Raw genomic sequence first — 55360 nt, 5'->3', positions numbered from 1 at the left:
GTTGCGGCCGGGATCATGGCGGCGATCGCCGCCTGGGTGGTGTGGAAGCTGGCCCGAGCGGGCGAGTTCGACCGCGACATCTGGGAGGGCATGGCCCAGCCGAACATCTGGCGCGCCTACTGGATGGGCCTGCTGGACACGTTGAAGGCCGCCGGCACCGCGATCGTGCTGGCGATCGCCCTCGGCGCCCTGCTGGCCGCGGCGCGACTGTCCGACCACGCCTGGGTGCGCTGGCCCGCCTGGCTGTTCACGGAGTTCTTCCGTGCGGTGCCGCTGCTGCTGCTCATCATGTTCGTCTACTTCGGCCTGCTCCACCAGCTCTACTGGAGCCTGGTGGTCGCCCTGACCCTCTACAACGGCTCGGTGCTGGCCGAGGTGTTCCGCGCCGGCGTCCAGGCCGTGCCGTCGGGCCAGGCGGAGGCGGCCTACGCCATCGGGCTGCGCAAGGGCCAGGTGCTCCGGCTGGTGCAGTTCCCCCAGGCGATCGCGATCATGCTGCCGGCGATCATCAGCCAGTGCGTGATCGTGCTCAAGGACACGGCGCTGGGCACGATCGTGGGCTACTTCGACCTGGTCGCACAGGCCCGCAACATCGTGCTGTACTTCCACGTCTACGTGCTCCCGCTGTCGGTCGGCGCGGCGATCTTCATCATCCTCAACTACTCGCTGTCCCGGCTGGCGATCTGGGTGCAGGCCAGGATGAGCAGGAGCCGCCGCAGCGCCGCGGTCGCCGGCGACCCGCTGGAGGCGGACACCGGCGCCTGAGGCGACCTCAGCCGCAGGCGGGCGCCTCCGGCAGCGGCTCGGGCGCGCCGAGGCCGGGCATGCCCAGCCCGACGGCTGACGACGGAGCGGCCGTCCGGCCCTCCCACGCGTCACCCGCCCGGGTGCGTCGCACGGCCAGCACCGGGCCGTCGGCCACCAGGTGGTGCGGGGCGGCGTAGGTCACCTCGACGGTGACCATGTCGCCGGGCCGCACACCCTCGGCGCCGTCGGGGGTGAAGTGCACGAGACGGTTGTCCGGGGCCCGGCCCGACATCCGGTGCGTGGCGCCGTCCTTGCGCCCCTCGCCCTCGGCGACCATCAGCTCCAGGCGGGAGCCCACCAGGCGCTGGTTCTCCTCCCAGGTGATCTGGTTGACCAGGGTGACCAGGCGCTCGTAGCGCTCCTGCACGACCTCGGCCGGCACCTGGTCGGGCAGCTCGGCGGCCGGCGTACCAGGTCGCTTGGAGTACTGGAACGTGAAGGCGCCCGCGAAGCGCGCCTGCCGGACCACGTCGAGCGTCGCCTCGAAGTCCTCCTCGGTCTCCCCGGGGAAGCCGACGATGATGTCGGTGGTGATCGCGGCGTCGGGCATCGCGGCGCGCACCCGGTCGATGATGCCGAGGTAGCGCGCCTGCCGGTAGGACCGCCGCATCGCCTTGAGGATGCGGTCGGAGCCCGACTGCAGCGGCATGTGCAGCGAGTGCATGACGTTGGGCGTCTGCGCCATCGCCTCGATGACGTCGTCGGTGAACTCCGCCGGGTGCGGCGAGGTGAAGCGGACCCGCTCCAGCCCCGCCACGTCGCCGCAGGCCCGCAGCAGCTTCGAGAAGGCTTGCCGGTCGCCGAACTCCACGCCGTAGGAGTTGACGTTCTGCCCGAGCAGGGTGATCTCGGTGACGCCCTCGGCGACCAGCGCCTCGACCTCGGCCAGGATCTCGCCGGGCCGACGGTCCTTCTCCTTGCCGCGCAGGCTCGGGACGATGCAGAACGTGCAGGTGTTGTTGCAGCCGACCGACACGCTCACCCAGGCGGCGTACGCCGACTCGCGGCGGGTCGGCAGCGTCGAGGGGAACACCTCGAGCGACTCCAGGATCTCGACCTGGGCCTCCTGCTGGACGCGGGCGCGCTCGAGCAGCACCGGCAGCGAGCCGATGTTGTGGGTGCCGAAGACCACGTCGACCCACGGCGCCCTGCGGGTGATGGTGGCGCGGTCCTTCTGCGCCAGGCAGCCGCCGACGGCGATCTGCATGCCGGGGCGCTGCGCCTTCACCGGCGCCAGGTGACCCAGATTGCCGTAGAGCCGGTTGTCGGCGTTCTCCCGCACCGCGCAGGTGTTGAAGACGACGACATCGGCCTGTTCGTCGGTGGCCGCGGCGACGTAGCCCGCCTCCTCCAGCAGCCCGGTCAGCCGCTCGGAGTCGTGGACGTTCATCTGGCACCCGTAGGTGCGGACCTCGTAGGTGCGCGGCGCGACGTGGTTGCTCATGACAGTCGTCAAGCGTACGGCGCCACGCGCGCCGGGCGTGAACCCGCGAGCCCCTCACTGGCGGGCGGAGCGCCGCCTCAGCCAGTACTCGCCGCGGGTGTGCCGATAGCCGAGCTCCTCGTTGACCCGCCGGATGCCGAGGTTGCCCTCCTCGTTGTCGGTGATCGCGGTCCTGATGCCGAGGGTCGCGGCGCGCGCGTGCAGCAGCCGCTTGGTGAGCATCGCGAGCCCGTGGCCGCGCATCTCCCGGTCCACGCCGGTGTAGACCACGTGCATGTGGTCGCCGTCGGCGATGGCGTAGGCGAGCGCGGCCGGCCGCCCGTCGAGTCGCGCCAGCACCGCGACCGGCCGTTGACCGGTGGCGACGTTGGAGCGGAGCCGGTCGAGGGTCAGCACCAGCCCGAGCTCGAACTCCGGGTTGGTCTGGCTCGCGAGGAGCATCGCCTCGACGGCGTCCTCGTCATCGAACCGCAGGTCGTCGCAGGCCAGCAGGGTCACCCCCGGCGGCACCTCCGGCTCGGCGGCGCCGGACAGGTCGAGCTCGACGGTCAGCGAGTGCTGCGAGACCTGGTAGCCCCAGTGCCCGGCGACCGCCAGCGCCGCCGGGTCGTCGTCCTGGACCGAGCCCACCTGCTCCTCGACCTCGTCGGGCAGTCCGGCGAGCAGCTCGTGGTGCATGAGGCCGCCCCAGCCGCGTCCCGAATGCCGGGACGTGACGTCGACGTAGCGCCGCGTCGCGGGCATCCCCGGGAACCGTCCCGACATGCCGGCGGCCACGGTCTCGCCGTCCACCTCCCCCGCCAGCAGCACCAGCTCGTGGACCGACTCGGGGTCCGCGGAGGTGCGAAGCACACCGAGGTCGACCCGGGGGCGGCGGGCCGAGGCGAAGGCGACGTAGTCGTCGGTGGCCATGGGTGAGAACCTCATCGGCCGAGTCTCCCAGGACCCGGCCGGACCCGCGACCGCGACGGGGTCGGGCCGGCACCGCCTAGGCTCGGGAGCATGTGGTCCTACCAGTCGCGCAACTCGACCCTGTCGGCGTGGTCCGACGGCTCGGTGCTGTCGGTGGGCAGTGGCGCGGTCGCCCTCGGCGTGACCCTCGCGGTCACCCGCGGCGAACGGCGACGCTGACCGGGTCGCCGCCCGTCGTCAGCGTCGGGGCGTCACCCAGAGGTGGATGACGCCCTCGATGACGACGGTGCCGTCCTCGCGCACGCCGCGCACCCGCACCGGCAGGTCGGGCTCGTCCGCGGCCCACTGCTCGGGCGTCGTCTCGGCGACGCAGGTGACCGGGGAGTCGGCCTTCGCGGTGTAGGACACCTCCATCCCCTTCGGTATCCAGCGCTTGTCGCGCGGGATCGACACCTCCGCGAGCGCCCCCATGGCCGCCTCGAGTCCGTTGCACAGCGCGATGGCGTGGATGGTGCCGAGGTGGTTGTGGACCCGACGCCGGTCGGGGATGACCAGCTCGACATGGTGCGGCTCGACGACGGTGAACCGCGGCCGGATGCTGGCGAAGTAGGGGGCCTTGCGACCGAAGAGCCAGGAGAACAGCCAGGCACCGCGAGGCACTCGGCCACACCGTTGCCACAGGCGCAGGACGGGAGGCACGCGCCGATGTTACCAGTGAGTAACTCAGGTGGGGTGTAATACCGCCGTGTCACACGACAAAAGGGGGACGGGGCGCACCGGTTCGGGGGCCGCTCCCCGGGCGAGAATGCCCGCGGCCGAGCGCCGCGACCAGCTCATCGACGTGGCGCGCGCGGTGTTCTCCGAGCGCGGCTACGACGGCGCCGCCATCGAGGACATCGCCGCCCGGGCGAGGGTCTCCAAGCCGGTGGTCTATGAGCACTTCGGCGGCAAGGAGGGGCTCTACTCCGCTGTCGTGGACCACGAGGTCGACCTCCTGCTCGAGCGGATGACCGGCCCGCTGACCGCGGGCGTGGGCCGCGAGGTGCTCGAGCTGGCCGCCAACGCGCTGCTCGACTACATCGAGCAGCGGCCCAGCGGCTTCCGCATCCTGGTCCGGGACACCCCGCGGGACGCCAGCAACGCGACCTTCCAGTCGATCATGGGCAACCTCGCCGACCGGGTGGAGGGCCTGCTCACCGAGGGCTTCGAGCAGCACGGGCTCGACCCGCGGATGGCTCCGCTCTACTCGCAGATGCTGATCGGCATGGGCAGCCAGGTGGGCCTCTGGTGGCTCGACACCCGTGAGCCGGACCGGCGGGTGGTCTCCGCCCACCTGGTCAACATGGCGTGGAACGGGCTGTCCAGCCTGGAGACCGACCCCGGCCTCAGCGGCTGACGAAACCACCGAGTCGCGCGCCGAGCCGTCCCATGGGGTACGACGGCTCGGGCACGCGACTCGGTGCTGGTGAGCAGACCTGGCCCCGCTGCCGCTCCTGGCGACTCCGGGCCACCGGGGGGCTACCGACGACGACCGCCACGGCGCCGACGGCGCCCGGCCCTGGTGATGCCGGCGCTCGTCGACCGCTGCGAGCTGCCCGGCCCACCCGTCGTACCGCCATCTGGGGACAGCGGGGCGCAGGTCTGGATCATGGGTCAGATGAACAACAGCTGGGCGCCGTCGGTCATCTCGATGAAGTCTCCGGCGGAGATGATGCCCTCGACTCCTTCATAGAGGTCCTCCTCGTGGAGCTTCATCATGTCCGCGGACAGCCGGCAGGCCCACATGTGGCCCCCGGACGCGGAGATCTGCTCCAGGAACTCCGGAACCTCGGGGATGTCCAGGTCGGCGATCTGCTTCTTCAGCATCTTCGTCGTCATCGCGGTCACGCCGGGCATGCCCGCGAGGCCCTGGGGCATCGAGACCGCGAAGGAACCCGGCGGGTGCATCGCGGTGTTGCCGAGGTAGGAGAACTTGAGGTGCTCCATCGTCTTCTTGTTGATCATGTCGAAGCCCCAGAACGTGAAGAACAGATGCGTCTCCACGCCCTCGCCGAGGGCGGCGTTCGCGAGGATCAGGCCCGGGTAGGCCATGTCCAGGTTGCCCTTGGAGCAGATGATGGCGAGCTTGCGGTCACCGGCGTCGTCGTCGTCGAACGACGGGACGAAGGTGGTTTCGGTGGTGGCGGTCATGGCGTCCTCCTTGACGCGGGTGACGGTGGGTGGCGGAGGGGCGGCAGGCTCAGACGCAGCCCTTGGGCTTGGGCAGCCCGGCGACGTAGGCCATCTTCTTGGCGGGCTTCTTGGGGAACAGCGCGAACAGCTCCTTGACGGGGATGCCGGCCTGGGTGCTGACCCGACGCAGCGTCGGGGTCTCGCCCATCACGCCGTAGTCGTCGCGGAGGAAGCGGATCGCCTTCCAGTGCGCGTCGGTCATCTCGATGCCGATCAGCTTGGCGAGCTCGGTGCCGAGCTCCTCGGTCCACACCTGCGGGTCGGTGAGGAAGCCCTCCTCGTTGACGTCGTAGGTCTGTCCGGCGATGGTGGTGGTGGCCACGGTGTTCAGCTCCTTCTGTGGTGGCGGTGCCTCGGTGGTGAGGTGGCGGTGAGCCGGGGGTCCGGTCACTCCGTGTTCTTGCCGGCCATCGACATGTCGGCCTTGAGGCCGAGCGGCCGGCCGGGGAGCAGGGCGTTCCAGTAGATGTGCCGGAACGCGAGCTTCCCGAGGTGGTTGGCGCGGGACTCCTTGAGCAGCTGCATCGGCCCCACCTTGGGGAGCGGGAAGGTGCCGGTGAGCGGCTCGGTGTCGTAGTTGAAGTCGAGCAGCAGCGCCTTGCCGTGACCCGACTCGACGAAGCAGTTGGCGTGACCGTCGAAGCTGTGGGTCATCTCCTCACCGGCGGCGAGCTGCTTGAGGTTGTCCATGAAGACGTCGACGGAGAAGTGGGCGACCGACCCGGCCTTGGACGTCGGGATGTTGCTGGCGTCGCCGAGCGCGAAGATGTTGTCGTGCGCCGTGCTGCGGAAGGTGTGCTTGTCGACCGGCACGTAGTTGAGCTCGTCGCCCAGTCCGGACCTCGCCACGAAGTCGGCGCCCATGTTGAGCGGCACCGTGACCAGCAGGTCGTAGGCGACCTCCCGCTCGTCGTAGGACCGGATGACCTTCGCCTCCTGGTCGACCGACTCGATCATGAAGTCCGGCTCCAGGGTGATCTTCTTCTCGTCGATCTTGTAGCCCAGCTCCCGACTGGCCACCGGCTTGGTGAACGCGCCGTCCAGCGGGGTCACGAAGACGATCTCGACCTGGTCGCGGATGCCCTTCTTGGTGAAGTAGTCGTCGGCCAGGAAGGTGAACTCCAGCGGCGCCACCGGGCACTTGAACGGCAGCTCGGTGATGTGCACGACCAGCCGGCCGCCGGTGAACTTCTCCAGGGCGGCCCGGGTCGCGATCGCGCCGTCGTAGGTGTAGAACTCGGTGACGCTCTGGTGCCACTCGGGGCCGAGCATGCCCTCGGTCTGGTCGGGACGCGGCGTGGTGCCCGTCGCGATGACGAGGTAGTCGTACCCGAGAACGCGGCCGTCCTCGAGGGTCACCTTCTGCGCCTCGGGGTCGACGACATCGATCTCCCCCATCACGAGGTTGACGCCGTCGGCGAAGAACGGCCGCTTGGTCTTGCGGATCTGCTCGGGCTCGTTCATGCCGAAGGGGATGAACAGGTAGCCGGGCTGGTAGTCGTGCACGTCGTCCTTGTCCACCACGGTGACCGACCACTCCGGCAGCTGCTTGCGCACCTTGTTGGCGATCATCGTGCCGGCGGTTCCTCCGCCGAGGACGAGCAGGGACGTGGCGGTGGTGGCGGTCGAGTTGTTCATACTTCCGGTCTACCCCTGGGGGTATCCGGAGTGAAGGGTTTCGGGCTGTCTCGTCCCTCACGCAGGTCAGGCTCACCTACCCCCGCGACATGCCGGAAATGGTCGCGCCAGATGCGGGAAATGGTCCCGCGAGATGCGGGAAACGGTCAGGCGAGAGCGAGCAGCTCGACCCGGTTGCCGTGGCCGTCGAAGGTGTGCACGCGGAGGTGGCCCGGGAAGGTACGCCGCTCGCCGTGGTCGACGTCGAAGCCGAGGCGCTCGAGCCGCTCGGTGACCGCGTCGAGGTCGGCGACGGAGTCGAGCAGGAGGGCGGGATGGGCCTTGCGCGCCGGTCGGTACGACGACTCGACGCCGGCGTGGATCTCCGCGGCCACCTCGCCGAGGTCGTCGTACCAGCGGAACCAGGCGCCGCCCCGCTGCCGCAGCGGCTCGGCTTCTCGACCTCGACCATGCCGAGCCCGGCCACATAGAAGCGGCGCGCCAGCTCCTCGCCGTCGGGCGGGATCGCGACCTGGACGTGATGGAGCCTCATCGGCCGACCTCCGGCCGCTGGGCGACGACGAAGACCCGGCGGAACGGCAGCACCACCCGGCCGGCCCGGGACGGGTAGGCCGCGCGCAGCCGTCGCCGAACTCCGCCTCGAAGCCCGGCCGCAGCTCGGCGGGCGGTGCCTCGAGCGTCGGCCGGGCGCCGGTGCCGGAGACCCAGACGAACACCGGGTCCGCCCCGGTCAGCACGTGCAGATAGGTCGTCTCCCAGACATCCACGTCGGCACCGAGGTCGAGCAGGCTCTCGAGATAGCGCTCGGGGTCGTGGCTGGCCGGCACGGCGACCCCCGCGTGTGGTCGGCGTACGCCGGCTCCGCGGCGAGGTCGGTCCGGATCGTGTGGCTGGGCTCCCGAAGTTGCCCGGCACCTGGAAGGCCAGCCAACCGCCCGGCGCCACGGCGTCGTAGAGCCGAGGCAGCAGGTCGAGGTGGTCGGGCACCCACTGGAGGGTGGCGTTGGACACGAGCACGTCGACGCTGCCGTCGGGGGCCGACCAGCCGCGCAGGTCGGCGACCTCGTAGCGCACCCGGCCTGCCGAGGTCCGCGCTCGCTCGATCATCTCGGCGCTGGCATCGAGGCCGGCCACCTCCGCCCCGGGCCAGCGCTCGGCGAGCAGCTCGGTGAGGTTGCCTGGACCGCAGCCGAGGTCGACGACCGTGCGTGGGCTCCTCGCGCCGACGCGGGAGAGCAGGTCGAGGAACGGCCGCCCGCGCTCGTCGGCGTAGGTGAGGTATCGGTCGGGGTCCCAGGTGTGCATGCGCCCTCCTCGATTTATCTTGACATCAAGATATCTTCCTCGACGAAGACTCTCGATGTCAAGATTCTTGATGTCAGATACCCTGACGCCATGCGGGATGAGGTGGACGAGCTCGTCGAGGCGTGGGCGAGCGAACGCTCCGACCTCGACCTGGCCCCGGTCGAGGTCTTCAGTCGCATCACCCGGCTGGCGCGTCATGTCGACCGGGTCCGCCGCGCCGCCTTCTCCACCTACGACATCGAGCCCTGGGAGTTCGACGTGCTCGCAGCGCTGCGTCGGGCGGGGTCGCCCTACGAGCTGTCGCCCGGGCGGTTGCTCAGGGAGACGCTGGTGACCAGCGGCACCATGACCAACCGGGTCGACCGGCTGGCCGCCCGAGGGTTCGTCGAGCGCAACCCCGACCCCGACGACCGGCGCGGCGTCCTGGTCCGGCTCACCCCCGACGGCAAGCGGGCCGTCGACGGGGCCTTCGGTGCCCTGGTCGACGCCGAGCGTGAGCTGCTCGGCGACCTTCCCGACCGCGACCGGCGACGGCTCGCGACGTTGCTGCGGCCGCTGCTGGCGCCGTTCGCGTGAGCACCGACGTCGTCCGCCGGACGGGAAGCGCCATGTCGCGCATGTCGGGCGGCCATGTCGCGCATCTCGCGGGACGGGAAGCGCCATTTCGCGCATGTCGGGCGGCCATGTCGCGCATCTCGCGCGGCCATTTCGCGCATCTCGGGCGGCCATGTCCCGCATGTCGCGGTGAGAGAAAGCGTCAGGGGAGCTGCTCGGCGGCCTCCAGCCACTGCTCCTCCAGCTGCTCCCGCTGCCGGCTGAGCTCCCGCAGCTCGGCAGAGAGCGACGCCAGCCGTTCGTAGTCGCTCGCGTGCTCGGCCAGCTCGGCGTTGAGCCGGGCCTCCTGCTCGGCGATCCGGGCGAGCTGCTTGTCGAGGCGCTCCACGGTCTTGCGGGCGGCGCGCTCCTCGGCGCTGCCGGCCCGCGTCTTCGCGTCGTACGCCGGCTCCGACGGCGGCGCGGCACCGGGCGCCTGCGCCGCCGTCCCGGTGGTCCCGGCCGCCTGGGCCGTCCTGGCCGCCGCGAGCGAGGCCGCCCGGCGGGAGAGGTACTCGTCGACGCCGCCCGGCAGCATCGACACCTGCCCGTCGTCCAGCAGCGCCCACACGGAGTCGGTGACCCGCTCCAGGAAGTAGCGGTCGTGGGAGACCACGACCAGGGTGCCGGGCCATCCGTCGAGGAAGTCCTCCAGGACGTTCAGGGTCTCGATGTCGAGGTCGTTGGTGGGCTCGTCGAGGAGCAGCACGTTGGGTTCGGTGAGCAGCAGCCGGAGCAGCTGGAAGCGACGGCGCTCTCCGCCCGACAGGTCGCCGAGCCGGGCGGTGAGCCGGTCGCCGGTGAAGCCGAAGCGCTCGAGCATCGCGGAGGCCGTGACCTCGCCGTCGGTGGTGCGGGTGACCCGCCGGATGCCCTCGATGGTGCCCAGCACCCGCGCCTCGGGGTCGAGGTCGTCGAGCTCCTGGGTGAGCTGTTGCAGAGCCACGGTGCGGCCGTGCCGGACCCGGCCGGCCGACGGCGGCAGCACACCGGAGAGCAGGTTGAGGACCGAGGTCTTCCCGGCCCCGTTGACGCCGACGAGGCCGACGCGGTCGCCCGGGCCGAGCCGCCAGGTCGCGTGGGTGAGCAGCCGCCGCTCACCGCGCACCAGGTCGACGTCCTCGACGTCGATGACGTCCTTCCCGAGCCGCTGGGTGGCGAAGCGCTGCAGCGCCAGCCGGTCACGCGGCGGTGGCACGTCGTCGATCAGCGCGGTGGCCGCGTCGACGCGGAACTTGGGCTTGGAGGTCCGCGCGGGGGCGCCGCGGCGCAGCCAGGCCAGCTCCTTGCGGACCAGGTTCTGCCGCCGCGCCTCGGTGGCGGCCGCCTGCCGCTGGCGCTCGGCCTTGGCCAGCACGAAGGCGGCGTACCCACCCTCGTAGGAGTCGACCACGGCGTCGTGAACCTCCCAGGTCGCCAGGCACACGGCGTCGAGGAACCACCGGTCGTGCGTGACGACGACCAGGGCCGTGGGCAGTGCGGCGAGGTGCGCCGCCAGCCAGGCGACCGCCTCGACGTCGAGATGGTTGGTCGGCTCGTCGAGGACCAGCAGGTCGTGGTGGCCGAGCAACAGCGAGGCGAGCCCGCAGCGCCGTCGCTCGCCTCCGGACAGCCCGTGGACCACCCGGTCGAGGCTGACCCCGACCAGGAGCTCTTCGACGACCTCGCGGGTGCGCGCCTCGGCGGCCCATTCGTGGTCGGCACGCCCCGCGAGCACCGCCTCGCGCACGGTATGGGTGTCGTCGAGCTCGTCGCCCTGCTGGAGATAGCCGATCTGCAGACCGCGCGCCTGCGACACTCGCCCGGAGTCCGGCTCCTCCAGCCCGGTGAGGACCCGCAGCAGCGTGGTCTTGCCGTCGCCGTTGCGGCCGACGATGCCGATCCGGTCCCCCGCTGAGACGCCCAGCGACACGTCGCTGAGAAGCGGGCGGACGCCGTAGGCCTTGGAGACCCGTTCGAGGTTGACCAGGTTGGCCATCAGCCGGCCTCGACGGTGACGACGTGGGCGCCGGCGACGGGACCGTGAGCGACGAGGACGGTCGGGTGCCCGTCGCGCAGCTCACCGGCCACCTCGCGCGCGTGGTCGGCGTCGCGGGCCAGGAAGACGCACGTGGGTCCGGACCCGGAGACCAGGCCGCGCAGCGCGCCGGCAGCCTCACCGGTCGCGATCGTGTCGGCCAGGTCGGGGCGCAGGTCGACGGCCGCCGCCTGGAGGTCGTTGTGCAGGGCGTTCGCGAGCAGCTCGGGGTCGCGCGTCTCCAGCGCCGCCAGCGGTACGCCGGCCGGCGCCGGCTCCGGTGACGCGTCGGGCCGGAGCTCGTCGTAGCGACGATAGACCGCGGGCGTGGACAGCCCGTCGCCCGCGGCCCGCACGACGACCCACCACCACGAGCCGTCGTCGGCGACCGGTGTGAGCAGCTCGCCGCGACCCTCACCCAGGGCGGTGCCGCCCACCAGGGAGAACGGCACGTCGCTGCCGAGCTCGGCCGCCAGGGCCAGCAGGTCGTCGTCGGAGGTGCCGAGGTCCCACACCCGGTCGAGCGCGACCAGCGCCGCCGCGGCGTCGGCACTGCCGCCGGCCATCCCGCCCGCCACCGGGATCGACTTGTGCACCTCCACCCGGCCGGTGACGGGGCGCGCGTGGTGCCGGGCCAGCGCCGCGGCCGCCCGGTCGACGATGTTGTCGCCGGCGTCGGGCAGAGCGGCGCCGTCGACATGGCCCGCGGCGTGGGTCGTGACCTGCCAGTCGTCGGCGGGCGTGACGGTCACGTCGTCATAGAGCGACACGGCGTGGAACACGGTCACCAGGGGGTGGAAGCCGTCGGGTCGAGGCCTCCCGACCCCCAGGTGGAGGTTGATCTTGGCCGCCGCGCGGACGGTCACCGCGCTCATCGGCGCAGCTCCTCGGTGAGCCTGACGAAGTCGCCGAGGGCGAGCGTCTCGCCGCGGGCGTCGGGGTTCAGCCCGGCCCGCTCGAGCGCTGCGGCCGAGGCCTCGGTGGAGCCGGCCAGCTGCCGCAGCGCCGCGCGCAGCGTCTTGCGTCGCTGGGCGAAGGCGGCGTCGACGACCTCGAAGACCTGCTCGCGGGTGGCCGTGGTGACTGGCGGCTCGCGGCGCCGCAGCGCGACCAGGCCGGAGTCGACGTGCGGCGCCGGCCAGAAGACCTGGCGGCCCACGGCGCCGGCCCGGCGGACGTCGGCCCACCAGGCGGCCTTCACCGACGGCACGCCGTAGACCTTCGAGCCGGGGCCGGCGGCCAGCCGGTCGGCCACCTCTGCCTGCACCATCACCAGGCCGGTGCGCAGACCGGGGAAGGTCGCGAGCAGGTGGAGCACGACCGGGACCGACACGTTGTAGGGCAGGTTGGCCACCAGCGCCGTGGGCGCCGGACCGGGCAGCTCGGTCACCCGGAGCGCGTCGGCCTCGACCACGTGGACGTGGGCGCCGCGCGCCCCGGCGTACTCCCGGAGGGTGGGGGGTAGCGCCGCCGCCAGGACGGGGTCGACCTCGACCGCCGTCACCCGCGGCGTCACCTCGAGCAGGGCCAGCGTCAGCGAGCCGAGCCCCGGGCCGACCTCGAGGACGACGTCGTCGGCGCCGACGCCGGACTCCCGGACGATGCGCCGGACGGTGTTGGCGTCGATGACGAAGTTCTGGCCGCGCTGCTTGGTCGGGCGCAGACCCAGGCCCGCCGCCAACGAGCGGACGTCGGCGGGGCCGAGCAGGCGGACACCCGCGTCGGCCGTGGAGCTCGGAGGGGTGCCGACGGGGACGTCGGACATGGCGGTCAGCCTAGACGCCGGGGTACGCCGGCCCCGGAGTCGGCGTACTCGGAGCGCCATGGCGCGCATCTCGCGGGGCCATTTCCCGCATCTCGCGGGGCCATTTCCGGCATCTCGCGGGATCGGGGTCAGCGGGGCAGGCCGAGCTTGGCGGCGCAGCCGGGCCAGGCGCCGTAGCCGCCCTGGGCGTTGCGCAGCCGGGTGGCCACGGCGATCTGCTCGGCGCGGCTGTGCTGGTGGGGGTAGCCGGTGCCGCCGTAGGCGTGCCAGGTGCCGAGCGAGAACTGCAGGCCGCCGTAGTAGCCGTTGCCGGTGTTGGCGGCCCAGTTGCCGCCGGCCTCGCAGCGCGCCAGGGCGTCCCAGACCGTGCTCCCGCCGGCGAAGTTCGCGGCCGGCGCAGGCTTCTCCTTGGTGCCGACCTTGACCAGCGCGTTGACCGGCTGCCGGGTGACCTTCTGCCGGACCACCTTGCGGGCGACCAGCTCGCCGTTCTCGTAGGTCAGCTTGTAGACGACGTTGCGGGCGCCCTTGACGCCGGCGCGGGCGACGGTCGTCTCGCCGACGTACGCCGAGGAGTCGTCCTGCTTGACGGTGCGGAACGCCACCGGCTCGCCCTTGACCTTGCTGCGCACGATCTTGACCCGGGTCAGCACCAGCTTGTCGCCGTCGCCGATCTTCGTGTCGAGGCCGGGCCTGACCCGGTCGTGCCGGTGGATCTTGACGCCGAGCCGCTCCAGCGCGTCGCCGACGGTCAGCGCCGGCAGCTTCTCGATGCGCACGTCGTGGGCGCCGAGCCGGACCTTGAGTCGCTTCTTGGTGACGACGTGGAGGGCCAGCCCGTCGCGCCCGATCGAGGCGCTCCGGCTGGTCGACAGCTCGGCCCCGTGGTAGCCGCGGCCCATCTCGGCGAGCGCACCCTGGACGTCGGTGGCATAGACCCAGGCGGCCTGGGTCTTGCCGTCCACGGTGAGCTCGACGTGCCGGGCGTACTGCACGCTGATCTTGGTGCCGTCGGTGACGGCCTCGTCGAGCCCGGGCGCGACGCGGTCGTGGGCGCCGACGACGATGCCCTGCGAGTCGAGCACCCCACCGACCGAGTCGGCGAAGGAGCGGACCTGCTCGGGCTTGCCGTCGATGGTGAGCGTGACCGGGTGGCTGAGCGCGGTGTAGCCGTAGGCGCCGCCGGCGACGGTCAGCAGGGTGGCGGTGACGATCCCGCCCACGAGCAGCCGGCGCCGTCGCGACGGAGCGGGCGTGGCGTCCTCGTCATCCGGGCCGGCGGTGGCCGGCGCGGCGAAGGCGTACTCCACGCCGTCCGGCTCGCCGACCTCGGGCTCCGTGCCTCGAGGGTTGCGTAGCCGGTCGGCCAGTCGATGGGCCCACGAGGGGGTGAGTCCGGTGATGCGGTCCCGCACAGCGCTCCGATGGTCGTGCTTCCCGGGCCTCGGGTGCCGGCGCGAACCCGCGCGCGACTCACCAGGAGGTGAGGGGAAGGTGCGAGCGGGGGGTCTCGCGTCGGCGGAGTTCGAACCCGATCCCGGCCAACAGTCACAGAACGATAACGGCCTCTCGCGCAAAGACAAATCCGAACGCCGCCATCCGGACCGATGGTGACCGAGGTCTCGCCCGGCCCGGCGGGGCTACCAGGCGCCGCCGAACGCCTCGCTGGTGGCCTCGTCGATGCCTCGGCACAGCGTCTCGAGGTCCTCACCGCGGACCTCGGCCAGGGCCCGAACCGTGTGCGGCACGAGGTACGACGCGTTGCTGCGACCGCGGTGGGGCACCGGCGTGAGGTAGGGCGCGTCGGTCTCGACGAGCAGCCGCTCGAGGGGAGTGAGCGCGGCCGCCACCCGCAGCGCCGCGGCGTTCTTGAACGTCACCGTGCCGGCGAAGCTGAGGAAGGCACCCCGCTCGAGACAGGCTCGGGCGAAGTCGGCGTCGCCGGAGAAGCAGTGCATCACCCACCGGTCGGGCGCGCCCTCGTCGTCGAGCACCCGGAGCACGTCGTCGTGGGCGTCGCGGTCGTGGATGACCAGCGTCTTGTCGAGGCGCTTGGCGAGGTCGATGTGAAGCCGGAAGCTCTCCTCCTGGACGGCCAGACCCTCCGCGCCGGTCCGGAAGAAGTCGAGCCCGGTCTCCCCCACCGCACGCACCACCGGGTCCGCCGCCAGCCGCTCGATCTCCGCCCAGGCGCCGTCGAGCTCACCCCGCGCCGCCAGCCGCGGCGCTTCGTTGGGGTGCAGCGCGACGCCCGCGACCAGGGCGTCGTGGTCGGCGGCGGTCGCGACCGACCAGCGCGCGCTCTCCAGGTCGCAGCCGATCTGCACGATCCGGGCGACGCCGACCCGCGCCGCCGCGGCGAGGGCGGTGGCGACGTCGAGCGGCTCGTCGTCGGAGCCGTGGCGGCGGTGGTCGAGGTGGCAGTGGTTGTCGGGCACCGGGTGCGGCAGCGGCGCCGGGGCTTCGGGCCGGTCGGCCGGCAGCTCGACGATCATCGGGCGTCCCCCCGCGGGTCGCGGTGCACCAGGTCGTAGACCTCCCGCTTGGGCACCCCTGCCTCCTTGGCGGTCGCGGCGATCGCCTCCTTGCGGGTCGCGCCGCGATCCTCCCGCTCGGCCACCCGGGCGCGGAGCTCCTCCGGAGTGGTGGGTACGCCGGCTCCGACGGGGGCGCCGGCGACGACCAGCGTCACCTCACCGCGAACCTCGCCGGCGGCCCACTCGACCAGCTCACGCAGCGCGCCCCGGCGTACCTCCTCGTGGGTCTTGGTGAGCTCACGGCAGACCGCGGCGGGCCGGTCCTCGCCGAACGCCTCGGCCATCGCGGCGAGTGCCGCGTGGGTGCGGTGCGGCGCCTCGAAGAAGACCATCGTGCGCTCCTCGGCGGCGAGCGCCGCCAGCCGCCGGGCCCGCTCCCCCGGCTTGCGGGGCAGGAAGCCCTCGAAGCAGAACCGGTCGACCGGCAGCCCGGACACGGCCAGCGCCGTCGGCACCGCCGACGGGCCGGGGATCGCGGTCACCCGGATGCCCTCGTCGACCGCCGCCGCCACCAGCCGGTAGCCCGGGTCGGACACGCTGGGCATGCCGGCGTCGGTCACCAGCAGCACCCGTCGGCCGGCGGCCAGCGCCTCGAGGAGCTGGGGGGTCCGCGCCGCCTCGTTGCCCTCGAAGTAGGACACCACCTGCCCCGCCGGCTGGACGCCGAGGTCGGCGCAGAGCCGCCGGAGCCGGCGGGTGTCCTCCGCGGCCACCAGGTCGGCGTCGGCCAGCGCCTCGGCCAGCCGCGCCGACGCGTCCGCCGCCCGACCGATCGGCGTCGCCGCGAGGATGAGCAGCCCCTCGCTCGCCTTGTCGGTCACCAGGCGATCATCGCAGGGCGGCGGGAGTTGCTCCTCCGAGGAGCCAGATCGACGATTTCGGGGCAGTTTTCATCCATCTCGCTCCTCGGAGGCGCCATCGGCCGCTCGCACACCGCCACCCGTACCATCGAGCCCGTGACCGCGCCCGTCGCCCCGGAGGCCGAACCGGAGGCATCCGCCGAGGCCGCGCCGGTCGACGAGGCCGTCGAGCCGATGACCGGGCTCTCGCGCAACGCCCGCGGTCGCCGCATCCCGCTGGCGGCGGTCCGGGCCTACCGGCGGATGGACGACACCTTCGTGGGCTGGTTCGCGAGCGTGGCGGTGACGCTGCTGGCGCTGTTCCTGCGGCTGTGGCGCCTGGGCGAGCCACACGACTTCCTCTTCGACGAGACGTACTACGCCAAGGACGCCTGGTCGATGGCCAACTTCGGGTACGTCCGTTCCTACGTCAGCGGCGCCGACGAGAAGATCCTGGCCGGCCACACCACCGGGCAGTGGACCGACACCCCCAGCCTGATCGTCCATCCCGAGGTCGGGAAGTGGCTGATCGCACTCGGCGAGAAGACCTTCGGGATGACGCCGTTCGGCTGGCGGATCGCCGCAGCGGTGGTCGGCTCGCTGATGGTGCTGGTGATGTGCCGGCTGGTACGCCGGATGACCGGCTCCACGCTGCTCGGCTGCCTGGCCGGGCTGCTGCTCTGCTTCGACGGGCTGCAGCTGGTGTTGTCGCGGATGGCGCTGCTCGACATCTTCGTGGCGTTCTTCATGTTGCTCGGCGTCCACGCGGTCGTCGCCGACCGCGACTGGTTCCGGCGCCGGCTCGCGCAGCGGGTCGGGCCCGCCGGCCGGGTCGAGCGCGGCTGGGGGCCGGTGCGCGCCACCCTGTTCCGCCCGTGGCTGCTGTGGGCGGGCGTGGTGTTCGGGTTGGCGGTCGGCACGAAGTGGTCGGCGATCTACCCGCTGGCGGCGTTCGGCATGTTCGCCTGGCTCTGGTCGGCGGGAGCCCGTCGCTCCTTCGGCGTCCGCTGGGCCACGGTGCGCTCGGCGCTGGTCGACGGGGCGCCGGCGTTCCTCCAGCTGGTGGTGGTCGCGTTCGGCGTCTACGTCGCCTCCTGGACCGGCTGGCTGATCCACGCCCACGAGTACGAACAGGCCTGGTCGAGCACGCAGTACACCCGCTTCGTGTCCTGGGACGGCACCTGCGACACGAAGAACGAGGAGCTCCTCGACGTCACCTACGACAACGACGCCCGCTGGCCGACGGCCACCCAGAAGGACGCCACCGGGCTCGGCGAGGTGAGGCAGTCGCTGGAGTCGCTGTGGTACTACCACCACGACATCTACACCTTCCACCGCTACTTCCTGGACTGCTCGACCCACGACTACGCCTCCAACCCCGCCGGGTGGCTGCTCCTCAACCGTCCGGTCGGTGCCGACGCCCAGCTCGACATCCAGCCCGGGGAGCAGGGCTGCGATGCGGCGAAGGGCTCCGACTGCCTCCGCCAGGTGCTGATCATCGGCAACCCGGCGCTGTGGTGGGGGTCGGTGCTGGCGCTGGTCGCCTCGGCGGCGCTCTGGGTGGGTGCGCGGGACTGGAGGTACGGCGTGGCGGTGGTCGGCGCGCTGGTGACCTGGCTGCCCTGGCTCGCCAACGACGACCGGCCGATCTTCAGCTTCTACGCCATCCTCACGCTCCCCTTCCTGGTGCTCGCCTCGACGCTCGTGATGGGGCGGATGATCAACGCCGGCGACGGCCCCTCGCCCCGTCGTACCGCCGGGGTGATCGTGTCGGGCACCTTCTTCGTCCTGGTGCTGGTGAACTTCGCGTGGTTCTGGCCGATCTGGACCGACGGGCTGCTGACCCACTCCGAGTGGCTGCAGCGGATCTGGTTCCACCGCTGGATCTGAGCCGGAACCGTCCGACCACGGAAACCCGGTGGCCCCCCACGGGCGCCGGGTGCGACGCTCGTGGGGTGCCCGAGCTGACCGTCCCGACCACCGACCTGCACGCCGCCTGGCTGGAGTCCCGCGACGACTGGGGTCGCGGCGTCCAGCAGGACGGCTCCGGGCTGCGCCCCGACGACGAGGTCGACCGCGCCGAGGACTTCGCGGCATGCATCGACCGGCTGCTCCGCGAGGAGGACGTGTCCGTGCCACCGGCCGAGGGTCGGGTGCACTGCACGACCCGCTGGATCACCGAGGACGGCGCCGTGCTCGGCTCGATCTCGCTGCGTCACGAGCTCAACGACTTCCTGCTGCGCGCCGGCGGCCACCTGGGCTACGGCGTCCGCCCGTCGGCCCGTCGCCGCGGGCTGGCGCGGTGGGCGGTCCGGGAGGCGTTCGACCTCGCTCGCGACCTCGGGATCGATCGGCTGCTCATCACCTGCGACGACACCAATGTCGCGTCGCAGGCCGTGATCGAGGGCGCGGGCGGAGTGCTGGAGGACATCCGCGAGACCGAGCTCGGCACGACCCGCCGCTACTGGGTCGACCTCGCCTCCACCTCGGCCAGGTAGGGGTCGCGCAGGCCGACGGTGTCGGTCACCCAGAAGGCCTCGGGATAGACGACCCGGCCCTGCATCGACGGCTCGTACGACGCCCCGAGGACGACCTGGAAGGCCACGTCGGGGATCCGCCGCGACGGCCGCTCGAAACCATGGTCCGAGGCCCGGGAGAAGCCTCGCGCACCGTAGTAGTCCGGCGAGCCCTCCAGGAACACCGCCGGCGCCTCGTGGGCCTCGGCCTCGCGGAGCGCCGCGGCGACCAGCCGGGTGCCGAGGCCGCGACCCTGCCGGTCCGGTGCGACCGCGAGGGGGCTGAGGACGAGCGCGGGCACCAGCCGATCGCGGGCGTCGATCCAGCACCGGCTCAGCCGCACGTGGCCCACAATCGTGTCGGAGTCGAGGGCGACGAGGTCCGCACGCGTGGCGCCGGTCCGGTCGAGGACTCGCATCATCTCCACCACCGGGCCGTCGACCGGCTCGGAGAACGCCGCCGCGACGACCTCGTCGATCGCGGGCCGGTCTGCCGGCGCGTGACTGCGGATCAACACCCGGCCAGGCTAGGAAGCGCGCCACGGAGACGCAAACGTCAGGTCCGGCCTTCCGCGACCAGCTCACCACCCTCGCCACCTCGCGGCCGACTGACGTGGCCGCCTTCGCGGCGGTGTGACTGGCCACGGCCGCGGGCGCACACTACGCGGCGCTGTGGGCTGGCTGGGGCTGTGGCTAGACAGCCAGCTGGTTGTCCGGTAAGAGCGGCGATGAGTTCGAAGTCCTTGTCCAAGTGCAGCACCGTCAGGCCGCGAGCTCGGCGGCGGCGGCGATGACCAGGTCGGGGATCGAGGGGGCGCGGTGATGCCCTTCTCTGGCCAGGAGCAACTGGACCTCCACGGCGCGGTCCTCGATCGCGGGCGTCAGGTACTCCACCGGCATCGACGACATCGGGGGCCGAGTGAACATCAGGCGAACTCTGCCAGCTACGGGCGGGTAGCCGACTTCCAATCGCGTGACTGTGGTCATCACCAGCCCGCGTTCGATCCGCTCGGCCCAGCTCGTTGCGTCCGGGCTCTGGCCCAGCCGTACCAGGGCGGACTTGTCGGCCAGCCGACGGGTCACTGCCACGCGGCGCCCATCACTTCAGGGTCGTCCAGGTCGCCGGCGAGGCCGGCGAACGCGGTCAGATCGTCTGCCGAGACGGCGCTGTCCGTCGTTGCGGCGTCGGCCGCCAACCGGCGACGGATGTACTCCACCCGGGAGAGTCCCAATCGTGCGGCGTGTGCGTCGACGCCGGCCAGTACCGCGTCGGACACGTCTCGGATCAACACGTCAGCCATCTCGACCACCTCCAGATATCTGATGATATCAAGTGTCGTGGGTTTCCACGGCTGACGACGACGGCCGCGGCATACGTCCTCGGTCGCGGATCACAGCACGTCGGCGAGGGATAGCCCACAGTGGGCGCAGTGACGCCTGCAGCCATCGACGAGATGTGACCAGCGAGACGCTCCGGCAGCCCGCCTCCCCTTGGCCGGGGCCGCGCCGCGCAGGACGCTGGAGGTGAAGGACCCCGGTGGCGTTGTGCCGCTCGGGCCGCCGTCGCCGTGGCCCGGGGAAGCGGTCATGTTCTCGGTCGTCGTACAGCGTCGCCACGCTCACGGCACTGGTCGGCAGCGGTCTCGCGGGGGCGCGTCAGCTGTCGGCGTCGCCGCCGGGGCGGCCCCGGCGACCGGCTGGACCGCGGTGACGCTCGCGGACGCCGGGACCCCGGCGTCGGCGGTGTCGGACTCCGGCGACGGCCGCGTGGCGCACCCGGACGGGTTCGCGATCGCCGTACGGCCCGACGACGACGAGCTGGGGTCGGGACCTCCGTGGCGCCTGCCACCTCGGCCCGCGTGGCGTACGACGGCAGAGGACGGCTGGTCCTGGCCTGGACCGACCAACGGCCCGACCGGCCGGCCCGGCTGCGCGTCCGCGTGCTGGCCTGACGGCAGCTGGGGTGCGGCCGACACCGTGACCCAGCGCGTGCGAGGCTCGCTCGAGCTCCGAGGTCGCGGTCAACGCCTCCGGCGCCACCGTGCTCGGCTGGCAGTGGACGCGGGCCGAGGGCACCAACGCCCTCCGTCACCCGTGGGCGCGCAGGAATCGTCTGGGCGACCGACCTCCGGGTGCACGTGACACCGCTGGCGTGCGGGTCTCGCTGGGCGACAGCGGTCTGGCCGCGGCGCTGGTCCGGCGGGCCGTCGTCGACGACAACGGCAGCGCCGACCTGACCCTGCTCGACATTGCCCGGCAGCCGCGCGGGCACCCTGGCAGGCGCCGCTGGTCTCCAGCGACTGCATCCTTCAGGCCGCCCTGGCCCGGCATCGGTGGAGTGCACGTCGACCGGACGGGTCGCACCACGGTCGCCTGGGACGACCGGAGCCCCGACGGGGTGTGGCGGGTCGTCGCCGTGCGGGCCGTCCAGGGACAGTCGTGGCAGCAGCCGAAGGTGCTCGCGCGGCACGTCGGCTGGGGCGACTTCCCGGTGGTGGTGACCGGTGCCCCGCGTGGAGACGTCGGTGACCTTCGTCCGGCAGCCGGGCAACCGGCAGCTCGAGGCAGTCCGCGACGGCCGGCTGGCAGGCACCGGTGAGCGTCTCGGGCCGGGTCAGCTATGTCAACGACTGGGACGCCGCCACCGATCCCAGCGGCGCGGCGCTGGCGGTGTGGACCCCGTCCGACGGACCGGGCACGCCCGGTCAGCGGGGTCACTGTGGCGCTCATGTCGCCGAGCGGCGGCTGGGCGGATCCCCAGCGGCTGAGCAAGGCGGAGACACCCGACGGGCACGCCCGGGTGGCGGCGATGGCCGGCGCACGGGCAGCGCTGCCACTCTGGAACGGTGGTCGACGACCAGATGGCCGTCCGGGTCCGCACGCACGGCTGAGCGTTGGCGCTCCGCTCGATCGAGCTGGTCAGCTGGTCCTGCCACCTGTCCGCCGCCATGCTCATCGTGATCAGCGGACGAGGAGTGCGACCAGTTCGGGTCCGCCGCCGAGCTCTCCGTCTAGGGCGTGTCCCGCAATCGATTCCACTCCGTTAGGCGAGTATGTCGATGTGCATGATCGTCATGACATGACCTGATGAGGCAGTGGGCGCTACTGGAGCCGCCGCGGCCAGGCCGGAGTCGACCTGGTCGCCGCTGGGCCGATCACCGCACCGTGATCGACGGTGTGATGTGGCGATGACATGCCGGACCGGGAGCCCGTGGCGCGATGTGCCGGCAGGCCACGGCCCGTGGAAGACGGTCTACAGCCGACACCGACTCTGGTAAGCCAGCGGGACCTGGGAGCGGCTGCTCGGGGAACTACAGCGCGGCAGCGACGCCCAGATGGTCGCTCTGGCGTGGGACGTCGGGATCGACTCGACCGTCATCCGCGCGCACATCAGCACGCTACCGGCCGCTACGACACGCCCGGTGACGTGACGACGAGCGGTTGGCCGTCGCGCTGGACGACTTCGAGCCGCCGCGGCAGCACTACGAACCTGCACACGGGGGCTCTATCAGACTACAAGAATCCATCGACGGACGGGGCGGACGAGACGGCCGAACCTCCTCAACAGAGCCTGATTGGACGGACCGTCTCGACCGCAACCTCGTCGAGGCCACCAGATCGCGAAGAGGGCTGGGACGCTCACGTGGCGGACTTTCGACCAGAGTCCATCTCGCAGCCGACGGCCGCTGTCGCCCGCTCGGGTTCTTGACCGCCGTCGGTCAGCGGCACGACTCGGTCGCGTTCGTGCCCACCCTGGCCACGGTCGCCGTGGGCAGGATCGGACCGAGGCCGTCCGCGCGCCAAACCCGACGCGGTGCTCTCCGACAAGGCACTCGTCCAAGGCGATCCGGCAACACCTGGCCGGGAGAGGGATCAAGGCCGTCATTCGCTCAAGGGCGACCAACGCCTCACGCATCAAGAAGGGCTCGGGCGGCGGCCGACCACCCGCGTTCGACGCCGACCGTTACCGCGACCGCAGCACCGTCGAGCGCGCGGTCAGCAAGCTCCGCGCCGCTGTCGCGACACGTTTCGACAAACGCGACTACGTCTACCGAGGCACTCTCACCGTCGCCGCCATCGGCATCTGGCTCGCGACCCCGTCATAGACCCATTACGGGACACGCCCTAGTCGTGCGAGGCGAGATCGGAGGCCGAGACCTCGGGGGCGCTGCGGGCGCGGCGAGCGCCTCGGAGTACGGCGGAGGGGTCGGACTCGTTGACCACCCCGCGAATCACCAGCAGGGTGCCGCCCCGCACGACGTAGACGTTGGTCATCTCCTCGAAGGAGATGGTCGCCCCCACGATGCCCTCGTCGGAGGAGGCGTCACAGGTGTCCCCACCTTCACGCTCCCCGCGCATCAGCGTGGTGTGGCACAGGTCGGACACCTCCTCGAGCCCACCAGCCGCACGCTCCTCCAGACCCATCGAGAACGACGTCCTCTCCAACCGGGCCTGCACGCCACCGTCCTCACCGACCTCGACGCCGCTCACGGAGTACCCCGGCACGTCGGGCAGGTAGAGCTGGAGCCCGGTCGCCTCGAGGTCGCCGGAGAGCGGCGAGCCCCCGCCGCATCCGCTCGCAGCGAGAAGCAGCGCAGCCAGGAGCGTCGTCCTCATGGTCGACCGGGGCACCCCGTCAGGTTAGTGCGCGCCGACGTGCATGACTCGTCGGGCGGGAACCCGAGCCCACGGTGGGCGCGTGCCGCACCTCCGGAGCCGCCTGGTCGACGACCAGATGGCCCCGTCCGGGTCCGCGAGCACGGCCGAGCGTCGACGGCACGACGTCTCCGACACCGGCCAGGTGGCGGGGACACGACCCCCGACCCATTAGCCTCGGAACGTCGGACCCCGCCTCGGGGAGCCGGTCCAGTCCCAGTCCGGAAGGGCCACGGTCATCAGCACTTCACTCGCGCCGCAGCTGGGCGGCAGGGTCGCACGGTGGCTGCTCTCCCGACGGTCCGGACGGCGGGGCGGCGGAGCCGACCTCACGAGCCTGCGACGAGTGCCGCGGTCGGTCTCCTTCCCGCTGCGGCGCGACCACCTCGAGCCGACCCGGCAGCTCGAGGCGATGCGCGCGGCCGCGCCGGTCACCCGGATGCGCAAGCTGCTCGGGATCACCATCTGGGTGGTGACCGGGTACGCCGAGGCGAAGGCGGTGCTGGCCGACACCTCGACCTACAGCAACGACATGCGCCACCTGCTGGGCTCCCGCGACCGCACCGACGCGGAGACCATCGGCGGACTGGGCATGACCGACCCGCCCGACCACACTCGACTGCGGGCGGTGCTCACGCCCGAGTTCACCCGCCGCCGCCTGCAGCGGCTCGAGCCGCTGATCGACGCCATCGTGACCGAGACCATCGACGGGATGGAGCAGCGCGGTCCGGAGGTCGACCTGGTGTCGACGTTCGCCTCGGTGATCCCCTTCCGGGTCATCTGCGAGCTGCTCGGCATCGAGGAGGTCGACCGCGACGCCTTCCACCGGCTCGGCACCGCCCGCTTCGACGTCACCGCCGGCGGGCCCGGCACCTTCGGGGCCGCCACCACCTCGCGCGAGTTCCTGATCGACCTGGTCCGGCGTCAGCGAGCGGCCCCCGGACCCGGCCTGATCGGGCAGATCCTGCGCGACCACGGCACGGAGCTCGACGACGTCGAGATCGGCGGCCTCGCCGACGGCGCGTTCCTCGGTGGCTACGAGACCAGCGCCAGCTCGTTCGCGATGAGCGTCCTCCTGCTGCTCCAGCAGCCCGGGCACTGGGAGCGGCTCCGGGTCGGGTCGGACGCCGAGGTCAACGCCATCGTCGAGGAGCTGCTGCGCTACCTCGCCGCGGTACAGATCGCCTTCCCGCGCTTCGCCCGCCACGACCACGACCTGTTCGGCCATCGGGTCGCCCGGGGCGACGTCGTCATCGTGCACCTGCTGGCCGCCAACCGCGACGAGGCACTGAAGCCCGGCGCCTCGTCGTTCTGCCCGGCGGGCGAGCACCAGTCGCACCTGACCTTCGGCTACGGCGCCCACCGGTGCATCGGGGCGGACCTCGCGCGCGCGGAGCTGCGGGCGGGGCTGCGAGCACTGGCGACCCGCTTCCCCGAGCTGCACCTCGCGGGCGACATCGACACCGTCGCCTTCCGCGAGCTCTCGATCGTCTACGGCATCGAGCGGATGCCCGTGCGCCTCTGGCGCTGACCGGCACGGCCGGGCCTGGCTAGGCTGGGCCACCTCACGCCAGCAGGGAGGTGGCCGTGGACGTCCCGGTGATCGTGGTGGTGGGCGCCGGCCCCGGGGTCGGTGGCCATGTCGCTGAGCGCTTCGCGCGGGACGGGTACGCCGTCGCGCTGGTGTCGCGGGACGACGGCCAGCTGCAGGACCTCGCCGCCGAGCTGGCGCAGCACGGGACGCCGGTCGTCTGGGACGCCCTCGACGTCACCGACGGGGCCGCACTCGGCGCCGCGGTCGCGTCGTACGGTCGGCGCTTCGGCAGGATCGACGTCCTCCACTTCAACCCCAGCACCTATCGCGCCGCCGACCCGCTCACCCTGACCCCCGCCCAGCTCGCCGACGACGTCGCGCTCGGGGTGGGCGCGCTGCTGACCGCGCTGCAGGCGGCGCGACCGTTCATGACCGACGGCGCCCGGGTGACGGTGACCGGGAGCATGGCGGCCGACCAGCCCTCCCCCGCGGCCGCCTCACTGGGCGTGCAGAAGGCCGGCGTCCGCAACCTGGTGCGGAGCATCGACCAGGCCCTGGCGCCCGACGGCATCCGCGCGGTGTCGGTGACCGTCCGCGGCACGCTGTCCACCGAGGGTCGCTTCACCCCCGCGAAGGTCGCCGAGGCGATCCACGCCGCCGCCCACCAGCCGGTCGACACCTGGCTCACCGAGGTGCCGTTCACCGGCTGACGCGGCTCCCGTCGGGGCACCCGCCACCGACCAACGTTCGTGCGGTGTGAGAACCGCGACGCTTCCTTGAGAGGACCCCGCCGACGGGAGCACGATGGTGGGTGAAGGGTCGTGATGGCGATGGCCGGACGGTTCGACTACGACCGTGAGCGTCAGACGTTCTCGTGGGAGAAGGCGGCCGCAGCCATCCCGAGACTCCCGGCCGGTGGCCTCAACATCGCCCACGTCGCCCTGGACGCCCAGGTGGACTCCGGCCACGGCGACGACATCGCCCTCCTCTGCGTCGACGAAACCGGCGGCACGACGCGGCACACCTACGCGGACCTCGCCGCCGCCACCAGCCGCTTCGCGCATCTTCTGGGCGCGCTGGGCGTCGGACCCGGCGACCGGGTGATGTCGCTGCTCGGCCGCCAGGTGGAGCAGTACGTCACGGCGCTCGGGACCCTGAAGAACCGCAGCGTCTTCTCGCCGCTGTTCTCGTCGTTCGGCCCCGAGCCGATCCGGCAGCGGCTGAGGATCAGGGCGCGACGCCGGCAGGAAGGTGAACACGAACAGGGGAGCGACCGCGATCAGCGCCGCGATCCGCTGCTGGTGCTCCGCGACGCCGGCGACGTTGGCCGCGGTGTCGTCGCCCAGCGGGTACGGCGTGAACAGGTTGCTCACGCCCACCGCCCACCAGCCGACCGGGGCGCTCAGCGCCAGGAGCACCCTCCAGTAGCGGCGGGCGTCCCGGGTGGCGCGTCGCGCCTCGGTCGGCTCGGCGGTCGCCGTCATGCCGCGACCGTCTGCTCGACCGGCTGGCGGGCCAGCGCGCCGAGGACGATGCACAGACCGCCGACGACCAGCCCGACGACGGCACCCTGCGCGCCGACGACCAGCCCGATGACGGCTGCAGGCCACGTTGGCCGCCCCCACGCCGATCACGGCCGCGCGACCCCATGGCCGCCGGGTCGCCAGGCCGGCCGCCGCCGCGAGGCCGGCGATGCAGAGCACGGCCCCGAGCAGGCGCAGACCGGCGTCTGACTCGCCGTCGCCCAGGGCAGCGCCCAGGTTCATCAGGGCCAAGAGCGCGGTGACCGCGACCGCCGCCCAGCTGAGGATCCTCATGATGTTCTCCTTCGTCAGGATTCGGACACCACGACTGTCGTGCGCCACGACCGCCGCTCCCAGGGCCGGTGCTCCCCGGTAACGGTGTGCCGCTCCCGCCGTCGCGGGAGCGGATTCCCGGAGCCCGGGAACCGCACCTGTTGCCGACCGGGAGGCACGGGAGGATGCTCGTCGGCATCGTGATCGACGCCGCCCGTCTCCTCGCCCGGCGCCACGCCACCGTCGTGGCGGCGGCGGTCCTCGTGCTGAGTCTGGCGGGCACGGTGGCCGCCCTCCTGGCCAGTCGCTTCGTGACGGACACCCCGCATGTGCGGGCGGCCGACCTGGTCTACGTCGGCTGCCAGATCCTTCCCTACGGCGTGGTCGGCGCCGTGCTGGTCGCCCGGCGGCCGGACCTCCTGTTCGGCTGGCTGCTCTCGCTGTCGGCGATGAGCCTGGTGACGGTGCTGGCGGTGACCGGGCCTTCGCTGGTGGCGCTCGAGCATGGTCAGGGCGGACAGCCGGCCGTCTGGGGGCTCGCGGCCGGGTCACTGCTGTTCGTCCCGGCTGCCATCGAGGGACTCATCAACGTCCGGTTCCCCTCGGGATCGCCCAGCGGCCGGTCGGGCCGGCTGCTGGAGCGCGCGATCATCGCCGGGATCGTGGTCGGCATCGTCAGCGGCCTGCTCGGCGACTCGGTCATCGGCGCCGTGCGCGCCGACGGCGGCCCGGAACGGTTCATCGACGGCACGCCACTGGTCCCGCTGGGCAACGCGCTGGTCGTGGCCGTTCCGCTGGTGATCCTCCCTGGGAGTCTTCGCGGGCATCGGCGTGGTGGTCCGCTACCTGCGCTCGGAGGGTCTCCAGCGGCTCCAGCTCCGCTGGCGCGCGGCGGGAGCCCTTATCGCGCTCGCGTTCTTCCCGCTGGCCGTGACCGAGCAGCTCCCGGATGCGGCGAGCGACGCGGCGCCGCTGCTCTTCGTGGCCACCCTCGCGGTCCCGGTGCTGCGCTACGACCTGTGGGCGATCGACTCGATCGTGCGTCGCTCCGCCCGCTACACCTTCGCCTCCTCCGGCGACGTCGTCGACAGCCTGGTGCGCGCGACGGGGGAGATGCTGCACCTGCCCTATCTCGGAGTCCAGGCAGGGCGACCGCCCTGCTCGCGACCTTCGGTGAGCCCACGGGCGAGACCGAGTGCTGGCCACTCGTGCACGAGGGCGACCAGGTGGGACAGCTCCTCGCCTGCCCGAGACACGGCTTCACCTCCTGTCGGAGGCCGAGCGCGAGGTGCTCGAGACGGTGGCGCGGCTGGTGGCGGGCTCGGTCCGCGCCGAGGCCCTGACCGCGGATCTCCTGGCAGCGCGACACCGGCTGGTGACGGCCCGCGAGGAGGAACGCCGTCGGCCCCGACGCGATCTGCACGACGGCCTGGGTCCGCTGATCACCGGCCTGGGCCTCAACCTCGACGCCGCGGCGTTCCAGGTCGGCCGGTCCGACGAGAAGACGGCGGCCTATCTCGGGCACGCCAAGGACGCCCCGCCCAGGTGATCGGCAGCCTGCGCGAGCTCGTGGAGGGCTGCGGTCGCCGGCGCTCGACGAGCTCGGGCTCGCCGACGCCCTGGGGCTGCAGATCGCCCGTCTCGCCGACGACGGGGGCCTGCGCGCGGACCTGCACATCGCGGACGGACTCGAGCTACCGGCGGCGGTCGAGGTGGCCGCCTACCGCGCCGCGGTCGAGGCGGTGACGAACGTCGCCCGCCACAGCGACGCGCGGTCCCTGTGCGTCGAGCTCGCCCGCACCGACGGGGCGCTCGCGCTCACGGTCGTCGACGACGGCGGCGCACGGGAGCCGTGGGCGGCCGGACAGGGCCTGCGAGGCATGCGGGAGCGGGCCGAGGAGCTCGGCGGTCACCTCACGGCGGGTCCGACGCCCGACGGTGGCCGCCTCGTCGTGACCTACCCGCTGGAGGACCGGTGACGACCACGATCGTGCTGGTCGACGACCATCCCCTGGTCCGTCAGGGGCTGCGCGCCGTCCTGGAGGACGCCGACGGCCTCGAGGTGGTGGCCGAGGCGGCCGATGGGCACGACGGCGTACGGCTGTGCGTCGAGCACCGGCCCGACGTGGTGCTGATGGACCTGCAGATGCCCGCGCTGCACGGCCTCGACGCGACCCGCGAGGTGCGCCGGACCGCCCCGGAGACCGCCGTGCTGGTGCTCACCATGTTCGACGACGACGACACCGTGTTCGCGGGCGTGGCGGCCGGTGCCGCCGGCTACCTGCTCAAGGGTGCCGATGGCGCGGACATCGTCGCCGCCGTGCGCGCCGCAGCCGCCGGCCAGGCGGTCTTCGGAGCGGCGCTCGCGGCCCGGATGCAGTCGTGGTTCGCGGCGCGGCCGGTCGTCGATGCGCCGTTCCCCGAGCTCACCGACCGCGAGCGCGACATCCTCGACGGCGTCGCCGCCGGGCTCACCAACGCCGAGATCGGCAGCCGGCTGTTCCTCTCCCCCAAGACGGTCGCCAACAACGTCACGGCCATCCTCGCGAAGCTCCAGGTCGCCCATCGCGCCGAGGCGATCGTGCGGGCCAGAGAGGCCGGGCTGGGCCGCTCCGAGCGGTGTGAGAACCGCGACGCTTCCTTGAGACGACCCCGCCGGCGGGAGCACGATGGTGGGTGAAGGGTCGTGATGGCGATGGCCGGACGGTTCGACTACGACCGTGAGCGTCAGACGTTCTCGTGGGAGAAGGCGGCCGCAGCCATCCCGAGACTCCCGGCCGGTGGCCTCAACATCGCCCACGTCGCCCTGGACGCCCAGGTGGACTCCGGCCACGGCGACGACATCGCCCTCCTCTGCGTCGACGAAACCGGCGGCACGACGCGGCACACCTACGCGGACCTCGCCGCCGCCACCAGCCGCTTCGCGCATCTTCTGGGCGCGCTGGGCGTCGGACCCGGCGACCGGGTGATGTCGCTGCTCGGCCGCCAGGTGGAGCAGTACGTCACGGCGCTCGGGACCCTGAAGAACCGCAGCGTCTTCTCGCCGCTGTTCTCGTCGTTCGGCCCCGAGCCGATCCGGCAGCGGCTGTCCTCGGCGAGGCCAAGGTCCTGGTGACCACGCCGAGCCTGTACCGTCGCAGGTCGCGGCGCTGCGCGCCGACCTTCCCCACCTCGAGCACGTCCTGCTGGTCGGGCGACCGATGGAGGGACGCTCGACCTCGCGGCCGAGCTCGCCCGCCGGCCCGACGTCTTCGAGATCCCGCCGACCGACCCCGAGGACCCCGCGCTGCTGCACTTCACCAGCGGCACCACGGGCACCCCGAAGGGCGCGGTCCACGTGCACCAGGCGGTGCTGGCCCACCACGTCACCGCCCGCTACGCCGGACCTTGCACCGGGGCGACGTGTTCTGGTGCACCGCCGAGCACGTCGGGCTGGGTGACCGGCACGTCGTACGGCATCATCGCGCCGCTGACCCACGGCGTGACCCTGGTGACGTACGCCGGCGAGTACGACCCGCGGGTCTGGTACGGCGTCCTCGCCGACCATCACGTCAACGTCTGGTACACCGCACCCACGGCGCTGCGCATGCTGATGCGCTCGGGCGCGGCGCTGGCCGGCGACTACGACCTCACCGCCCTGCGGCACATCGCCAGCGTCGGCGAGGCCCTCAACCCCGAGGTGGTCGAGTGGGGCCAGGACGCCTACGGCCTGCCGATCCACGACAACTGGTGGCAGACCGAGACCGGCGCGATCATGATCAGCAACTACCGGGGCACCGAGGTGCGGCCCGGCTCGATGGGCCGGCCGATGCCGGGGATCGAGGCCGCCGTGCTGGCGCGCGGCGAGGACGGCCGGGCCGACCGCACGGGCGGCCACGTCACTCCCGCCGGCGTCGAGCAGGTCGGTGAGCTCGCGCTCCGCGCCGGCTGGCCGTCGATGTTCCGCGGCTACCTCGGCGAGGAGGAGCGCTATCGCTCCTGCTTCGCCGACGGCTTCTACCTGTCGGGCGACCTGGCCCGCGTCGACCCGGACGGCTACGTCTGGTTCGTCGGGCGCGCCGACGACGTGATCAAGTCGGCCGGCCACCTGGTCGGACCGTTCGAGGTCGAGACGGCGCTGATGGAGCACCCCGCGGTCGTCGAGGCCGGGGTGATCGGCAAGCCGGACGAGCTGGCCGGCGAGATCGTGAAGGCCTTCGTCACCCTCCGTGGCGGCTACGAGCCGAGCGAGCAGCTGCGCGGGGAGCTGCTCGCCTTCGGGCGCAAGAAGCTCGGCGGGCTGGCTCCGAAGGAGATCGACTTCGACCAGCACCTCCCCCACACCCGCAGCGGCAAGGTGATGCGGCGGCTGCTCAAGGCCCGCGAGCTGGGACTGCCCGAGGGCGATGTCTCGACGTTGGAGGGAGCGGAGGCGTCATGACCACGCGTCGGCGTGCGCCCTCGGCCGCCGACGTCGCGGCCGAGCACCAGCGCGACCTGCTGCGCACCATGCTCCGCATCCGGCGCTTCGAGGAGACCTGCGCGGAGCTCTACAGCGCCACCCGGATCCGCGGCTTCCTGCATCTGTACGTCGGCGAGGAGGCGGTCGCGACCGGAGTGATGTCGACGCTGGAGCCAGACGACGCGGTCGTGTCGACCTACCGCGAGCACGGTCACGCGCTGGCCCGCGGGGTGCCGATGGAGGAGCTGATGGCCGAGATGTTCGGCCGGCAGACCGGCTGCAGCCGCGGCCGTGGCGGGTCGATGCACCTCTTCCACGCGGCAACCCGGTTCGTGGGCGGCAACGCCATCGTCGGCGGCGGGCTGCCGCTCGCCGTCGGCCTGGCGCTCGCCGACCACCTGGCGGGCCGGCCCCGGGTGACCGTCTGCTTCTTCGGCGAGGGCGCCGCCGCCGAGGGCGAGTTTCACGAGTCGCTCAACCTGGCGGCCCTGTGGCACCTGCCGGTGCTGTTCGTCTGCGAGAACAACCGCTACGCGATGGGCACGTCGCTGGCCCACGAGCACGCTCGGACCGACCTGGCGCTGCGCGCATCGTCGTACGGCATGGCCGCCTGGGCGGTCGACGGCATGGACGTGCGGGCCGTCGAGGACTCCGCGCGCCAGGCCGTCGAGGCGATCCGGCACGGCGGCGGTCCGCACTTCCTGGAGATGCGCACCTATCGCTTCCGCGCGCACTCGATGTACGACCCCGACCGCTACCGGCCGAAGGCCGAGGTGGCCGAGGAGAAGACCCACGACCCGGTCACCTCGCTGGCCGATCGGCTCCGTGCCGAGGACCGGCTCAGCGACCGTCAGCTCGCGGCCATGGAGAAGGAGGTCGCCGCCGAGATCGCGACGGCCGTCGCCCGGGCCGAGGCGGCTCCGCTGGAGCCCGTCGAGGAGCTGACCAGGTTCGTCTACAGCGACCGGACCACGGTGGAGGTGACGTGATGGGCACCCCGGTCACGACGGTGAAGACGACCTACCGCGACGCGCTGCGCGACGCGATCCGCGAGGCCATGCAGCGCGACGATCGGGTGTTCCTGATGGGCGAGGACGTCGGCGCCTACGGCGGCTGCTTCGGCGTCAGCCTCGGGCTGCTGGAGGAGTTCGGCCCCGAACGGGTCCGCGACACCCCCCTCTCCGAGAGCGCGTTCGTGGGCGCCGGCATCGGCGCCGCCCTCGGCGGCCTGCGGCCGATCGTGGAGGTGATGACGGTCAACTTCAGCCTGCTCGCGCTCGACCAGATCATGAACACCGCCGCCTCGCTCCAGCACATGTCCGGAGGGCAGTACGCCGTCCCGCTGGTGATCCGGATGACGACCGGCGCCGGGCGGCAGCTGGCCGCTCAGCACAGCCACAGCCTGGAGGGGTGGTACGCCCACATCCCCGGGCTGCGGATCGTCACGCCGGCCACGCTGGAGGACGCCCGCGGGATGCTGTGGACCGCCCTCCAGGACCCCGACCCCGTGCTGGTGTTCGAGCACGGCTCGCTCTACAACCTGGCCGGCGAGCTGGCCGAGGATGCCGGGGCCGTGGACATCGACCGAGCCGCCGTCCGCCGGGCCGGCGCCGACCTGACCCTGATCACCTACGGCGGCACGCTGGGCCGCACCCTCGAGGCCGCCGACGAGCTCGCCGCGTCCGGGATCGACGCCGAGGTCGTCGACCTGCGCACGCTTCGGCCCTTGGACGACGCCACCTTCCTCGGGTCGGTCACCCGCACGCACCGCGCCGTCGTCGTCGACGAGGGCTGGCGGTCCGGGAGCCTGTCGGCGGAGGTCACCGCGCGGATCACCGAGCAGGCGTTCTACGACCTGGACGCCCCGGTGGAACGGGTCTGCACCGACGAGGTGCCGATCCCCTACGCCCAGCATCTGGAGGAGGAGGCGCTGCCCCAGGTGCGCGACATCGTCGCCGCCGCGCGGCGCACGGTGGGTGAGCGGAGATGAGCGACTTCACGATGCCCTCGCTGGGAGCGGACATGGACCAGGGCACGGTGATCGAGTGGCTGGTCGCGCCGGGCGACGTGGTGCACAAGGGCGACCCGATGGCCGTCGTCGACACCTCGAAGTCGGCGATCGAGGTGGAGGCCTTCGCCGAGGGCGTGGTCGCCGACCTGGTCGTCCCGGTCGGGACGCTGGTGCCGGTCGGCACCGTGCTCGCGCACCTCACCCCGCTCGACGCGGCTCCCGCGCCGGTGCCGCAGCAGCCCGCCGCGCACGTGCCCCTGCCGGCCGAGCCCGAGCCGGCCACCGCGGCGCCCAGCACGCCGGCGCCGGTCAGCACGCCGGCCCCCGCCCCGGCGGTGCACTCGCCGCTGGTCCGCCGGCGGGCCCGCGAGCTCGGCGTCGACCTCACTTCCTCGTGGGCTCCGGTCCCGGCGGCGAGATCACCCGCGCCGACGTCGAGACGGCCGTCCTGTCCCCCGCCGCGCGGCGACGCGTGACGCCGTACGCCCGCAGGCTCGCGCGCGAGCTCGGCATCGACCCCGGCTCCGTCACGCCCCGCGACGGTGAGGTGGTCCGCGCCGCCGACGTCCGCGCCGCCGACGGCGAGTCCGGCAGCCGGGCCGCCGTCGCGACCCGTCCGCGACCCCGTCCGCGAGCACGCCGGCAGCGGCCGACGCGGCGACCCGGACGCGGGCCATGCGGGAGACCATCGCCCGGCTGATGGCGCGCTCCAAGCGGGAGATCCCGCACTACTACCTGACGACGACCGTGGACCTGTCCGCGGCGCTGGCCTGGATGCGCGAGCGGAACGCCGACCTGCCGATCTCCGCACGCCTGGTCCCCGCGGCCCTTCTGCTGCGCGCCACCGCCGTCGCGACGGCGCGGCACCCCGCGCTCAACGGCTTCTGGGTCGACGAGACCTTCCGACCCGGCGGCGGGGTGCACCTCGGGCTGGCCATCTCGCTGCGCCGCGGCGGCCTCGTCGCCCCGGCGATCCACGACGCCGACCGGCTGTCGGTGATCGAGACGCTGGCCGCGATGCGCGACCTGGTGGTCCGAGCCCGTGCGGGTCGGCTCCGCGGCTCGGAGATGGCGGACCCGACATTGACGGTCACCAACCTGGGCGAGCAGGGCGTGGAGTCGGTCTACGGCGTGATCTACCCGCCGCAGGTGGCGCTGGTCGGCTTCGGACGGGTCGTGGAGCGACCGTGGTCGGTGGACGGGCTGCTCGGCGTCCGGCCGGTCACCACGCTGACCCTCGCCGCGGACCACCGGGCCACCGACGGCTTCACCGGCGGCCGCTACCTCGCGACCATCGACGATCTCCTACAGCACCCGGAGGAACTATGAGCACCCAGCAGACCCGACCCACGGCCGAGGCCGCCCGAGGCGCGGTCCAGGCCGCCGTACGCCACGTGGTCCCCGACGCCGACTTCGACGACGTCGACGACGACACCCCGAGCCGCGGCGAGTTCGAGCTGGACTCGCTGGACTTCCTCGGCTTCGCCGAGACGCTCGCCACGCTCACGGCGGTTCCGATCGCCGAGGCCGACTACCCACGACTGGTCACGATGGCCACCTGCGTGGGCTTCCTGACCGGAGCCGGCGATGGCTCGTAGCAAGCGGCCCCGTGCGGCGAGCAGACGGTTCGGGTACGCCGTCGCCGTCGTGGTCAACCTCGCGCTGCTGGCCGTGGTCAACCGATGGCCCGGCTGGGACGCCATCTCCTTCCTCACCGAGGACACCGAGCGCGTGCTCGGGATCGTCAACGCCTCGATGATCGCCGGCGTGCTGGCCAACGCCGTCTTCCTGGTCGACGACCGACGCTGGCTCAAGGCCGCGGGGGACCTGGTGACGACGGCCATCGGTCTGGCCGCCGCGGTGCGCGTCTGGCAGGTCTTCCCGTTCGACATCGGCTCCACCTGGGCACTCGTCGCTCATGTGCTCCTCGCGATCGCGATCGTGGGCAGCGTCATCGGGATGGTCGCCACGGCCTGGCGGTTGATGGGCTTCGCGGCGCACGGCACCCCGCACGACCACGGCTCACTGAACGCCTCGGGCCGGCACCGCTGACGACCTTCGGTCGCCGGACTCGAGTCGAGGGGTCAGTCGACGCCGACACCAGCGGCCGCGCCGGCATCGTTGTCGGCTGCCTGTGTGTGCGCGAACCCCCGCACGATCACCGGGCCGGACCGGGCCTGCTGGTGAGCCTCCTGGGTGAGCCTCCTGGGTGAGCCTCCTGGGGCGTCGGGCCGGCCTGCCACGCCGTCTGGGCGTTCCTGGACGACCATCGCCGCTCGGACCCGCACGGCCTTACGTCGGCTCGGCGACCACGGCGGTGGGAGGATGCGACCGTGGCGAGCAAGGGGCCGATCCAGCGCGCCCACGCGGCTGTTGCGACACAGCGGTGGGACGCGGCCTGCGCGGCCTTCGCGGAGGCTGACCCGGGCGGATCGCTGACGCCCGACGACCTCGACGCCTGGGGCCTCGCCGCTCTGCTGTGCGGACGCGATGACGAGTCCGACACCGTCCGCGAGCGCGCCCACCACGCACACCTGGAGGCCGGTGACCTCGACGGCGCGGCGCGGGCCGCCTTCTGGCTGGGGCTGACGCTGCTCATGCGTGGTGAGCCGGCCCGCGCGCACGGCTGGCTCGGCCGACTGCGCAGCATCTACTCGCCCGACGAGTTCGCGGGGTCGGTGTGGCGGGGCTACGACCGCATGAACGAGGGCATGCGGGCGCTCTTCGAACGCCAGCCCGAGGAGGGCCGGCGACTGCTGGCCGAAGCGCTGGCGACCGGGCGCGAGCACGGCGACGCGGACCTCGAGCTGCTGGCCCGGAACGGCCACGGCCAGGCGCTCCTGGAGCTCGGGCTGATGGCGGAGGGCATGGCCGAGCTGGACGAGACGATGGTGCTCGCGACCACCGGCAGCGCGAACCCGCAGGCGGTCGGCCAGGTCTACTGCGCGGCCATCCTGGTCAGCCGCGGCTGCCTGGACCTGTCCCGCAGCGCGGAGTGGACCGAGGCCCTGTCCCGCTGGTGCGACCGCCAGCCCGGCCTGGTCCACTATCGCGGGCAGTGCCTGGTGCACCGCTCCGAGGTGCTCCAGCTGCACGGCCGCTGGGAGGACGCCGCCCGCGAGCTCGACGACGTGCTCGGCAGGCTCGGTGTGGATCCTGGCCGCCCCGACCGCGCCCTCGGCATGGCGCACTACCAGCGCGGGGAGCTCCACCGGGTCCGCGGCGAGTCGCGCGCCGCGGAGCAGGCCTACCGCGACGCGCTCGAGGCCGGTCACGACCCGCAGCCCGGGCTGGCACTGCTGCGCGCCGCGCAGGGGAACCCGGCAACGGCGGTGCTCGCGCTCCGGCGGGCACTGGCCGAGAGCCCGGCCGGCTTCGTCCGCCACCGGCTGCTGCCCGCGATGGTGGAGGTGGCCTTGGCCGACGGTGATCTCGAGACCGCCCGCGGAGCCGCGACCGAGCTGGCGGAGAGCGCCGGTCGGCTCGACTCGCGCTACCTGCGCGCGACCGCCGCGCTGGCCGAGGGCGCCCTCGCGCTCACCGACGGTCACCCCGGCGCCGCGCTGGCGTCGCTGCGCGCCGCCCTGTCCGACTGGAGCGCCGTCCGGGCGCCGTACGACGTGGCGCGCTGCCGGGTGCTGATCGCGCGTGCTTGCCGGCAGCTCGGCGACACCGAGACCGCCGACCTGGAGGCACAGGCGGCTCGCGTCGCCTTCGCCGACCTGGGGGCGGCACCGGAGCTGTCCCTCCTGGACGCGGAGTCGCCCGGGCGGCGACCGGCGCCCGCCGGCCTGACTCCACGCGAGCTCGAGGTGCTGCGGATGCTGGCCACCGGCCGGAGCAACCGCGACATCGCCCGCGAGCTGGTCCTCTCCGAACGCACCGTCGCGCGGCACGTCGCCAACATCTTCGCCAAGACCCGAGTCGGGTCGCGGGCGGCGGCGACCGCCTTCGCCTACGACAGCCACCTGATGTGACTACACATCCGACCTACACAGTTCTGCCGATGTGCCCGCCCGCGGAGGTTGCCTAGCGTCGTTCTCGACCTGAGGAGGTTGGCGACCATGACAACGTTCTATGACCTGGCCTATGCCATCGGCTTCACCCCCTGGGAGACCTCGGCCGAGGTCGACCGGGACCGGCTCGACGGCTTCTTCCGTGCCGAGGAGGAGGCGCGCGGCCGGACCGGCACGGCGCTCGACCTCGGGTGCGGCACCGGCGCCCACAGCGTGGCCCTGGCGGCCCGCGGCTGGCGGGTGACCGGCGTCGACCTGGTGGACCGGGCTCTCGGCAAGGCCCGCAGACGCGCCGCGGAGGCGGGCGTCGCTGCGACCTTCGTCAAGGCGGATGCCACCACCTTGCCCGCCGACCTCGTCGGCGACGGCTTCGACTTCTTCCTCGACGTCGGCTGCTTCCACGGACTCGACGAGAAGCAGCGAACCGCGATGGCTCGCGCGGTGTCGGAGCGGGCCACGGCGGACGCGACCATGGTGCTGCTCGCCTTCGCCAACCCGATCGGGCCACGGTTCATGCCCGCCGGAGCCACTCGCCGGCAGATCGAGACCGCTTTCCGAGGCTGGACGATCGTCGACGAGACCAGGCCGCCCACCGACCTGCCCGGAATGCCGAGGATCGCCCGCAAGGCGGCGCCGGTGTTCTACCGGATGCGTCGCGACTGAGCGCCCCGGCCGTCGCGCCTTCGGCCGGCTAGCGCCGGGTCAGGCGCAGCACGGGGATGGTGCGGATGCCCTCGGTCTTGTCGGCGTACTCACCGAAGCCGGGGTAGCGCCGGACCTGCTCGGCGAACACCTCGTCGCGCTCGGACCCCTCCAGCTCCCGGACGTCGACGTCGAAGGTCTCGGTGCCGACCTCGACGGTGGCGTGGCCGGCCGAGGTGAGGTTGAAGTACCACGCCGGGTGACCGGGAGCCCCGGCGGCGGAGGCGAAGATGGACATGGTGCCGTCGTTTCCGGGCAGGTACATCAGCGGCGTCACCTGCTCGCGGCCGCTGCGCCGGCCCACGTGGTGGACCAGGATCATCGGTGCGCCCTCGAAGGGTCCGCCGACCCGGCCGCCCTGGGCGCGGAACTCCGCCACCACCTTGTCGTTGAAACCGCTCACGGGCGTCCTCTCCGAGTTGTCAGGCGAGCCGCGCGGGGAACCCGCCGGTCGCGATCGGGCCCCAGCGGGTCGGGGTGACCCGCAGGAGCGACTTGCCCTGGTCGACCATGGCCCGGCGGTACTCCGCCCAGTCGGGGTGCTCGCCGGCGATGGTGCGGAAGTACTCCACGAAGGCGTCCAGGGCGTCCTCCGAGTCGGGTCCGACGGCGTCGAGGACCTCGCAGCGGCCGTCGACCTGGACCCAGGCGTCGTCCCACTCGTCGGAGAGCACCACCACACTGACGTCGGGCCGCTCGCGGGCGTTGCGCGTCTTCGCCCGCTCGGGATAGGTCGCGATCACCAGCCGCCCGGCGTCGTCGACGCCGCCCGAGACGGGGGACGCCTGCGGGGTGCCGTCGGCACGCCGGGTGATCAGCAGCATGTGGTGGCGGGGGCGGACGAAGTCCAAGAGCGCCTCGAGCTCCACCGTCGCGTTGGTCGCGATCTTGCGGGCCATGCGCGCTCCCCCTCTCCTCGTGCCTTTCGTCCACCCTGTCACACCGATGAGACGAGGCTCACTGCCGTCCGCGCCGGGTCACAGCCTCCGCACAGCCGGCACATCGGACGCGCTCAACCGACCCTGGTCGAGTGCTGCTGCCACCGACCACCGAGGAGAAGGGCCAACGATGCCGCGTGCGATGTGGAGGTCGGTCAGCCGGGCAACGATCATCAACACCGTCCTGGCGCTGGCGGTCCTGACGGTGGTCGGTCTCTCGGTGCGCGCCGTGACCGCCGGCGACCAGACCAGCAACACCGCACAGACGACCACCACCGTCGACACCGGCAACGTGGTCGCGAGCGTCACCGCCTCGGGCAACGTCGCCGCCGACACCTCGGTCGCCGTCGACTTCGCGGACAGCACCCAGGTGGTGCGCAAGATCTACGTCGACCAGGGCGAGCGGGTGACCAAGGGCCAGATCCTCGCGCAGATCGACCAGACGTCGGCCCGGCAGAGCCTGCGATCGGCCGAGATCCAGCTGCGGGCCGCACAGGCCGGCTACGCCGAGACGGTCTCCGGCGAGACCAGCGCCCAGCGGGCGGTCGACCAGGCCTCGATCACCTCGGCGCAGCGGTCGGTGACCAACGCCGAGCTCGGGCTGCGGCAGGCCGAGGAGAGCGCCCGGCTGAACCTCCGCCAGGCGGACGCGGCCGTGAGCCGTGCCCAGCGCACCCTCGACGACGCCACCAAGGCGGTCCAGCGCGCGCAGGCGGCCTACGACAGCGACGCGTCCGACGCCAACCGGACCGCCCTCCAGGAGGCCAAGGCCACCCGGTCCGCGGCCCAGACGTCGCTGACCACCACCAAGGAGCAGCGCGCCCAGACCCAGCTGTCCGGCCGGCAGCAGGTGGCGTCCCAGCGCTCCCAGCTCGCCACCGCCAAGGAACAGCTGTCGTCGGCCCGGGCCAGCGTCGCGCTCAACCAGCAGGGGGCCTCCGACTCCGAGGTCGCCAACGCGCAGGCGTCGGTCGACACCGCCCAGGTGACCGTCGACCAGGCGCGCACGGCGCTGGCCGACACCGTGCTCCGCGCTCCGGTCGCCGGCACGGTGGCCGAGGTCAACGGGTCGGTCGGCCAGACGGCGTCCGGCTCGTCGTCCTCGTCGAGCTCCTCCTCCGGCTCGACCGGCACGGACAGCAGCACCAGCAGCGGGTTCGTCACACTCACGTCGACCCACGCCCTGGAGGTGACGACCTACGTCGCCGAGGCCGACATCGACAGCGTCCACACCGGCCAGTCCGCCACGGTGACCCTGTCGGCCAGCGACCGCGAGATCCCCGGGACGGTGTCCTCGGTCGCCACCGTCCAGACGGTGACCAACAACGTCGTGGAGTACGCCGTCACCGTGAGCCTCGCCAAGACCAACGGCGTCAAGCTCGGCGCCTCCTCGGAGGTCGTGATCACCACCGGCAGCAAGGACGACGTGCTGCGGGTGTCGAGCTCGGCACTGACGACGGTCGGCAACACCACGACCGCGACCGTGCTCGAGGACGACGGGTCGACCCGGTCGGTGCAGGTCGAGGTGGGCCTCCAGGGCGACAACCAGACCCAGGTGGTCAGCGGACTCTCGGCCGGCGACGTGCTGGTGGTGCCGGAGTCCGACAGCAGCTCGACCGGCTTCACCTTCCCCGGAGGCGGGCCGCCCGGAGGCGGCGCGATCGGCGGCGGCCCCCAGTGAGCGGGCAGCACGCGGCCACGGTCGCGCCGGTGCCGATCGCCCCCGCGGCTCGACCGCCGGTCATCGAGATGACCGGGATCACCAAGACCTACGGCTCGGGCGAGGCCACGGTCCACGCGCTGAGCGGGGTGGAGCTGACGATCGAGCGCGGCGACTACGTCGCCATCATGGGCGCCTCCGGCTCCGGCAAGTCCACGCTGATGAACATCATCGGGTGCCTCGACGTCGCCTCGAGCGGTCGCTACCTCCTCGACGGGATCGACGTACGCCGGCTCGCGGAGCGGCAGCTGTCCCTGATCCGCAACCGCAAGATCGGCTTCGTCTTCCAGAGCTTCAACCTGATCCCCCGCACCACGGCACTGCTCAACGTGGAGCTGCCGATGGCCTACGCCGGCGTGGCGGCCCACGAGCGCCGCGAGCGCGCGGAGGAGGCGCTGGAGCGGGTCGGGCTCGCCGACCGGGTCCACCACCAGCCCTCGGAGCTCTCCGGCGGACAGCAGCAGCGCGTGGCACTGGCCCGCGCCATCGTCACCCGGCCGGTGCTGCTGCTCGCCGACGAGCCCACCGGCGCCCTCGACAGTCGCAGCAGTGCCGAGGTGCTGGCGCTCTTCGACGAGCTCGCCGCGGGCGGGCGCACCGTGGTGATGATCACCCACGAGGACGAGGTCGCCCAGCACGCCAAGCGGATCCTGCGGTTCAGCGACGGCCACATCGTCGCCGACGACCGACAGGTGCCGGTCGGCGCCCCACCGCCGCGCTGGCGGACCGGAGCACCGGCGTGAACCTGAGGGAGATGACCCGCTTCGCCTGGCGCGGGGTGACCGCCAACAAGACCCGGTCGGCGCTGACGACGCTCGGCATCCTGATCGGCGTCGCCGCCGTGATCGTGCTGGTGGCGGTCGGCACCGGATCGAGCAAGGCGGTCCAGGACCAGATCAGCTCGCTGGGCAGCAACACCCTGACCGTGTCGGCCACCTCCACCGGCGGCGGCGGCTTCGGTCCGGGCGGAGGTGGACCCGGCGGCTCGCAGCCGACCAGCCAGAACGCCACCAGCACCCGGGCCCCCGCGCTCACCATGTCCGACGCGCGGGCGATCGCCGAGAGCGACGACGCCCCCCACGTGCTGGGCGTGGCGCCGGTGGTCAGCGCCTCCTCGGTCTCGGCGACCTACAACGGCGCCGAGCACTCGGTGGGGACGTTCACCGGCACCACGCCGGCGTACCTCCTCATCGACAACACCTCCGTCACCGACGGCCGGTCCTTCACCGACGGCGAGTACGAGGGCCACGCCCGGGTGGCGCTGCTCGGCACCAGCGTCGCCGAGGACCTGGTCGGGTCCGACCCGGCCGACCTGGTCGGCAAGCAGGTGTCGTTCAACGGGGTGGCGTTCACGGTGCTCGGCATCCTGGAGGAGAAGGGCAGCCAGGGGCCTAACGACTCCGACGACCGGGTGATCGCCCCCGCGACCGCGGTCCAGGACACCCTGGCCGGCTACGGCGACCTGAGCTCGATCTCGGTCAAGGCCACCTCGGCGGCCGGCGTCGACCGGGCCACCGCGGAGGTCGAGGCGATCCTCGACTCACGCCACCATGTGACCTCCGACGACCGTGACTACAGCGTGAGCAGCGCCTCGTCGATCCTCGAGGCCGCGACGTCGTCCAACCAGACGTTCACGGTCCTGCTCGGCGCGGTGGCGGCGATCTCCCTGCTGGTGGGCGGCATCGGCGTCATGAACATCATGCTGGTCACCGTCACCGAGCGGACCCGCGAGATCGGGATCCGCAAGGCGATCGGCGCCTCACGCGCCGACATCGTCGGTCAGTTCCTGGCGGAGGCGGTGCTGCTGTCGCTGATCGGGGCCGTGGCCGGCGTGGTCGCCGGGTTGGTGGGATCGCGGTTCACCATCATCGGCATCCACCCCGTCGTGGCGCCGTACTCCGTCTTCCTGGCGTTCGGAGTGGCGATCGCGATCGGCCTGTTCTTCGGCCTCTACCCCGCCAACCGGGCGGCTGCGCTGCGCCCGATCGAGGCGCTGCGCTACGAGTGAGGAGCGACCCATGACCAACGCGACGTCGGAGCCGATCGAGGTTCCCGACGAGGTGGACGACTGGAACGAGGAGTGGCTGGCCGCGCCGCGGCGCCGCTCGCGGTGGCGGCTGGGTCTCCTGCTGGCACTGGCGGCCTCGCTGGTCTTCCTCGGCGGCGTCGAGGTGCAGAAGCGATTCGGCTCCGCGGCCGGCTCGACGGCCGCGGCCGGCGGACCGACGCAGGGCGGCTTCCCCTCGGGTGGCTTCCCGTCGGGGATGCCGAGCGGCGGACCCAGCGGCGTCGCCGGGGGCACCGCTCCGTCCGGCGACGGCGCCTCCTCCGGCGCCGGTGGGACGACCGCAGCGACCCAGGTGATCGGCACCGTCGTGAGCAAGCGCGGCCAGGTCTGGGTCGTCAAGGACCTGGGTGGCACCCGGCATCGCATCACCGTCACCGACGACACCCGGATCGTGCGGGAGTCGGAGCTGTCCGCGGGCGACGTCACGCCCGGCACCACGGTCGACATCACGCTTGCCACCGACTCAGGTGGCGGCTCGGGCCGCGACACGGCCTCGGCCGTCACCGCCCGCTAGCAACCGGCTCAGAAGGCCTGACCCAGAAGGAGAGACTCGGTGAGACGTACGACGATCGGCGCGGGCGTGCTGGTGGCGGTGGTGGCGCTGCTGTCCGGCTGCGGCAGTGGGAACTCCGGTTCGTCCGCTTCCTCGGCCGCGGGTGACAGCGGCTCCAGCTCGGCGCCCTCCGGTGCGCCGAGCGGAGGCCCTGGTGGCGGCATGAGCGCCGCTGAGCTGAAGAAGGTGCGGGCCTGTCTGAAGGCCGCGGGTCTCTCCGACGCGCTGCCGTCGGACCTGCCGACCGACCAGTTCTCGGGACCGCCGAGCGGGATGCCGTCGGGCAGTCCGCCGAGCGGGATGCCGTCCGGCAGCCCGCCGAGCGGGATGCCCAGCGGTGGACCCAGCGGTGGGCCGGGCGGAGGCCCCGGCGGCGGGCTGTTCAGCGACGAGGTGCAGCAGGCGCTGCAGGCGTGCGGCATCGAGCTGCCCACCCCGCAGCCCGCGCAGTAGCGGCCAGGAGCGACACAGGAGCGGGCCGGGCTGCGGCTCAGTCGTCGGCGGGTGCGCCCCAGCGGCCGTGGTGGATGACCTCGGCCGGGTCCTTGCGTGGGCGCCGCGTCGGGGAGCCCGCGACCCGGTCGGCCTCGGGACGGTGACCCACGGTGACCGCACCGATCGGGTCGAAGCGGTCGGGGATGTCGAAGGCGGCCCGCACGGCGGCGTCGTAGGCCGGCGGGATGCCGAAGTAGCAGGCGCCGAGCCCCTCGTCGACCACCGTCTGCAGGATCAGCAGCGTCGCCATGCCGGCGTCGATGTGCCAGAAGGGCACCGGCCACCGGGCCTCGTCGCGGTCCGCCCAGCCCTTGTCGGGCTCGGCGTAGCGGTCGAGGTAGGCCGCCTTGCTGGAGCACGGGATCACGATGACCGGGGCCGCCGTCATCCCGCGCAGCCACTCGTCGGGCTCCTCGCCTGGCTCCGTCGTCACCTCCCAGAACCGGCGTACGTCGTCGGGCCGGTCGAGCACGAGGAACCCCCACCCCTGGCTGAACCCGGCGCTCGGCGCCCGGGTCGCGTTGCGGACCGCCCGGTCGACGACCGCCGGGTCGACGGGCTCGTCGGAGTAGCTGCGGACCATCCGGCGGCGGTTGACGACGTCCTGGAACTCCATGGGAGGAGTATCGCCCCGTCGCCGCCGTCAGCCCGCGGCGGACTCCTGCCGGACGGCCACCTCGCCGTAGAGGGTGGTGCGCTGGCGGAGCGGCCGACCGGCGGCGTGGGCGATGTCGGCGAGCTCGGCGGGGGTGAGGCCCTGGCCGTGGCTGGCGCCGGCGGCGCGGCTGATGTTCTCGTCCATCAGGGTGCCGCCGAGGTCGTCGACGCCGGCGGCGAGCAGCTGCGCCGCGCCGACCGGGCCGAGCTTCACCCAGGAGGCCTGCACGTGCTCGACGTCGTGGGCGTAGGCGATCCGGGCGACCGCGTGGACCAGCAGGGTCTCCCGCCAGGTGGGGCCGCGTCGCGCGGCGCGCTTGAGGTAGATCGGCGCGGCCATGTGCACGAAGGGCAGCCCGACGAACTCGGTGAACCCGCCGGTCTCGCGCTGCAGCGCGCGGGTGCGGAGCAGGTGGCGCACCCAGTGGGTGGGACGCTCGATGGACCCGAACATCATGGTGATGTTGCTGCGCAGCCCGACGCCGTGGGCGACGCGGTGCACCTCGAGCCACTCGTCGGTGGTGATCTTGTCGGGACACAGCACGGCGCGGACCTCGTCGTCGAGGATCTCCGCCGCGGTGCCGGGCAGGGACCGCAGCCCGGCCTCCTGGAGCCGGCGCAGATAGCTGTCGAGCGGCTCCTCCAGCCGCCGGGAGCCCTCGAGCACCTCCAGGGCGGTGAACCCGTGGATGTGCATGTCGGGCACCCGCTCGTGGACCGCCTGGGCCACCTCGACATAGAAGTTGCCGTCGAACTTCGGGTGGATGCCGCCCTGCAGGCAGACCTCCGTGGCGCCGAGCGCGGCGGCCTCCTCGGTGCGGTCGGCGATCTCCTCCAGCGTCAGGAGGTACGGCGCCCCGCGCAGGTTGAGGGACAGCGGGCCCTTGGAGAACCCGCAGAAGGTGCACCGGAACGTGCAGACGTTGGTGTAGTTGATGTTGCGGTTGACCACGAAGGTGACCTCGTCGCCGACCACCCGGCGCCGGATCTCGTCGGCCAGCTCCGCCACCGCCCGCACCTCGGCGCCGCGCGCCGCGAACAGCGCCTCGAGCTCGTCGGCACCCGGGTCCTGCCCGGCACGCACGCCGTCGATCACCTCGCGCACCCGGCCGCCGACCGGCACCCGGCCCGGGTGCAGCGGCGTCGGGTCGACCCCCGCGCCGGAGAACCAGGCCGTCGACCGGCGGCCGATCTGGATCACCTCCGCGCCGGTGCCGACTTGGGCGGCGTCCTGGTGGCGCTCCGGCCACAGCGCGCCCGGGTCGTCGCGGCCCAGCAGGTCGGCGTCGGCCCGGTCGAGCACCGGGAACCGCACGGCCGGGTCGAGCCAGCGCTCGGGCACGCCGGCGTACTCGGGATAGATCGTCAGCCGCGGCGCCAGCTGGTGGCCAGAGTCCTCGGTGGCGGTCCGCAGCGCCTCCAGCGACGGCCAGGGCCGCTCGGGGTTGACGTGGTCGGCCGTCACCGGCGAGACCCCGCCCCAGTCGTCGATGCCCGCCGCCAGCAGCCCCGCGAGCTCCTCGGGGGCCGACAGGTTGGGCGGCGCCTGGACGTGCACGGTGTCGGGCAGCACCAGCCGGGCCAGCGCGATCGCGCGGACGTGGTCCTCGTGGGAGCAGGGCGGGGTGTCACGCATCGCGGTGCCGGGCTTGGGCAGGAAGTTCTGGACGATCACCTCCTGGACGTGCCCGTGGCGCCGGTGCGCCTCGGCGATCGCCTCGAGCGCCTCCACCCGGTCGGCCTCGGACTCGCCGATGCCGACCAGGATGCCGGTGGTGAAGGGGATCGCGAGCCGCCCCGCGGCGTCGAGCGTCGCCAGCCGACGCGCGGGCACCTTGTCGGGCGCGCCGCGGTGGGCGGCGAGGTCGGGGCGCAGGCTCTCGACCATCATCCCCTGCGAGGCGGACACCGACCGGAGCGCGGCGAGGTCCGCCTCCTCGAGGGCGCCCGCGTTGGCGTGCGGCAACAACCCCGTCTCGGCCATGACCAGCCCCGCCATCTCGGCCAGGTAGGACACCGTGGAGGCGTGGCCGCGGGCCGCGAGCCACTCCGCGGCGGCGGGATAGCGCAGCTCGGGCAGCTCGCCGAGGGTGAACAGCGCCTCGTGACAGCCTGCGTTGGCGCCCTGCTCGGCGATCGCCAGCACCTCGTCGGGTGAGAGGTAGGGCGCGACGGCGGTGCGCGGCGACTCCGCGAACGTGCAGTAGCCGCACCGGTCGCGGCAGAGCTTGGTCAGCGGGATGAACACCTTGGGCGAGTAGGTCACCCGGGTTCCGAAGAGCGCGTCGCGCCGCTCGGCGGCCAGCGCCACCAGCTCGGCCGTGGGCAGCGCGGTGAGCGGGGTCATGGAGCCACCCGGTGGCGGAGTCTCGGGGTGCACGCCGTCATGGTGAGTCCCACCTTCCCATTGCCGACCAACCGCGTTCCTCAACGGGGGCACAACGTCGCCCCTCGCTCGGGTGTTCCGGACGTCTGGACGGTGACCCGTGGCCGGGATGTGTGGTAGCCATCAGCCATGAGCCCCTCCACCGTGCCGCGGGGCGATCCGGCCGCCCCGCTGGTGCTCGTCGTGGACGACGACGAGGCGATCCGCACCGTGGTCCGCTGGCAGCTCGACGACGCCGGCTTCCGGGTGCTCGAGGCCGACGACGGCAGCACCGCGCTGCGGCACATCCGCGACGACCACCCGGCCCTGGTCGTCCTCGACCTCTCGCTCCCGCGCCTGGGTGGGCTCGACGTGATCCGGTCGGTGCGGGCGGGCACGTCGGGCCGGTCCGACACCCCGATCATCGTGCTGTCCGGACGCAGCGGCGAGTCGGACCGGATCGTCGGGCTCGACCTCGGCGCCGACGACTACCTGGTCAAGCCGTTCTCCCCCGGCGAGCTGGCCGCCCGGGTCCGGTCGGTGCTGCGGCGCAGCTCGCCCGAGCTCTCCGGAGAGGACGTCGCCGTCGGCGCGCTGCGGATCGAGACGGCCTGCCGCCGGGTGCTGCGCGACGACACCGAGGTCGAGCTGACCCCGAAGGAGTACGACCTGCTGGTCTTCCTGGCCACCCACCCGCGCCAGGTCTTCAGCAGGGCCGAGCTCGTCGACAAGGTGTGGAACGCGTCGTCGGAGTGGCTCGGCGAGGCGACCGTCACCGAGCACGTGCACCGGCTCCGCCTCAAGCTCGAGGCCGACCCGTCGCATCCCTCGCTGCTGCGCACCGTGCGTGGCGTCGGCTACCAGCTGGTGGACGACGGATGACCGCGCACGTGGAGCACGAGGCGGCGCTGTCGGCCGCCGACGTGCAGGAGATGCTCGACCGGCAGACCCGGGTGCTGGAGCTGATCGCCCGCTCCGCGCCGCTGCCGGAGGTGCTCACCGAGATCCTGGTGTCGCTGGAGCAGCTGATGCCGGGTGCCCGGTGCTCGGTGCTGCTGCTGGACCGGGAGCGCGGCACGCTGCACCACGGCTCCGCGCCGAGCCTGCCCGCGACCTACGTCGCCGCGATCGACGGGATGTCGATCGGCGACGGCGCCGGCTCCTGCGGGACGGCGGCCGCGACCAACGCGGCGGTCGTCGCGGCCGACGTACGCACCGACCCACGGTGGGTCGACTTCCTCGACGCCGCCGACGGCGCCGGGCTCCGCGCCTGCTGGTCCACCCCGATCGACGGGCCCGACGGGCTGCCCGTCGGCACCTTCGCCGTCTATCACCCGCAGCCGCACCGGCCGACCCCCCGCGAGCAGCTGCTGGTCGACCGGTTCACCCACCTCACCTCAGTCGCGATCGACCAGGCGGCCGCCGAGCTGGACCGTCGGGCCCGCCTGGAGGCCGAGACCGCGCGGCGTACCGCCGAGGAGCACTCGCGCGCCAAGTCGGAGCTGCTCGCGGCCGTCGGCCACGAGGCGCGCACACCGATCCAGGCGATCGTCGGCTTCGCCGAGCTGCTCGGGACCATGGACCTCGACGACACCCGCCGCCGCGAGGCCCTCCTGCACATCGACGCCGCCGCCGGTCATGTCATGGACCTGCTGACCGACGTCCTCGACCTGAGCCGGATCGAGGCCAACGCCCTCCCGCTCCACCCCGAGGCGGTGCGCCTCAGCGAGGTGGTCCTCGAGGTCTTCGGCCTGCTGTCGGGTCGCGCCGACCAGCGACGCGTCGAGCTCACCCACGACCTCGTCGACGACCAGGTGTACGCCGACCGCCGGCGCCTCCGCCAGGTGCTGCTCAACCTGGTCGGCAACGCGATCCGGCACGGCCAGCCGGACGGCCAGGTCTCGGTCGAGGTCGCGGCCGATCCCCCCTCGTCGATGCTCACGGTCACGGTCACCGACGACGGGCCCGGCATCCCGCCCGACCTGCTCCCCCGGCTCTTCACCCCCTTCGCCCTGGCCGACACCGGCTCGCCCGACGCCGGCTCCGCGGCACCCGACGGCGGCGGCGAGGAGAGCATCGGCCTCGGCCTGGCCCTGGCCCACGGCCTGGCCGGGGCGATGGGCGGCGAGCTGTCGGTCGGGAGCTCGTCCGCTGCGGGCACCACCATGCGGTTGCGTCTCGCCCAGGTGCCCGGGCCGGCTGCTCCGCCGGATCCGCCCGCTGGTGGGAGGCCGTAGTCTCGGCCCTGTGGTTGAGCCGGACCTATGGGGTGACCGAGCCCGGCTGAGGCCCGGGCAGCTGGTGTTCGACCTCACCCTGGCCGTGCTCTTCACCCTGGTGGCGCTGGTGTCGACCATCGCCCAGCACGACGGGCTGGTCCTGGTCGCCACGGTGACGATGGGGATCGCCCTCGCGGTCCGTCGAGTCGCCTGGCCCCTCATGGTGCTCCTGGCAGCGGCGGCCGGGCTGCTCCAGGTGGTCGCCGGCCAGCTGGCGCTGCCGGCTGATGCGGGCTATGCGCTGGTGTTCTTCGTGCTCGGGGCACACGCCGACGCGCGGGTTCGCCGCCTCGGGGTGGCGGGAGCGCTGGGCTCGGCGGTGGTGCTCGCCGTCGCCGTCCGCACCGGCGCCGTCGGAGACACTGCGGCCAGCGGAGCGACCGCCTACGCGGTCGTCGCCGCCGCGGCGCTGGCGCTGCTGGTGTCCGGCGGGGGCTGGACGGCGGGCTACGTGCGCTGGCAGGGCCGATCGCGGATCACGGCCCAGGTGCAGGCCGGCCTGGAGGCGGAGCGGGCCCGCCTCGCCGCCGACATGCACGACCTGGTCGCGCACACCTGGGCCGTGGTGGCCGCCCAGGCGGACGGTGCGCGCTACGCCCTCGGCGGTCCGCAGGGTGGGCAACGAGCAGCGGAGGCCCTCGAGGTCATCGCCGACACCGCGCGCGGCTCCATCTCGGACCTGCGCGACCTGCTGGCCGAGCTGCGCTACCAGCAGCCGGCCACCCCGCTGGGCCGCGCCACGCGCGACGCCCTGGTCGCCCGGCTACGCGCCTCCGGCATGGACCTGCGCGTGGCCGAGTGGGGGGCACCGCCCGCGTCAGGAGCGCTGGCCGTGGCCGCCCACCGGCTGCTCTCGGAGTCGCTCACCAACGCGCTCAAGCACGGCGACCTGGCTCACCCCGTCGAGGTCGAGGAGGACTGGCGGGCGGGCTACCGTCTCGTCGTGCGCAACCGGCTACACCGCTCCTCTGCAGCGGGCACCGGGCACGGGGTGGCCGGGATGCGGGAGCGGGTCCGGCTGGTCGGTGGACGGTTCCAGGCAGGGGCGGAGGGCGACACGTGGACGCTGCACGCCGTGCTGCCGGAGCCGGCGCCGTGACGGTCCGGGTGGCGCTGGTCGACGACCAGGTGATGTTCCGCGCCGGCATCGCGATGGTCCTCGAGAGTCAGCACGACCTCGAGGTGGTGGGCCAGGCCGACGACGGCGACCAGGTCCCCGCGCTGGTGGCCGAGGTGCGTCCCGACGTCGTGGTCATGGACGTCCGGATGGCCCGCGTCGACGGCGTGACCGCGACCCGTCGGCTGCGGGACTCGCTCGGCGAGGATGCCCCCAAGGTGCTGGTGCTCACCACGTTCGACCTCGACGAGGCGGCCGTCGAGGCCATCGAGGCCGGCGCCAGCGGGTTCGTGCTCAAGGATGCCCGCCCCGAGCTCCTGCTGGCCGCCGTCCGCGCCGTCGCCGACGGGAACCAGGTGGTGGCCGCCGGCGCCACCCGCACGCTGCTGGAACGGTTCCGCACGCCGCGTCGCAAGCCCGGTCGCGAGTACGACGACCTGACTCCCCGCGAGCGCGAGATCCTGCTCCGCGCCGCCGGCGGCCTCTCCAACGCCGAGATCGCCGGCATCGAGCACCTCTCGGAGCTGACCGTGAAGACGCATGTCTCGCGGATCCTGGGCAAGCTCGGGCTCCGCGACCGGGTGCAGCTGGTCGTCTACGCCTACGAGCACGGCCTTCTGTAGCCGAGCTACCTCTTCCGGAGTACGCACAAACCCACCCGCGCAGGATGTGTGCGGGCAGGCGCGCTCCTAGCGTCGTCGGCATGGGTTCTTCTCGAGAGGCCGTGGTGGCCTTCCGCTCGGTCAGCAAGGTCTACGGCACCGGTGAGGGCGCGGTGCGTGCGCTGGACGAGGTGACCGTGGTGGTGCCGCGCGGCGGCTTCACCGCGGTGATGGGGCCGTCCGGATCCGGCAAGTCGACGTTCATGAACGTCGCCGCCGGCCTGGACGACGTCACCTCCGGGGAGGTGCTGGTGGCCGGAGAGCCGATGCACCTGAGGGACGACCGCGCTCGGACGATCCTGCGCCGTGAGCAGGTGGGCTTCGTCTTCCAGTCCTTCAACCTGGTCCCGACCCTGGATGTGCGTGAGAACGTGCTGCTCCCGTTCGAGCTTGCGGGCCGCCGCCTCACCGGCGAGGAGCGCGGGTGGGTCGACCACCTGCTCGAGGTGCTCGGGCTGAGCGGCCGGATGAGCCACCGTCCCGGCGAGCTGTCGGGTGGCCAGCAGCAGCGGGTCGCGATCGCGCGTGCGCTGGCCCCGCGCCCAGCCGTCGTGCTCGCCGACGAGCCGACCGGCAACCTCGACACCCGCAGCTCGCGCGAGGTGCTCGGACTGCTGCGCACCGCGGCGCGGGAGTACGGCCAGACCATCGTGATGGTCAGCCACGACCCGGTCGCGGCGTCGTACGCCGACCGGCTGCTCGTCCTGGCCGACGGCCGGCTGGTCGGCGACCATGCGGGGATGTCGCCGCCACAGATCGCCGAGCTGCTCATCGGCCTCGAGGAGGGAGCGGCGTGAACAGCTCCCTGGTCCTCGGCTCCCGGCGCGAGGTCGGCACCGTCGGGCTGGTCGCCGGGATGTGCGGCTTCTACGCCAGCGCGCTGCTGCTCGGCGCGAACCTGTTGTCGGCGGGCGCCGAGGGCGGCACGATCGGCGTGATCCTCAGCGCCGTCGCCGTGGTCTTCATCATCGTGGCGGTCTACGTCTCCGCGGTCGTCATCGCCAACGCCGTCGACACCGTCGTGGCCGGGCGGCTCCGCCAGATCGCCGTGCTCCGGCTGCTCGGCGCCGACGCTCGCACGCTACGCACGTCGGTCGTCCGTGGCGCCACCCTCGTGGCGACGGTCGGCGCGCTCGTGGGCTCGGCGGCCGGCACCGTGGTCGGGGACCTGACCCGCACGGTGCTGGTGGCGCGCGGCAGCCTGCACCGTGGCGACTACGCGTGGTTCCCGGTGCTCGCCGTCCCTGCCGGGGTCGTCGTGATCGTGGCCGCAGCGGCCGCCTCCTGGGTCGGCTCCCGCGCCGTGCTGCGGGCGACGCCCGCCCAGGCGCTCCTCGGCGCCTCGGTCCCTCCGGTCGAGTCGTACCGGGCCGGCCTGCGGCGGCGGCTTGCGACGCTCGGGCTGATCGGTCTCGGCGGGCTGGTCCTGGCGACCGCGGCGGCGCTCGGCGAGCAGGGCGGGCCGGCCGGCTTCCTGTTGGCGGCGCTCGGCGCGGTCTCCTCCGGCACCGGCCTCCTGGTCGGTGCCCGGATGATCGTGCCCACGCTGGTGGCGCTCACCTCCCGGCTGCTCGGCGCCGACCCACCGAGCGTGGTGGCCGCCCGCAACGCCGTGCGCGAGCCCGCACGGACCACCCGGTCGACGATGGGGCTGGTGATCGGAGTGACCCTGGTGACGACCTTCGCGGCCGGCTTCGCGGCGCTGCGGACGGCGGCGCGCTCATGGGACCTGACGGCGACACAGGCCGCGCAGACCGACGAGATCCTGCGCAACGTCTCGGTGATCATGGTCTGCGTCGTGGTGGTCTCCTCCGCCATCGCGGCGGTCGGCTTCGTGAGCACCATGTCGTTGTCGGTGATCCAGCGCACCCGCGAGATCGGGCTGCTCCGCGCGCTCGGCTTCACCGCCCGTCAGGTGCGCACGATGATCACCAAGGAGTCGGTGGCACTGTCGGCCACGGCGGTCACCTTCGGCATGGCCCTCGGGCTCGCGTACGGCGCTCTCGGCGCCCAGTCGCTGGTCGGCTTCCAGACCGACGGGTTCGTCTGGGGCATCCCCGGCGCCGTCCTGCTGGGGATCGCGGTGTGCGGCTTCCTGCTCGTCCTGGCAGCCTCCCGGGTGCCCTCGTCGCGCGCCGTGGCGGTCTCGCCGGTCGAGGCCCTCCGCGCGGCCGGATGACGGCCGCCGCGGGTCAGCCGCCGCGGGTGGTGAGCCGAGGGAGGACCGCCCCCACGCGACCGGCGTACTCGTCGTAAGCCGGGCCGAAGGCGCGCCGCAGGTCACGCTCCTCGAACCGGAGACCGAACGCGATGTAGCCGGAGACACCCACCGCGTAGAGCAGGTGCGAGCCGCCCATGTGCGGGGTCGCCCAGACGGTGACGAGGAGCCCGGTCATCAGCGGGTGCCGCATCAGGGCGTGCAGGCCACCCGTCTGCAGTCCTCCCGCTCGCGCGGTGGTCGTGCCTGCGAGCCACCCGGCCTGACGCAGCCCCACGAGCTCGAGGTGGTCGACCGCGAACGTCGCTCCGATGGACCACGCCCAGCCCACGGCGTAGAGCACCCACAGCACGACCGCGAACGCGCCGTCGACGCGCCACACCTCGCCACCGAACGGCTGCCAGCAGAGCAGCAGCAGGAGGAGGACGACGTCCGTGGCGAGCACGTAGACCGCCCGCTCGAACGGAGCCGGCATCCAGGGCCGCAGCCTGGCCTTGAACCCGTGGCGGGCCATCACCGTGTGCTGGACGCCGAAGAGCAGCAACAGTCCGACATCCGTGACGACGGCGGCCGGGGTCCCCAGCCGCTGGGGGCCGTCGACGGTGCGCGGCACGACCACGTCGGCCAGGAACGCCATCGTCCACACGGTCACGAGGTTGAAGCCCGCCCAGCCGAGCGCGGACACGAGCAGTACCGGGAGTCGTCGCACCGCACGAGACTGGGCGATCGAGCCCTCGGCGCGCAGCCGTGGAACTACCGCAGTCGGCTTGGCGTCACGGTGCGTGCTGCGCGACGTACCACGCGGCCAGCTGGGTGCGCGACCGGAAACCGAGACGCTGCCGGATCCGCTCCACGTGGGACTCGGCCGAGCGCTCACTGATGTGCAGGCGCTCAGCCACCTCTCGGTTGGTGAGCCCCTGGGCGACCAGCGCCGCGACCTCGGCCTGCCGAAGGGTCAGCCCGATCGGTGCGGCGGCCCGCAGCGGGCGCAGCTGGAGGAAGCGACGGATCTGGTCGGCAACGGCCCGGGAGTCGCCCATCGCCGGGAGGTGGGAGCGGCCGGCCAGCTCCACGTAGCGGGCGCCGGGGATCCGTTCGGCGAGGAGTCTGCCCTGCGCCTGAGGCGCCGCCCGGTCCTTCTCCCGGTGCAGCACCAGGGTGGGTGCCGTGACGCGGGGCAGGGACGTGGAGACATCGATGCTGTAGGCCAGCTCGAGCAGCGCGACCGCGGTGTCGGCCGACGACGCGGCTCGTTGGTACTGCGCCTGCACCCGGCGCGTGCCCGGGTCGGCATCGGGCGCGAACAGCTCGGTGAGCACGTCGGAGCCGAGGCCCCAGTGGCTGGCGAGCAACCCGAGCACGTGGGTGCGGCTCGCCTCGTCACCGATCGCCGACCCGGTGGCCCACCCGCCGTACAGCACCAGCCGCGCGACGCTCCCGGGGTGGTCCGCCGCCCACCGCGCGGCCACCGGTGCGCCGAGCGACCAACCGAACAGGTCGAAGCGATCCAGGGCCAGTGCGTCGACCACGGCGGCCAGCGTGGCCAGCTCGTGCTCGATGCTTCGCGGCCCGGCATAGGGGTCGGAGAGGCCGCAGCCGGGCCGGTCGTAGCGGACCAGGGTCCGTCCCGACGAGAGCGACTCGTGGAAGAGGCGTTGTGCGGGGATCGACCAGTCCAGCTCGAGGTGGCTCAACCATCCGGGTGCCACCACCAGCGCAGGGCCGCTGCCCGTCACGGCGTACGCCACTCGCGTCCCGTCGGCCATCGGCGCCTCTCCCAGGCGCTGCTCCCGCGCTACCACCGGGCCAGTTAACCGCCCGCGCGGAAAGTGGGGTAGTTCTCCGGCTGCCTCGCCGATCTCGCGCCGGCAGCATGGGCGCCATGTCCGACACCGACGTCACCTCGACCACCCTCTCCGGCCCGGCACGCGCCACGAGCGACCCGGGAGCCGGACCGACCACGATCTGGCACGGCCGCCCGGACCTCGCCCTGGCCAACGCGCTGAGTGCCGGCTGCGCCGTCGGCCATCTCGGCATCGAGTTCCTCGAGCTCGGTGACGACCACCTGACCGCTCGGATGCCGGTGGACGACCGCACCCGGCAGCCCCTCGGACTCCTGCACGGTGGCGCATCGGTCCTTCTCGCCGAGACGCTCGTCAGCTTCGCGGCGACCTTCGTGGTCGGCACCGACCGGAGGTGCGTCGGGATGGAGATCAACGCCAACCACCTGCGACCGGTCACGACCGGTTGGGTCCTCGGCACCGCGCGTCCCCTCTCGCTGGGGCGTCGTTCCCAGGTCTGGGAGACACGCGTCTGTGACGACGACGGCAGGCTGGTGTGCGTGTCGCGCTGCACGGTCGCCGTGCTCGACGCGGCCGGCTGAGCATCGGCCTCGAGGTTCGCCTCGCGCTGCTGCCTGCGCCGCCCGCTGAGGGCGACACCGGCCGACGGGCGGGAAGGTGGTCCTCGGTGGCTCCCACGCCGAGGACGAAGCACTCCTAGACTCGACCACGTGCATCTCGACGA

At 72.9% G+C, this 55360-nt stretch carries 62 protein-coding genes and 1 pseudogene (2 of these 63 only partly in view); 39 read left to right on the top strand and 24 right to left on the bottom strand.

Annotation, left to right across the window (positions count from 1 at the left end; genetic code table 11):
• Positions 1-765 carry the 3' portion of an amino acid ABC transporter permease gene (locus R2740_RS03425; protein WP_371301293.1) on the top strand. 9 nt of this gene lie to the left of the window's left edge, so the window shows 765 of its 774 coding nt (coding positions 10-774); its start codon lies beyond the left edge, outside the window; it ends in the stop codon at positions 763-765.
• Between the two features lie 7 nt (positions 766-772).
• On the opposite strand, the gene miaB is transcribed toward R2740_RS03425, so the two are convergent.
• The gene (gene miaB / locus R2740_RS03420; protein ID WP_371301292.1) at positions 773-2251 is read right to left on the bottom strand and encodes a tRNA (N6-isopentenyl adenosine(37)-C2)-methylthiotransferase MiaB; all 1479 of its coding nucleotides are present in this window, start codon (positions 2249-2251) and stop codon (positions 773-775) included.
• A gap of 54 nt (positions 2252-2305) precedes the next feature.
• Positions 2306-3178, bottom strand: a complete 873-nt coding sequence (locus tag R2740_RS03415; RefSeq protein WP_371301291.1) for a GNAT family N-acetyltransferase — start codon at positions 3176-3178, stop codon at positions 2306-2308.
• A 75-nt stretch (positions 3179-3253) separates the two neighbouring features.
• Between R2740_RS03415 and R2740_RS03410 the strand changes: the two genes are divergently transcribed.
• Complete coding sequence (locus R2740_RS03410) at positions 3254-3382, top strand: hypothetical protein (protein ID WP_371301290.1); 129 nt, start codon at positions 3254-3256, stop codon at positions 3380-3382.
• 18 nt (positions 3383-3400) lie between these two features.
• Here R2740_RS03410 and R2740_RS03405 read toward each other — a convergent pair whose 3' ends face one another.
• Complete coding sequence (locus R2740_RS03405) at positions 3401-3862, bottom strand: hotdog fold domain-containing protein (protein ID WP_371301289.1); 462 nt, start codon at positions 3860-3862, stop codon at positions 3401-3403.
• Between the two features lie 106 nt (positions 3863-3968).
• Here R2740_RS03405 and R2740_RS03400 point away from each other — a divergent pair, with 106 nt between their 5' ends.
• Positions 3969-4559 (top strand): TetR/AcrR family transcriptional regulator, encoded by a 591-nt coding sequence (locus R2740_RS03400; protein WP_371301288.1) that lies wholly within the window; start codon positions 3969-3971, stop codon positions 4557-4559.
• A gap of 257 nt (positions 4560-4816) precedes the next feature.
• Here R2740_RS03400 and R2740_RS03395 read toward each other — a convergent pair whose 3' ends face one another.
• The 5 genes from R2740_RS03395 to R2740_RS03375 form a co-directional block, all read right to left on the bottom strand.
• Positions 4817-5353, bottom strand: coding sequence for a DsrE/DsrF/DrsH-like family protein (locus R2740_RS03395; RefSeq protein ID WP_371301287.1), 537 nt, complete (start codon positions 5351-5353; stop codon positions 4817-4819).
• A 49-nt stretch (positions 5354-5402) separates the two neighbouring features.
• Entirely contained in the window at positions 5403-5717 is a 315-nt protein-coding gene (locus tag R2740_RS03390; RefSeq protein WP_371301286.1) for a TusE/DsrC/DsvC family sulfur relay protein, read from the bottom strand.
• Between the two features lie 65 nt (positions 5718-5782).
• Entirely contained in the window at positions 5783-7033 is a 1251-nt protein-coding gene (locus tag R2740_RS03385; protein ID WP_371301285.1) for an NAD(P)/FAD-dependent oxidoreductase, read from the bottom strand.
• A 146-nt stretch (positions 7034-7179) separates the two neighbouring features.
• The gene (locus R2740_RS03380; RefSeq protein ID WP_371301284.1) at positions 7180-7407 is read right to left on the bottom strand and encodes a VOC family protein; all 228 of its coding nucleotides are present in this window, start codon (positions 7405-7407) and stop codon (positions 7180-7182) included.
• 154 nt (positions 7408-7561) lie between these two features.
• Positions 7562-8338: a methyltransferase domain-containing protein gene (locus R2740_RS03375; RefSeq protein WP_371301283.1), complete on the bottom strand. Its 777-nt coding sequence runs from the start codon at positions 8336-8338 to the stop codon at positions 7562-7564.
• A 90-nt stretch (positions 8339-8428) separates the two neighbouring features.
• Here R2740_RS03375 and R2740_RS03370 point away from each other — a divergent pair, with 90 nt between their 5' ends.
• Complete coding sequence (locus R2740_RS03370; protein WP_371301282.1) at positions 8429-8914, top strand: MarR family winged helix-turn-helix transcriptional regulator; 486 nt, start codon at positions 8429-8431, stop codon at positions 8912-8914.
• Between the two features lie 181 nt (positions 8915-9095).
• Here the strand turns inward: R2740_RS03370 and R2740_RS03365 are convergent, their stop codons facing one another.
• The 6 genes from R2740_RS03365 to rsmI all read right to left on the bottom strand — a co-directional run bounded on the left by R2740_RS03365 (position 9096) and on the right by rsmI (position 16072).
• Positions 9096-10910, bottom strand: a complete 1815-nt coding sequence (locus tag R2740_RS03365) for an ABC-F family ATP-binding cassette domain-containing protein (RefSeq protein WP_371301281.1) — start codon at positions 10908-10910, stop codon at positions 9096-9098.
• Positions 10910-11824, bottom strand: coding sequence for a 4-(cytidine 5'-diphospho)-2-C-methyl-D-erythritol kinase (locus R2740_RS03360; RefSeq protein WP_371301280.1), 915 nt, complete (start codon positions 11822-11824; stop codon positions 10910-10912). Before R2740_RS03360 ends, R2740_RS03365 begins: the two co-directional genes overlap by 1 nt.
• Complete coding sequence (gene rsmA / locus R2740_RS03355) at positions 11821-12714, bottom strand: 16S rRNA (adenine(1518)-N(6)/adenine(1519)-N(6))-dimethyltransferase RsmA (protein ID WP_371301279.1); 894 nt, start codon at positions 12712-12714, stop codon at positions 11821-11823. Before rsmA ends, R2740_RS03360 begins: the two co-directional genes overlap by 4 nt.
• A 128-nt stretch (positions 12715-12842) precedes the next feature.
• Positions 12843-14129 carry a ubiquitin-like domain-containing protein gene (locus R2740_RS03350; RefSeq protein WP_371301278.1) on the bottom strand — a complete coding sequence of 429 codons (1287 nt, stop codon included), beginning with the start codon at positions 14127-14129 and terminating at the stop codon, positions 12843-12845.
• A 225-nt stretch (positions 14130-14354) separates the two neighbouring features.
• Entirely contained in the window at positions 14355-15209 is an 855-nt protein-coding gene (locus R2740_RS03345) for a TatD family hydrolase (RefSeq protein ID WP_371301277.1), read from the bottom strand.
• The gene (rsmI, locus tag R2740_RS03340) at positions 15206-16072 is read right to left on the bottom strand and encodes a 16S rRNA (cytidine(1402)-2'-O)-methyltransferase (protein WP_371301276.1); all 867 of its coding nucleotides are present in this window, start codon (positions 16070-16072) and stop codon (positions 15206-15208) included. Before rsmI ends, R2740_RS03345 begins: the two co-directional genes overlap by 4 nt.
• 135 nt (positions 16073-16207) lie before the next feature.
• Here rsmI and R2740_RS03335 point away from each other — a divergent pair, with 135 nt between their 5' ends.
• Together R2740_RS03335 and R2740_RS03330 are read left to right on the top strand one after the other, a co-directional pair.
• Positions 16208-17980: a dolichyl-phosphate-mannose--protein mannosyltransferase gene (locus tag R2740_RS03335; protein WP_371301275.1), complete on the top strand. Its 1773-nt coding sequence runs from the start codon at positions 16208-16210 to the stop codon at positions 17978-17980.
• Between the two features lie 65 nt (positions 17981-18045).
• Positions 18046-18588, top strand: coding sequence for a GNAT family N-acetyltransferase (locus tag R2740_RS03330; protein ID WP_371301274.1), 543 nt, complete (start codon positions 18046-18048; stop codon positions 18586-18588).
• Here the strand turns inward: R2740_RS03330 and R2740_RS03325 are convergent.
• The 3 genes from R2740_RS03325 to R2740_RS03315 all read right to left on the bottom strand — a co-directional run bounded on the left by R2740_RS03325 (position 18552) and on the right by R2740_RS03315 (position 19907).
• Positions 18552-19124, bottom strand: coding sequence for a GNAT family N-acetyltransferase (locus R2740_RS03325; protein WP_371301273.1), 573 nt, complete (start codon positions 19122-19124; stop codon positions 18552-18554). The genes R2740_RS03330 and R2740_RS03325 overlap by 37 nt on opposite strands.
• A gap of 244 nt (positions 19125-19368) precedes the next feature.
• Complete coding sequence (locus R2740_RS03320) at positions 19369-19695, bottom strand: VapC toxin family PIN domain ribonuclease (RefSeq protein ID WP_371301272.1); 327 nt, start codon at positions 19693-19695, stop codon at positions 19369-19371.
• Positions 19686-19907: an antitoxin gene (locus R2740_RS03315; protein WP_371301271.1), complete on the bottom strand. Its 222-nt coding sequence runs from the start codon at positions 19905-19907 to the stop codon at positions 19686-19688. Before R2740_RS03315 ends, R2740_RS03320 begins: the two co-directional genes overlap by 10 nt.
• Before the next feature lie 851 nt (positions 19908-20758).
• Here R2740_RS03315 and R2740_RS03310 point away from each other — a divergent pair.
• Positions 20759-21205, top strand: a complete 447-nt coding sequence (locus R2740_RS03310; RefSeq protein ID WP_371301270.1) for a hypothetical protein — start codon at positions 20759-20761, stop codon at positions 21203-21205.
• A gap of 496 nt (positions 21206-21701) precedes the next feature.
• Positions 21702-21884, top strand: coding sequence for a transposase (locus tag R2740_RS03305; RefSeq protein WP_371301269.1), 183 nt, complete (start codon positions 21702-21704; stop codon positions 21882-21884).
• 847 nt (positions 21885-22731) lie between these two features.
• Here the strand turns inward: R2740_RS03305 and R2740_RS03300 are convergent.
• Entirely contained in the window at positions 22732-23238 is a 507-nt protein-coding gene (locus R2740_RS03300) for a hypothetical protein (protein WP_371301268.1), read from the bottom strand.
• Between the two features lie 370 nt (positions 23239-23608).
• Between R2740_RS03300 and R2740_RS03295 the strand changes: the two genes are divergently transcribed.
• From R2740_RS03295 to R2740_RS03210, 18 genes are all read left to right on the top strand, one after another.
• Positions 23609-24793, top strand: a complete 1185-nt coding sequence (locus tag R2740_RS03295) for a cytochrome P450 (RefSeq protein WP_371301267.1) — start codon at positions 23609-23611, stop codon at positions 24791-24793.
• 56 nt (positions 24794-24849) lie between these two features.
• Positions 24850-25506: an SDR family oxidoreductase gene (locus tag R2740_RS03290; RefSeq protein WP_371301266.1), complete on the top strand. Its 657-nt coding sequence runs from the start codon at positions 24850-24852 to the stop codon at positions 25504-25506.
• A gap of 114 nt (positions 25507-25620) precedes the next feature.
• Entirely contained in the window at positions 25621-26529 is a 909-nt protein-coding gene (locus tag R2740_RS03285) for an AMP-binding protein (RefSeq protein ID WP_371301265.1), read from the top strand.
• Between the two features lie 248 nt (positions 26530-26777).
• Positions 26778-27935: a hypothetical protein gene (locus R2740_RS03280; RefSeq protein WP_371301264.1), complete on the top strand. Its 1158-nt coding sequence runs from the start codon at positions 26778-26780 to the stop codon at positions 27933-27935.
• On the top strand, positions 27881-28141 hold the full coding sequence (locus R2740_RS03275) for a histidine kinase (protein WP_371301263.1): 261 nt from the start codon (positions 27881-27883) through the stop codon (positions 28139-28141). The genes R2740_RS03280 and R2740_RS03275 overlap by 55 nt, the downstream gene beginning before the upstream one ends.
• Positions 28142-28304: 163 nt before the next feature.
• Positions 28305-28571, top strand: coding sequence for a hypothetical protein (locus R2740_RS03270; protein ID WP_371301262.1), 267 nt, complete (start codon positions 28305-28307; stop codon positions 28569-28571).
• Positions 28568-29272: a response regulator transcription factor gene (locus R2740_RS03265; RefSeq protein WP_371301261.1), complete on the top strand. Its 705-nt coding sequence runs from the start codon at positions 28568-28570 to the stop codon at positions 29270-29272. The genes R2740_RS03270 and R2740_RS03265 overlap by 4 nt, the downstream gene beginning before the upstream one ends.
• 15 nt (positions 29273-29287) lie before the next feature.
• Positions 29288-29707 carry an AMP-binding protein gene (locus R2740_RS03260; RefSeq protein ID WP_371301260.1) on the top strand — a complete coding sequence of 140 codons (420 nt, stop codon included), beginning with the start codon at positions 29288-29290 and terminating at the stop codon, positions 29705-29707.
• 141 nt (positions 29708-29848) lie between these two features.
• Positions 29849-31012 carry an AMP-binding protein gene (locus tag R2740_RS03255; protein WP_371301642.1) on the top strand — a complete coding sequence of 388 codons (1164 nt, stop codon included), beginning with the start codon at positions 29849-29851 and terminating at the stop codon, positions 31010-31012.
• Complete coding sequence (gene pdhA / locus R2740_RS03250) at positions 31009-32022, top strand: pyruvate dehydrogenase (acetyl-transferring) E1 component subunit alpha (RefSeq protein WP_371301259.1); 1014 nt, start codon at positions 31009-31011, stop codon at positions 32020-32022. The genes R2740_RS03255 and pdhA overlap by 4 nt, the downstream gene beginning before the upstream one ends.
• Entirely contained in the window at positions 32022-33023 is a 1002-nt protein-coding gene (locus R2740_RS03245; protein ID WP_371301258.1) for an alpha-ketoacid dehydrogenase subunit beta, read from the top strand. Before pdhA ends, R2740_RS03245 begins: the two co-directional genes overlap by 1 nt.
• Positions 33020-33520: a biotin/lipoyl-containing protein gene (locus R2740_RS03240; RefSeq protein WP_371301257.1), complete on the top strand. Its 501-nt coding sequence runs from the start codon at positions 33020-33022 to the stop codon at positions 33518-33520. Before R2740_RS03245 ends, R2740_RS03240 begins: the two co-directional genes overlap by 4 nt.
• Positions 33439-33744, top strand: a complete 306-nt coding sequence (locus R2740_RS03235) for an E3 binding domain-containing protein (RefSeq protein ID WP_371301256.1) — start codon at positions 33439-33441, stop codon at positions 33742-33744. Before R2740_RS03240 ends, R2740_RS03235 begins: the two co-directional genes overlap by 82 nt.
• The gene (locus tag R2740_RS03230) at positions 33720-34373 is read left to right on the top strand and encodes a 2-oxo acid dehydrogenase subunit E2 (protein ID WP_371301255.1); all 654 of its coding nucleotides are present in this window, start codon (positions 33720-33722) and stop codon (positions 34371-34373) included. The genes R2740_RS03235 and R2740_RS03230 overlap by 25 nt, the downstream gene beginning before the upstream one ends.
• Positions 34370-34642, top strand: coding sequence for a hypothetical protein (locus R2740_RS03225; RefSeq protein WP_371301254.1), 273 nt, complete (start codon positions 34370-34372; stop codon positions 34640-34642). The genes R2740_RS03230 and R2740_RS03225 overlap by 4 nt, the downstream gene beginning before the upstream one ends.
• Entirely contained in the window at positions 34632-35096 is a 465-nt protein-coding gene (locus R2740_RS03220) for a hypothetical protein (protein WP_371301253.1), read from the top strand. The genes R2740_RS03225 and R2740_RS03220 overlap by 11 nt, the downstream gene beginning before the upstream one ends.
• A 281-nt stretch (positions 35097-35377) precedes the next feature.
• Entirely contained in the window at positions 35378-37021 is a 1644-nt protein-coding gene (locus R2740_RS03215; protein ID WP_371301252.1) for a LuxR C-terminal-related transcriptional regulator, read from the top strand.
• Positions 37022-37108: 87 nt separating this feature from the next.
• Positions 37109-37723 (top strand): class I SAM-dependent methyltransferase, encoded by a 615-nt coding sequence (locus R2740_RS03210; RefSeq protein ID WP_371301251.1) that lies wholly within the window; start codon positions 37109-37111, stop codon positions 37721-37723.
• Positions 37724-37751: 28 nt separating this feature from the next.
• Here the strand turns inward: R2740_RS03210 and R2740_RS03205 are convergent, their stop codons facing one another.
• Both R2740_RS03205 and R2740_RS03200 read right to left on the bottom strand, forming a co-directional pair.
• Positions 37752-38165, bottom strand: a complete 414-nt coding sequence (locus R2740_RS03205) for a nitroreductase family deazaflavin-dependent oxidoreductase (protein ID WP_371301250.1) — start codon at positions 38163-38165, stop codon at positions 37752-37754.
• Positions 38166-38184: 19 nt separating this feature from the next.
• On the bottom strand, positions 38185-38661 hold the full coding sequence (locus tag R2740_RS03200) for a PPOX class F420-dependent oxidoreductase (protein WP_371301249.1): 477 nt from the start codon (positions 38659-38661) through the stop codon (positions 38185-38187).
• Positions 38662-38830: 169 nt separating this feature from the next.
• Here R2740_RS03200 and R2740_RS03195 point away from each other — a divergent pair, with 169 nt between their 5' ends.
• From R2740_RS03195 to R2740_RS03175, 5 genes are all read left to right on the top strand, one after another.
• Positions 38831-40381: an HlyD family secretion protein gene (locus tag R2740_RS03195; RefSeq protein ID WP_371301248.1), complete on the top strand. Its 1551-nt coding sequence runs from the start codon at positions 38831-38833 to the stop codon at positions 40379-40381.
• A 68-nt stretch (positions 40382-40449) separates the two neighbouring features.
• The gene (locus R2740_RS03190; RefSeq protein WP_371301641.1) at positions 40450-41163 is read left to right on the top strand and encodes an ABC transporter ATP-binding protein; all 714 of its coding nucleotides are present in this window, start codon (positions 40450-40452) and stop codon (positions 41161-41163) included.
• A gap of 11 nt (positions 41164-41174) precedes the next feature.
• On the top strand, positions 41175-42428 hold the full coding sequence (locus R2740_RS03185) for an ABC transporter permease (protein ID WP_371301247.1): 1254 nt from the start codon (positions 41175-41177) through the stop codon (positions 42426-42428).
• A gap of 10 nt (positions 42429-42438) precedes the next feature.
• Entirely contained in the window at positions 42439-43002 is a 564-nt protein-coding gene (locus tag R2740_RS03180; RefSeq protein WP_371301246.1) for a hypothetical protein, read from the top strand.
• Positions 43003-43041: 39 nt separating this feature from the next.
• On the top strand, positions 43042-43494 hold the full coding sequence (locus R2740_RS03175) for a hypothetical protein (protein ID WP_371301245.1): 453 nt from the start codon (positions 43042-43044) through the stop codon (positions 43492-43494).
• 37 nt (positions 43495-43531) lie between these two features.
• Here R2740_RS03175 and R2740_RS03170 read toward each other — a convergent pair whose 3' ends face one another.
• Positions 43532-44152 carry a nitroreductase family protein gene (locus tag R2740_RS03170; protein ID WP_371301244.1) on the bottom strand — a complete coding sequence of 207 codons (621 nt, stop codon included), beginning with the start codon at positions 44150-44152 and terminating at the stop codon, positions 43532-43534.
• 27 nt (positions 44153-44179) lie between these two features.
• Positions 44180-46540 carry a bifunctional FO biosynthesis protein CofGH gene (locus R2740_RS03165; RefSeq protein WP_371301243.1) on the bottom strand — a complete coding sequence of 787 codons (2361 nt, stop codon included), beginning with the start codon at positions 46538-46540 and terminating at the stop codon, positions 44180-44182.
• A gap of 168 nt (positions 46541-46708) precedes the next feature.
• On the opposite strand from R2740_RS03165, the gene R2740_RS03160 reads away from it, so the two are divergent.
• The 6 genes from R2740_RS03160 (at position 46709) to R2740_RS03135 (ending at position 52795) form a co-directional block, all read left to right on the top strand.
• Positions 46709-47440 (top strand): response regulator, encoded by a 732-nt coding sequence (locus R2740_RS03160; protein ID WP_371301242.1) that lies wholly within the window; start codon positions 46709-46711, stop codon positions 47438-47440.
• Positions 47437-48795, top strand: coding sequence for an ATP-binding protein (locus R2740_RS03155; protein WP_371301241.1), 1359 nt, complete (start codon positions 47437-47439; stop codon positions 48793-48795). Before R2740_RS03160 ends, R2740_RS03155 begins: the two co-directional genes overlap by 4 nt.
• A 10-nt stretch (positions 48796-48805) precedes the next feature.
• Positions 48806-49936 (top strand): sensor histidine kinase, encoded by a 1131-nt coding sequence (locus R2740_RS03150; RefSeq protein ID WP_371301240.1) that lies wholly within the window; start codon positions 48806-48808, stop codon positions 49934-49936.
• On the top strand, positions 49933-50577 hold the full coding sequence (locus tag R2740_RS03145) for a response regulator (RefSeq protein ID WP_371301239.1): 645 nt from the start codon (positions 49933-49935) through the stop codon (positions 50575-50577). Before R2740_RS03150 ends, R2740_RS03145 begins: the two co-directional genes overlap by 4 nt.
• Positions 50578-50657: 80 nt before the next feature.
• A complete protein-coding gene (locus tag R2740_RS03140; RefSeq protein WP_371301238.1) occupies positions 50658-51413 on the top strand; it encodes an ABC transporter ATP-binding protein in 756 nt (251 codons plus the stop codon).
• Positions 51410-52795, top strand: a complete 1386-nt coding sequence (locus R2740_RS03135; RefSeq protein WP_371301237.1) for an FtsX-like permease family protein — start codon at positions 51410-51412, stop codon at positions 52793-52795. Before R2740_RS03140 ends, R2740_RS03135 begins: the two co-directional genes overlap by 4 nt.
• A 13-nt stretch (positions 52796-52808) precedes the next feature.
• Here R2740_RS03135 and R2740_RS03130 read toward each other — a convergent pair whose 3' ends face one another.
• A complete protein-coding gene (locus R2740_RS03130; protein ID WP_371301236.1) occupies positions 52809-53543 on the bottom strand; it encodes an isoprenylcysteine carboxylmethyltransferase family protein in 735 nt (244 codons plus the stop codon).
• Positions 53544-53607: 64 nt separating this feature from the next.
• Complete coding sequence (locus tag R2740_RS03125) at positions 53608-54600, bottom strand: alpha/beta fold hydrolase (protein WP_371301235.1); 993 nt, start codon at positions 54598-54600, stop codon at positions 53608-53610.
• 116 nt (positions 54601-54716) lie between these two features.
• On the opposite strand from R2740_RS03125, the gene R2740_RS03120 reads away from it, so the two are divergent.
• On the top strand, positions 54717-55217 hold the full coding sequence (locus R2740_RS03120) for a hotdog fold thioesterase (RefSeq protein WP_371301234.1): 501 nt from the start codon (positions 54717-54719) through the stop codon (positions 55215-55217).
• Positions 55218-55346: 129 nt separating this feature from the next.
• A pseudogene (locus tag R2740_RS03115) lies at positions 55347-55360 on the top strand (amidase) (it continues 1482 nt past the right edge of the window).

It is taken from the genome of Nocardioides sp., assembly GCF_041393715.1.
GTDB lineage: Bacteria > Actinomycetota > Actinomycetes > Propionibacteriales > Nocardioidaceae > Nocardioides.
The sequence above is the reverse complement of the archived record's forward strand: the minus strand, read 5'-3'. Positions and strand labels throughout refer to the sequence as shown.

Excerpts from the sequence above, each read along its gene's own strand:
- R2740_RS03385 (WP_371301285.1), bottom strand. The coding sequence starts at position 7,033 with ATGAACAACTCGACCGCCACCACCGCCACGTCCCTGCTCGTCCTCGGC.
- R2740_RS03240 (WP_371301257.1), top strand. The coding sequence starts at position 33,020 with ATGAGCGACTTCACGATGCCCTCGCTGGGAGCGGACATGGACCAGGGC.
- rsmA (WP_371301279.1), bottom strand. The coding sequence starts at position 12,714 with ATGTCCGACGTCCCCGTCGGCACCCCTCCGAGCTCCACGGCCGACGCG.
- R2740_RS03220 (WP_371301253.1), top strand. The coding sequence starts at position 34,632 with ATGGCTCGTAGCAAGCGGCCCCGTGCGGCGAGCAGACGGTTCGGGTAC.
- R2740_RS03125 (WP_371301235.1), bottom strand. The coding sequence starts at position 54,600 with ATGGCCGACGGGACGCGAGTGGCGTACGCCGTGACGGGCAGCGGCCCT.
- R2740_RS03315 (WP_371301271.1), bottom strand. The coding sequence starts at position 19,907 with ATGGCTGACGTGTTGATCCGAGACGTGTCCGACGCGGTACTGGCCGGC.
- R2740_RS03170 (WP_371301244.1), bottom strand. The coding sequence starts at position 44,152 with ATGGAGTTCCAGGACGTCGTCAACCGCCGCCGGATGGTCCGCAGCTAC.
- R2740_RS03260 (WP_371301260.1), top strand. The coding sequence starts at position 29,288 with ATGGCCGGACGGTTCGACTACGACCGTGAGCGTCAGACGTTCTCGTGG.
- R2740_RS03370 (WP_371301282.1), top strand. The coding sequence starts at position 8,429 with ATGCGGGATGAGGTGGACGAGCTCGTCGAGGCGTGGGCGAGCGAACGC.
- R2740_RS03360 (WP_371301280.1), bottom strand. The coding sequence starts at position 11,824 with ATGAGCGCGGTGACCGTCCGCGCGGCGGCCAAGATCAACCTCCACCTG.
- R2740_RS03155 (WP_371301241.1), top strand. The coding sequence starts at position 47,437 with ATGACCGCGCACGTGGAGCACGAGGCGGCGCTGTCGGCCGCCGACGTG.
- R2740_RS03280 (WP_371301264.1), top strand. The coding sequence starts at position 26,778 with ATGCTCGTCGGCATCGTGATCGACGCCGCCCGTCTCCTCGCCCGGCGC.
- R2740_RS03285 (WP_371301265.1), top strand. The coding sequence starts at position 25,621 with ATGGCGATGGCCGGACGGTTCGACTACGACCGTGAGCGTCAGACGTTC.
- R2740_RS03190 (WP_371301641.1), top strand. The coding sequence starts at position 40,450 with ATGACCGGGATCACCAAGACCTACGGCTCGGGCGAGGCCACGGTCCAC.
- R2740_RS03245 (WP_371301258.1), top strand. The coding sequence starts at position 32,022 with ATGGGCACCCCGGTCACGACGGTGAAGACGACCTACCGCGACGCGCTG.
- R2740_RS03415 (WP_371301291.1), bottom strand. The coding sequence starts at position 3,178 with ATGAGGTTCTCACCCATGGCCACCGACGACTACGTCGCCTTCGCCTCG.
- R2740_RS03160 (WP_371301242.1), top strand. The coding sequence starts at position 46,709 with ATGAGCCCCTCCACCGTGCCGCGGGGCGATCCGGCCGCCCCGCTGGTG.
- R2740_RS03200 (WP_371301249.1), bottom strand. The coding sequence starts at position 38,661 with ATGGCCCGCAAGATCGCGACCAACGCGACGGTGGAGCTCGAGGCGCTC.
- R2740_RS03395 (WP_371301287.1), bottom strand. The coding sequence starts at position 5,353 with ATGACCGCCACCACCGAAACCACCTTCGTCCCGTCGTTCGACGACGAC.
- R2740_RS03230 (WP_371301255.1), top strand. The coding sequence starts at position 33,720 with ATGCGGGAGACCATCGCCCGGCTGATGGCGCGCTCCAAGCGGGAGATC.
- R2740_RS03195 (WP_371301248.1), top strand. The coding sequence starts at position 38,831 with ATGCCGCGTGCGATGTGGAGGTCGGTCAGCCGGGCAACGATCATCAAC.
- R2740_RS03345 (WP_371301277.1), bottom strand. The coding sequence starts at position 15,209 with ATGATCGTCGAGCTGCCGGCCGACCGGCCCGAAGCCCCGGCGCCGCTG.
- R2740_RS03140 (WP_371301238.1), top strand. The coding sequence starts at position 50,658 with ATGGGTTCTTCTCGAGAGGCCGTGGTGGCCTTCCGCTCGGTCAGCAAG.
- pdhA (WP_371301259.1), top strand. The coding sequence starts at position 31,009 with ATGACCACGCGTCGGCGTGCGCCCTCGGCCGCCGACGTCGCGGCCGAG.
- miaB (WP_371301292.1), bottom strand. The coding sequence starts at position 2,251 with ATGAGCAACCACGTCGCGCCGCGCACCTACGAGGTCCGCACCTACGGG.
- R2740_RS03210 (WP_371301251.1), top strand. The coding sequence starts at position 37,109 with ATGACAACGTTCTATGACCTGGCCTATGCCATCGGCTTCACCCCCTGG.
- R2740_RS03165 (WP_371301243.1), bottom strand. The coding sequence starts at position 46,540 with ATGACCCCGCTCACCGCGCTGCCCACGGCCGAGCTGGTGGCGCTGGCC.
- R2740_RS03185 (WP_371301247.1), top strand. The coding sequence starts at position 41,175 with ATGACCCGCTTCGCCTGGCGCGGGGTGACCGCCAACAAGACCCGGTCG.
- R2740_RS03400 (WP_371301288.1), top strand. The coding sequence starts at position 3,969 with ATGCCCGCGGCCGAGCGCCGCGACCAGCTCATCGACGTGGCGCGCGCG.
- R2740_RS03375 (WP_371301283.1), bottom strand. The coding sequence starts at position 8,338 with ATGCACACCTGGGACCCCGACCGATACCTCACCTACGCCGACGAGCGC.
- R2740_RS03180 (WP_371301246.1), top strand. The coding sequence starts at position 42,439 with ATGACCAACGCGACGTCGGAGCCGATCGAGGTTCCCGACGAGGTGGAC.
- R2740_RS03410 (WP_371301290.1), top strand. The coding sequence starts at position 3,254 with ATGTGGTCCTACCAGTCGCGCAACTCGACCCTGTCGGCGTGGTCCGAC.
- R2740_RS03225 (WP_371301254.1), top strand. The coding sequence starts at position 34,370 with ATGAGCACCCAGCAGACCCGACCCACGGCCGAGGCCGCCCGAGGCGCG.
- R2740_RS03120 (WP_371301234.1), top strand. The coding sequence starts at position 54,717 with ATGTCCGACACCGACGTCACCTCGACCACCCTCTCCGGCCCGGCACGC.
- R2740_RS03365 (WP_371301281.1), bottom strand. The coding sequence starts at position 10,910 with ATGGCCAACCTGGTCAACCTCGAACGGGTCTCCAAGGCCTACGGCGTC.